Raw genomic sequence first — 56875 nt, forward strand, 5'->3', positions numbered from 1 at the left:
CACGCCAACAGGCGGGCGTCCATTACCTGCCTTGGGATAATGGGGCTCTATCAGTTTGCATAGCATAGCCCATGGCACGACCTGATTCATCTCTGATAGAAACACTGCTCGCTTCGTCGTCTTGGCAAAGCGTTCAAAGCCACCTTCGGCAAATGTTGTCTGTCTCATGGTATTTATGATTCAATGGAAAATAAGCTTATATTACCGTTTCTGAATCATTGCTCGGGGACTTAATCAGAGATTCCTTAAGACATACCTTGCCAAACATCTGACCAGGCTCTGCCGAGGCTGTCACTGTCAGCTTTTTGGTCAGTTTGTCATATTCGGTCTGTGCATCGCTCACCTTATCACCTCATTACTCCATCGCATCATCTGCTTATGCTAACTCAACTGATGGTAAAAACATAGGAGCGGTTTGCCCCTGATTCAGGCGCGGGGTCAGGGGCTGGCATCCAGCCCAGAGACTCATAAAGACGGATGGCGCTGTGCATGTTGTCCCAGGTATCGAGATGCAAGGTTTTGAGGCCTCTTTCTTTCGCTTCCGACATCAAGGCTGTCAACAAGCTGCGCCCTATGCCCTTGCCACGATAACGGTGATCAACATGAAAGCCAAACACTTTTGCCTCTTGCGTATTTACCATTTCAAGGGCCTCAAGCGCTATGCAGCCGCACACCTGCTGATCCAATTCGGCAACCAGCTCGATGAGATTTTTAATGGTGGGCAAACCCGCTGAACCTATGGCGGCGTCCAGGCCATCAAACTCAACCACGAGATTGAAACTGGCAAGTGATTCCTGCACCAGCCTGCGTATCTGCAGATTATCTGCCTCACCCGCACTTCTTACGACTACCATGTTTACTCCATCTGACTAATTTATTTCTGATCCTCTCGTCCAATATGATGGAGTATGCAGCAAATATTATATGGTTCTGTATTTCATTAAAATATCGTAAAAAAAACAGCGCAGTTTCCTGCGCTGTCTTCAACTGTAGCTTCGTTTTATACTCGCTTCAACCTGCACCAAGATAAACGAATTTAAAAAGGAAGATTGCCGCTATCGCCCAGACGATGATTTTGACTTCCTTGGCACGCCCGCTCAACAATTTCAGGACAGCAAATGCAATAAAACCAAATGCCACACCGGTTGCAATCGAATAAGTAAAAGGCATCAACAAGGCAGTGATGGCGGCAGGCACGCTTTCTGTGGTGTCTGTCCAGTCAATTTCAACCAGTTCACGCAACATCAGGCAAGACACATAGAACAGGGCCGGAGCAGTAGCACAGAATGGAACGACGCTGGCCAGTGGCGCAATAAACAGACAGGCCAGGAACAGCAGGCCAACAGCCACGGCTGTCAAACCTGTACGGCCGCCGGCTTCCACACCAGCCGCGCTTTCTATGTAGGCTGTCGTACTGGAAGTACCCAAAAAAGAGCCCGCAACGATGGCGGTGCTGTCAGCCAGCAGTGCCTTGTTCAGTCTTTCCATTTTACCGTTGACCAGCAAACCGGCACGGCTGGCAACACCCATCAGAGTACCTGTTGCATCAAACAATTCCACCAGAAAAAATACCAGTACGACATTCAGAATACCGACGGAAAGCGCCCCCATGATATCCAGCTTGAACAGGGTAGGATCGAGCGAAGGTGGCATGGACACGACACCGTGGAAGGTATTACCGGCAAAGAAAAAACTCAATACCGTCACGCTCAGAATGCCGATCAGGATGGAACCTTTGATACGGTAGCGGTCTAGCGCCACGATGAGGAAGAAACCCAGTATTGCCAAAATGGGCTGTGGCTTGTGCAAGTCACCAATACCCACCATGGTAGCGGGATTGGCAACCACAATGCCGGAATTTTTCAGTGCGATTAGACCCAGGAACAAGCCTATACCTACCGTGATGGCAGTACGTATGGAATGCGGTATGCCATTGACGATCATCTCGCGCAGGCGGAACACACTGACTGCCACAAACAAACAACCTGAGATGAATACCGCACCCAGCGCCGCCTCCCACGGTATGCCCATGCCCTTGACGACTGCATAAGTGAAGTAGGCATTCAAGCCCATGCCTGGTGCCAGCGCCATGGGATAGTTGGCATACAGGCCCATGATCATGGTACCGATTGCGGCGGCCAGACAGGTCGCCACAAAAACAGAATCCTTGGGCATGCCAGCATCACCCAGGATAGATGGGTTGACGAAAATGATATACGCCATGGTCAGGAAGGTTGTCAGGCCCGCCAGTAATTCTGTGCGTACATCGGTGCCGTTTTCTCTTAGCTTAAAAAATTTGTCGAGAAAGGAAAGCTGCACAGGGCTGTGATTGACAGGCCCGTTGCTATCTTGTACAGCCGGAATTTGCTCGGAAGTTAACACGTTTGTCTCCTCAATTTTGGATATACCAATTGAATAATTAGAATTTGTGAAAGGACGATATCCTAAATATTTCCATATCAAAGCTGAGGAATTTCTATAGATGCTATTTGAATTTGAATATGTGGAAGTTTTTATTAATTCTTTAACCAATAATCTGGCTGTCCATAGATGGCTTTCAGGGTATCGATAAAAAACCGCGTTTTCACCGGCAAATGCCGTTGTTGCGGGTACACAGCGACGATGTCGTATTGTGGCAAGGCATAATCATCCAGCACGGTAATCAACTCGCCCGAGATAAGTTGCGCTTGTATTTCCCATGATGAACGCCAGGCCAGGCCCAGGTCTTCACACGCCCAGCGATGTAGCAATTCACCATCATTGCAATCAAGATTGCCAGCGACCTTGATGGTCACAGGCTTGCCGTTTTGCTGGAAATACCAGCCACGCTGTTGCCCGCCCTGCAAGTTGAAGGCCAGGCAATTGTGCTGGGCCAAGTCTTCCAGCGTGCGCGGTATGCCATGTCGCTCAAAATAGGCTGGTGTACCACAAACCACACGGCGATTGCTGGCCAGCTTCACTGCAACGAAATTGGGATCGATATTGCCGCCTATGCGTATACCCAGGTCATAACCCTCACGTATCAGATCGACCACCCTGTCAGTCAGGTTGAAGGAAATCTGTACGGCAGGGTTGGCCTTGACGAATTGCGGCGCATGCGGTGCCACATGCTTGCGCCCGAATGCGGCGGGGGCTGAGACGATGAGATGGCCAGTGGCCTTGTGCCGCCCCTCGGATACCAGTTGATCGGCATAGCCAAGGTCTGCCAGCAGTTTGCGGCAATGATCAAGATACACAGTGCCCTGCTCAGTCAATGTCAGATGACGGGTGCTGCGGTGCATGAGCTTGACGCCCAGGCGTTTTTCCAGCGCATCGATGCGGCGACCCAGCATGACCGGGGTGATATTCTGGCCCAGCGCAGCACGGGCCAGGCTGCCTTTTTCGACGACATCGACGAAGGCTTCGATTTGGGTGAGTTTGTCCATTTTTGGTCCCGGCATAATTTGCTAAAACCCCTCATCACAGAGGCACAGAGATACTGAGGGGGTACAGAGAATAGCTAGAGGTCTCTTTATTATTCCATACTTGGAGTATCGAATAAAGCGAGAATTTGTCGTCTTATCAGACTGGGTTTTTGCCTTTAGCATGTGTTTCAAGATCTGCATACACACGACTAATAGCAAAACTGGAGAACAAAATGGCGAAAATGACGGCTGCGCAGGCGGCGGCTTATGTGTTGGAAAAAGAAGGCGTGCATCAGGCATTTGGGGTGCCGGGTGCGGCGATCAACCCGTTTTATGCGGCTTTGAAGAAGCAAGGGACCATCAAACACATACTGGCGCGCCATGTCGAAGGGGCTTCCCACATGGCCGAAGGCTATACCCGCGCCCAGGCTGGCAACATCGGTGTTTGCATAGGTACCTCCGGCCCGGCAGGTACGGACATGATCACCGGCCTGTATTCTGCACAGGCAGATTCCATACCCATACTCTGCATTACCGGGCAGGCTCCAAGGGCAAGGCTGTACAAGGAAGACTTCCAGGCCGTCGATATAGAATCCATTGCCAAGCCTGTCACCAAGTGGGCGGTCACAGTACGTGAACCGGCTCTGGTGCCCATGGTATTTCAGCAAGCTTTTCACATCATTCGTTCTGGCCGTCCTGGCCCTGTGCTGATTGATTTGCCATTTGATGTGCAAATGGCCGAGATAGAATTTGACCCTGACACTTACCAGCCGCTGGAAGTGTATAAACCTAAGGCCACTCGCGCCCAGATAGAAAAAGCCCTGGACATGCTGAACCAGGCCGAACGTCCTTTGATCACCGCAGGTGGCGGCATCATCAACGCCAATGCCTCAGCCTTGCTGGTGGAATTTGCCGAGCTGACTGGCGTGCCTGTCATACCTACCCTGATGGCCTGGGGGGCGATAGCAGACGATCACCCTTTGATGGCAGGCATGGTGGGCCTGCAAACCAGCCACCGTTATGGCAATGCCACCATGCTGGCATCAGACTTTGCACTGGGCATAGGCAATCGCTGGGCCAACCGGCACACTGGTTCCATTGATGTGTTTACCAAGGACAGAAAATTTGTCCATATCGATATAGAACCCACGCAAATTGGCCGTGTGTTTGGCCCTGATTTTGGCATCGTCTCTGATGCAGGTGCGGCATTAAAACTTTTCATCGAAGTCGCCAAAGAATGGAAAGCCGCAGGCAAACTCAAAGACCGTTCTGCCTGGGTAGCCGATTGCCAGCAACGCAAACGCAGCATGTTACGCCGTACGCATTTTGATAATGTGCCGGTGAAACCGCAACGCGTGTATGAAGAAATGAACAAGGCCTTTGGCCGCGAAACCTGTTATGTCAGCACCATAGGCCTGTCGCAAATCGCTGCTGCGCAATTCCTGCATGTGTATTACCCGCGTCACTGGATCAATTGCGGCCAGGCTGGCCCTCTGGGCTGGACCATACCAGCAGCCCTTGGTGTCTGCGCTGCGGATCCGCAGAGGCAAGTTGTCGCCATCTCCGGCGATTACGACTTCCAGTTCATGATAGAAGAACTGGCCGTCGGCGCGCAATTCAAGCTGCCTTACCTGCATGTGGTCGTCAATAATTCTTACCTGGGCTTGATACGACAGTCGCAGCGCGGCTTTGATATGGATTATTGCGTGCAACTGGCTTTTGAAAACATCAATGCGCCAGAGCTGAATGGCTATGGGGTAGATCACATCGCTGTAGTCGAAGGCCTCGGCTGCAAGGCCATACGTGTGACGGAACCCAGCGCGATTGCCGATGCCTTTGCCCAGGCCCAGCGCTGGATGCAGGAGTTCCGCGTACCGGTGGTCGTCGAAATTATTCTGGAGCGCGTGACCAATATCGCCATGGGCACAGAGATCAGCAATATCAATGAGTTTGAAGAGCTGGCGACGGAAGATGGTCATGCGCCGACAGCAATTGCCTTGCTCGATTAAACAGTTAGCGAAAAATTTCCAGGTGTCGGGCCTCCCCGTCTGGCACCCCGTGAACTCCCGTAGCTATGCTGCGGGAGACTTACGGTCACTCATCTACAAGGATATGCCATGACCAGACTGGCCGCCAATCTCAGCATGTTGTTTACCGAGCATGCCTTTCTCGACCGCTTCGCCGCTGCCGTGCAGGCAGGTTTCAAGGCTGTGGAATTTTTATTTCCCTATGCTTTCGAAGTAAAACAGATCGCAGAAAAACTGCAGGAAAATAATCTGCAACTGGTATTGCACAACCTGCCCGCTGGTAACTGGGAAGCAGGAGAACGCGGTATCGCCTGCCATCCTGATCGTGTCGAAGAATTCCGCCAGGGCGTGGATGTTGCCATCGCCTATGCAACAGCTTTGAATGTCACGCAACTGAATTGCCTGGTCGGCATACGCCCAGCAAATGTCAGCAAAGAAGAAGCAGAGCAAACCCTGGTTGCCAACCTGCGTTATGCGGCTGACAAACTGAAGACAGCGAATATCAGCCTGCTCATCGAAGCCATCAATACCTTTGACATACCTGGCTTCTTTTTATCCGGCACGCAACAGGCACTGGATTTGATACATGCCACCGGTTCAGACAATATCTTCGTGCAATACGACATCTATCACATGCAACGCATGGAAGGTGAACTGATCAATACGATCAAAAACAATCTGGACAAGATCAAACATATACAACTGGCTGACAACCCGGGCCGCTTTGAACCAGGCACAGGTGAAATCAATTACCGCATCATCTTCGCCGCACTAGCCGACATAGGTTACCAGGGTTGGGTGGGTTGCGAATACAAGCCACAGAACGGCACTGTCGCTGGATTGGGCTGGATTAAATCGCACGGACTCTAAGAGAAAGACCATTAACCACAGAGGCACAGAGACACAGAGAAAAGCAGGAGAAAGACAAATTTTTCCTAAGTCATATGTATCAACAAGATTTTTCTCTTTGCTTTTCCTCGGTGTCTCTGTGCCTCTGTGTTGAGAGGTCTTAGATGAACAACTACTACATTATCAGGAACTATCATGGCTAAAATTGGATTTATAGGCTTGGGTATCATGGGCGCACCTATGGCCGGGCATTTGCAGGCTGGTGGGCATAAGCTGTATTTGCACGACATCAAGAACCCCCCGTTTGAATTGATAGAACGTGGTGCCACCGTCTGCACTTCGGGTGAAGAAGTTGCCAAACGCGCAGACATCATCATCATCATGGTGCCGGATACACCGCATGTAGAAGCGGCGTTGTTTGGCGAAAACGGTGTTGCTGCTGGCCTCGAAGCTGGCAAGATCGTGGTCGATATGAGTTCTATCTCACCGATTGCGACCAAAGACTTCGCCAAGAAAATCAATGCCCTGAAATGCGACTACCTTGATGCGCCTGTGTCCGGTGGAGAAGTTGGTGCCAAGGCGGCAAGTCTGACCATCATGGTCGGTGGGCCGGAAGCTGCGTTTGACAAGGTCAAACCCCTGTTCGAACTCATGGGCAAGAACATCACTCTGGTCGGTGGCAATGGCGATGGCCAGACCACCAAGGTTGCCAACCAGATCATCGTTGCCCTGAATATACAGGCCGTGGCGGAAGCCCTGCTGTTTGCATCAAAGGCTGGTGCAGACCCGGCCAGGGTCAGGCAGGCACTGATGGGTGGCTTTGCTGCATCCCGCATACTGGAAGTCCACGGTGAACGCATGGTCAAACGCACTTTCAATCCCGGCTTCAGGATAGAGCTACATCAAAAAGACTTGAATCTGGCTTTGCAGGGGGCAAAAGCTTTAGGGGTATCCTTGCCAAATACCGCAACCGCGCAGGAATTAATGAATGCCTGCTCGGCGAATGGCATGCGTGGTCTTGATCACTCGGCTCTGTGCCGGGCAATTGAGATTATGTCTAATCATGAGATTGCCAAGGTTTGATCGTTGTTGGCCTTCATGTGGATGCACGAAAAAAATTCACCTGGCGATAAGCTGTTTGAAGGCATACTTGGATTTGAAATTAGTATTCAGTAGTTCATGCAAATGAATTTACTCGTAGGTTGGGCTACGCTTCATCAGCCCAACAATCGGCGTTTCAATGACGTATGAGTTAATCAAAGGCCCAGTGTTGGGCTGGTAAACCGTAGCCCAACCTACGACGCACGGCCCGGCCTACAAAGACATAGTTTTTCAAGAAAGCCCACAATGACCACTCTAGCCCCACGCCAGTTCTTGCTCGATCTGTACTCCAGCGCCGTTGCCGCCGTCAGCGCAGAGAAGTGCCTGCCCGCCTTTTTGCCAACACCACCAACAAAAGGCCGCACCCTGGTCATCGGTGCAGGCAAAGGCGCAGCAGCCATGGCCAAAGTAGTGGAAGATCACTGGCAGGGTGAACTGTCGGGCCTGGTAGTAACACGCTATGGCCACGGTGCAGATTGCCGCAAGATAGAAGTGGTAGAAGCTGCCCACCCTGTACCCGATGAAGCAGGTAAACAGGCTGCGGCGCGCATACTGGACATGGTGCAGGGGCTGAGCAAGGATGACCTGGTGCTCTGCCTGATCTCTGGCGGGGGCTCAGCTCTGCTGGCCCTGCCTGCAGACGGTATCAGCCTCGAACAGAAGCAGGCCATCAACAAGGCCTTGCTGAAAAGCGGTGCAGCGATCTCTGAAATGAATTGTGTGCGCAAGCATTTATCAGCCATCAAAGGTGGCCGTCTGGCACTGGCTTGCGCCCCGGCACGGGTAGTGACCTTGCTGATATCGGATGTACCCGGTGATGAACCCGGCATCATCGCCAGCGGGCCTACGCTGCCAGATGCAACAACTTGCGCAGAGGCGCTGGCGATCTTGCGCAAATACGACATCGCTATTCCAGCAGAAATCTTGCAGCATCTGGAAAGCGGCAAAGGTGAAACACCCAAGCCGGATGATGCGCGTTTTGCAGGTCACAGCCATCATGTGATTGCTACGGCACAGGAAGCATTGGAAGCCGCCGCAGCGACAGCACGTGCGGCAGGTATCACGCCATATATCTTGTCGGACGGCATAGAAGGTGAAGCGCGTGACGTCGCCCTGGTACACGCTGCGCTCGCAAAGCAGGTTGCCAAACATGGCCAGCCATTCCAGAAGCCCTGCGTATTGATTTCTGGCGGTGAAACCACCGTCACCGTGCGCGGCAACGGGCGTGGTGGCCGCAATGCAGAATTTTTACTGAGCCTGGCTGTGGCACTTGACGGTCATGCAGATATCCACGCGATAGCCTGTGATACCGATGGCATAGATGGTTCGGAAGATAATGCCGGGGCACTGTATGCGCCCGATTCAGTAAGCCGTGCTGCAGAAAAACAAATACGCGCACGCAGCCTGCTGGAAAACAATGACGGCTATGGATTTTTCAGCGCACTCGATGACCTCGTCGTCAGTGGCCCTACGCGTACCAACGTCAACGACTTCAGAGCCATCCTGATTTTGTAAGACACAAGCCCAACATTCAACGACAGCAAAAATACGGTGCAGCACGCCGCGACGGCTGTCGTCTTTAACAAATGAAAGCAAACCATGAACCGCAGCCGCAAAGCCAAAATTGTCGCGACCCTGGGCCCTGCAAGCAATAGCAAAGAAGTCATCAAGGCATTGTTTGAAGCCGGTGCCGATGTATTCCGTTTCAACTTCAGTCATGGTAGCCATGCTGACCACCAGTTGCGTTGCCATATCGTGCGTGAAATCGAAGCCGAGCTGGGCCGCCCTATCGCCATACTGGCTGATCTGCAAGGGCCCAAACTGCGCGTAGGCCAGTTCAGCAATGGCAGGGTCATACTTACCGCAGGACAGGAGTTTGTACTCGATAGTGACAGCACCCCTGGCGACGTCAAACGCGTTTGCCTGCCTCACCCTGAATTGTTTGCCGTCATCTCTGCGGGGCAGTCGCTACTACTTGACGATGGCAAGCTGCGCCTGCAAGTCCTGGACAGTAATGGCCACAGCATACGCACACGCGTGATTGTCGGAGGCAGCCTGTCTGACCGCAAAGGCGTGAACGTGCCAGATGCGGTATTGCCCATCCCGGCGCTGACAGACAAAGACCGGCGCGACCTCTCATTTGCGCTCGACATGGGCGCAGACTGGATCGCCCTGTCATTTGTACAAAGGCCGGAAGATGTGGTGGAAGCGAAGGCGCTGGTAGCAGGGCGTGCAGGAGTATTATCCAAACTCGAAAAACCGGCAGCGCTGGACAGGCTGGAAGAAATCGTTGCTGTATCAGACGCCATCATGGTAGCGCGTGGTGATCTTGGTGTGGAGTTGCCGCCAGAACGCGTGCCTGGCGTACAAAAACGCATACTGCGCGTTTGCCGCAGCCATGGCAAACCCATCGTCATTGCGACCCAGATGCTGGAATCCATGATCGCCGTACCAGTGCCCACACGCGCCGAAGCCTCGGATGTCGCCAGTGCGATTTATGATGGAGCCGATGCAGTCATGTTGTCGGCAGAATCAGCCAGCGGTGCCTACCCGGTTGCTGCAGTTGAAATCATGAACCGCATCATCTGCGAAGTAGAGCGCGACCCGCTGTACAAAAACATGATCGCGGCCCAGCATGAGACACCGCAAAACAACAAAGGCGATGCCATCTGCGCTGCCTTGCGTGAAGTCACGCAAATAGTCGGCGCGGTTGCCACGGTCACTTATACCAGTTCCGGCCACACCAGCCTGCGCGCCGCGCGCGAAAGGCCGATGGCACCGATACTGAGTATTACTCCCAAACCCGCCACGGCACGCCGTCTGGCCCTGGTCTGGGGCGTGCATTCCACCGTCAGCGATGCTGTACCGGATGAAAACATGCTGGTCGCCACTGCCTGCAACACCGCCTGGCAGGAAGGCCTGGCACAAGTCGGTGAACAGATCGCGATTACCGCTGGTGTGCCATTTGGCCAGCCCGGCTCCACCAATCTATTGCGGATAGCCGAGATCTGGCCGCGGCCCTAACAAATAAACACTTTACTCCCATACATTGACATCACTGGCGGTATGAAAATCGGGGCGCTGGGGATTGACGACGCAAAACCGGTGCCCTGTCGGTGCTTCCATGACGACCCAACGTTCCATGACTTTGACAACTTTGGCACCGAGTTTTTCCAGACGCTGGACCTCAGCTTCCTTGTTATCGGTTTCTATATCGAGATGAATGCGGCTAGGGTGTTCAACCTTTTGCACCAGCATTTTCGGGCCGGTAGGGGTGGCATCCAGTACCGCGTATTTCTCATCCGCATCTGCCGCCGGATAACCCAACGCCCCGGCCCAGAAATTGGTTCCAGGCTCAATATCTTCCACCTGGCAATCAATCACAAAACATGCCAATCGACTTTTATGCATCTTGATCTCCTGTGATTTGTTTATTCCGTGTACCTGAGCGAGTTCAGGCATCTATAAAGAATAGCAAAAAAGCAGGATGTTGGCCTGGCGTACTTTCGCACCTTCTGACAAATAAAAAAGGGACAGACATTTTGCATGCTTGCCCCAACACTCAATTGCTTATTTATAGGTGGCTTATTTGTGTTTGCAGGCCTTGGTTTGCAAGCTTTATTTACGCAATTTCAGTTGATTGCTATCAGTCGTAAGTCGCTGACACACTCACGCCAGAGAAACTCTGTCTGGCATTGAGCATGATGTAGTACCAGCGGTTGGCAACCGGGTTGGCGATGGTCACGCTTTCATCATTACCGCTCTTGACTGAACCGTAGTCGTAGATACCTGTACTTGGATATTTATCCATGGATACATACAGATCTACATCACCGGTACCGCCGCTAGTGGTCAACTTCAGGTTTTTCGCACCGGCTGGAACCATGATGTAGGTGTAGGCCTGGGTGCTGGAAGCAAAATTACGCTTCACGCAGTTTTTAGACAGATAGCTACCGGCCGGGCAATCAGGCAGGCTGTTATCGACTGGCAATGGTGGCTCACCTGCTGTAGTTGCGGCAGCAACCCAGGCTGTGAACTCATTGTCGTAACGAGTGCCTATATTGGCCATGTAAGTTTGGTAACCATCATAATCACCAACGCGGAACTTGGCGATGACAGCATCTACATCGCTGCGGTGTTTTTCCATCATGAAGCGGGTTGCCATATAACCCCAGCTATAGGCTCGTGTCACATAGTCAGCCATGGAATAAGTGTTGCCAAAAATCTGGCTCAACTTGTAGGTGCCGGTTTTTGCTACGTCTATAGCTTTCTGGTTATTGTTTTTCAGTGACAGGTATTCAGCTATACCTTCTATCCACCAGACGGTAGGCTTGGCAGTGCCTGCACCAAAATCACCTTTCATGTCGAAACGGCCATCAAGGTAATGGACGTATTCATGTTGCAGATTCCAGACCTGGAAAGCCGGGCGCAGCCAGGATGCCTCATGTGCGACGAAACGGGCCTGGTTGCCAGCAACACTAGGGTCACCTTCCAGATACATGCCGCCATTATTGGTGTCGATGCCATACAGTATGGAAGCATATTTACTGTAGTTGGTATAGTCATCAAACACGACTACTTCGAGCGCAGTATTGTTGTCACCGGCTACTGGCTGGCGTTTGCTTTGCAGCATGGTGTGGAAATAATTTTCCTCGGTTGCCAGCATGGTGCATGAGTCCTGCAACTGTGCTGTAGTCATGTCCTGGGCACGAATTTTCAGACTGGGGCTGCACGTATAGTTGTTTTTGAGGATGGTATTGGCCAGCGTGGTTTCATAATTGCAGGTGCCGTATTCTGCGCAATTGGCAGTGTCATAGTACTTGACAGCAGATGCGGCATTCAGCCACAACATGCTGTCATTGCCAGTCATGCTGGAATGGCTCAGCTGGTACTTGACCATGGGCTTGACCGTAGGCTGCAGGTTGGCATACTGCATGAAGCGGAAGGCTTCATTCTCGGTATCGCTGAGTTGATACTCAAGGCTGGTGCCCAGCAATGCTGCCTTGTTGTTGACAACAAAATTGTTCAAAGCCGTCGCATAAGATACATCATTACGCAGGATAGGTAATGCATCTGGACGTGAATGGCCATAGAACAGGATAGTCAATGCAGCCGTGTAAGCGTCAGCAACAGTGGAAGACTTCAAGGCATCCGTTGCCGCCGGATTGGATGAAGTATTCGTGTAACGCGTGATGATGTTTTTGACGCTGCTCAGGTAGTAAGCTTCATCATGCAGATTGGTCACCAGTTTCAAAGTCTCGGCCGCTGTGCTTGGGCCAACGTTGTTGGTCTTGAACAGCTGATTGCCATCGACCAGTTGCTTGATGGGTCCACGCATGCTGGTCAGGTAATTTGCCGATGGTGCAGGTATGGTATTGCTGCCTGCCAGGTAGTAACCGGCGCGCAGGTAAATGATGAGGTTGACCAATGCCATGTTGGTGGCGTTGTAGTTGGTCGCTTCTTGCGCAAAACGATTGATGACAGCAGTAAAATTGGCTGGTGAATACACCTTCGCTGCATCAGTCGCATTCAACGAAAACAGACCATAATGGCATTCATAGCTGGGCAGGTTGACGATGTAAGTCGCCAGTGCATCGCCGCTGTAATTCGCCAGCGTAGCCATGTTTTTGCAATCATCTGACGGTGGTGGTGCCATCAGATTTTTTTGTTTGTTGACTATGCCCAGGTCCAGGCGTGTCGCATTGGTCGGTGGCAGATTGAATTTCTTTTGTTCTGCCGTTGGCGGCAAACTTTGCCTTTGATGCGGCATAGGCGCTTGCTTCAGACGCGCATGGTCTTCGGCATCCGCCGCATGCACCATCTGAACCAGACCTGTGAAGCTAAGGGCCATCAGCCCCGCCATGCTTGCTATTTTATGTGGATATAACATGTAATACGTCTCCCTGATGATTGTAGAGTTTCAGGCAATACCATCCCCTTCAGGCTTTTTCATTCGTTAGCTTGTAAGCTAGCGCCGCCTGAATAATTCGAAGAAGGTCTTTACCAGCCCCCATATATGTAGAAGCAGCAGACATGCATCTGCATGCCGCTGCTTCCGCTTCCCTTTAGCAATATCCGTCAACTCCCTATTTTTTAGCGCCGGATACTGCATTAACCAAATCGTGTTTACTAAATTTGTTTATGATTTGGTTTAAATATATTAGTAATATATTTTATAAATATCTAGATCATTTTTAACAAAACCCGAAAATTGGGCATTTGTTAAGCAGGGCGGAATTTTAGTGCTGTAAGCCATTGATTGGAAAGAATAATGTTTTGAAAAGTTGTAATTAGACGTAACAGACTGAATTTTCTTAAATCGCAAAATTTTTCTGATAACCGAATTGCATCGTTCAATATAAGTCTGTGATACGCGGCTATTAAGTAAACAGAATTCTTGTCCTCGAAGCAACCAAAGCCATGCAATGGAATAAGTAAGAAATGCTTTTAACAGTAAATATTTGCCATAAACTTGGCTTGCCTTCAATTCAGTACTTCCACGCACCTCCCACTCATCCACTCAAATAACCGTTAGACCCAGTCAAGTTACTGTTAGTCGCAGCAGACTATAGCCTTGTAAAAGTGCCTGCTATTCTGCGTCCATGGATGAAGAAAATCATCCGGCAGACAGGAGAGAAAAATGCATACTCAAACAGAAAACACTTTGGTCACCGTTGAAACAACAACTAACAGGAGCGATAACATGAACAACACAAACAACAACCCGGTTCTGGACTTTGCCAAAAACCTGGCAGACACGCTGGTCTATGCAGGCCGCCATGCTCTTGACTGGGTATTACAGGCATCATGGAAGAAGCTCTTGCTGACTTCTTTGCTGACTTTGATCACTGGCGGCATATTGCATTTATCATCACTGGCAAATGGCCTGGTGTTTGGCGCTATCATTGCCAAAATATTTGCTGACAAAGACAAAACAGCAAGCAACCCACAAACTGAATAAGCCGCCTGGTAAAACTGGCGGCGAATGGAAATGGTATGAAACATCGCGACGATAACAAGGTACTCGACCTGATCATGGATATCACCGACACGGTGACCGTGGTCTGGTGGAAGTTCTTTGACTGGCTGGCAGTAGTACCCTGGTCATCTTTACTCGGCATCTCGCTGGTCGCCATGATAGTAGGTGGTGCCCTGGGCCTGGGTGGCCTGATGCCCGCGCTGGTATTCGCCTCTTTCATCATCAAGAGCCTGGCAGGTGGCAAGCGTAGTGCAGAGATCGCCGCCACTGCTGCCGCAACCCGTGCCGATGTTGAAGCACTGGAACGCCGCTTGCTGGAAGCAGAAATGGCAGCACTGCAGGCACAGATAGAACCGCATTTCTTGTTCAATACCCTGGCGCTGATAGGTCAGCTCATAGAAACCAATCCGGCACAAGCCACCATCGTGCATCAGCATCTGATCAAATACCTGCGCTCAGCTATGCCGCAAATGCGTGACAAGGGCAATGGCAAGCTGGGTCTGCAAATGGACATGTGCCGTGCCTATCTGAATATCATGCAGGCACGCATGCAGGAGCGTTTGACTTACGATATAGACTTGCCATCGGAGCTGGAATTTTTGCCCTTCCCATCGATGATGATACAAACCTTGGTCGAGAACGCCATCAAGCATGGCCTGGAACCCAAGACCACAGGTGGCCATATCCGCATCACAGCAAAGAAAGTCGATGGGCAATTGCTGGTTGAAGTCAGCGACAATGGCATGGGTTTTGACATGCATGCAGATGATGGCATGGGCCTGACGAATATACGTGAACGCCTGAAAGTGCTGTATTCAGGCAAGGCTCAGCTGGTCATTGAAGCACCTCAGGCTGGCGGTGCAGTCGTCGGCATACTGGTGCCTATAGACACAAAACAATAAGAACATTATTCTTATTGCTTATTCCACAATCCTGTATCAGGGAACAGCATGCCAGCATTAGCAACAGCAGCAGCAACAACGGCAATGATAGTCGATGATGAGAGCCCGATGCGCGATCAGCTACGCGCACGCCTGCAACAAGCATGGCCAGACTTGTCCATCATTGCTGAAGCTGCGAATGGCATAGTCGCCATAGAACAGGCAGAAGAACTGCATCCCGATATTATCTTTCTCGACATACGCATGCCCGGCAAGAACGGCATAGAAGCCGCCAGCATTTTGGCCAAGCAGGCACTGGTGGTGTTTGTGACTGCCTATGATGAATATGCGATACAGGCTTTCGAGCGCGGTGCCATGGATTATCTGTTGAAGCCGGTAGAGGCCGACAGGCTGGCAGGCACCTGCCAGCGCCTGCAGGAGAGATTGCAAAAGCGCCAGCACGAAAAAGCCGCCCCCGCCAATGGCACCAATGCCACCAACGCCGCCAGCGACCAGGCCAGACAGGTTGAACAAATGCTGACGCAATTAATGCAACAGCAAAGCCAGAAGCGTGAATACCTGCGCTGGATACAGGCCAGCGTAGGCAGCAGCCTGCGCATGGTCAGCACCAAAGAAGTTTTGTTTTTCCGCTCCGATGAAAAATATACGCTGGTGCAGACGGAGCAGGCTGAATACCTGATACGCAAATCACTGAAAGAGCTCGAAGACGAACTCGACCCCAAAGAATTCTGGCGCATCCATCGCTCCACCCTGGTACGCGTCTCTGCAATTGCCGAAGTCACCCGCGATTTCCGTGGCCGCCAGTTGATAGGCCTGAAAGGTCATGCAGAAAAACTCGAAGTCAGCCGTAATCACACGCATTTGTTCCAGCAAATGTAATAGCTAGTACTTTCAGGGGCCAGTTTATCAACACTAACATTTTTCCATTCAGCTATCAGAAGGCATGCTAGTTACCGAATGATAGTCACAATTTCAGGCTGATAATCTGAGTGTAAAAAATTGAAATAATCCTACCCCCGTTTGTCTGGTTTTCAGATACTGCCAGCTTGTCAAAGATACATACAGAAGTATCTTTATACTGCCAGGAAAACCAGACATGTCCCAGACACAATTTCAAACACGCGGTACTAGCACGGAAGCACAACTTGCATCCATCAACGCTGCCTTCCCCAAGCGAAGCATGCAAATACTCGCAACCGGAAAACAAGGGGTGCTGATGTTGATAGGCCTGTCCATGGTCGGGCTGCTTTTTGTGGTCGGCCTGGTCTATATGACGGTGCCAGATTTTCTGTATGACTACAAGGTATCCAAAGACCCTGTCGTGGATGAACGCGCAGAAATCCACGGTAGCTGCAAGAGCCGCAAAGTCATCTTTATCGATTGCGATGTCAAAATCCGCTACCTGCCAACACCGCAGGACACAGTAGCGCAAGAGATCAAACACAGCTTCTGGTTTGTCAGTTTTCAACCGTCGATGTCCACCGAAGCCGTCAGGTCTCGATCCAATCCCGGCATGATTACAACAACCATGGCGACCGAACATATCACCAACCGTTTTTTCATGATACTGACTTTTACCCTGCTGTTTGGTTTCATGACTTTCGGTTGCCTGTATGCAGCCTGGAAAAGCCATCTCTTTAATCGCCTGATACAAACAAAACCGGGCTTACTACCGGTGATGGTCAAAGTCAAAGACATACAAAACCAACGCACGGTATTTTTTGAAACCGATATAGATGGCGCAAAGAAAAAACTCCGTCATATCTTGCGCAAAAAAGAAAGTCCCCTGTTCCTGCCGCATCAGGAAGATATGGCACTGGCCGTCAGGCTGAGCGGAGCACCACACGTCGTCTTGCTCAATGATGAACTGACGACACTCGATTTTACCGAGCAGGAAAAAAGCGTACTGTGGGCTGCGATTACCGATTAAGGATAACTTATACAAGCAGGACCTACGCAAAACTGGTCAAAGCGTTGCAGCGCCTTGTTGGAACAATTTTGCGTAAGTCCTGACAGTTTGCATACATGTTCTTTCTGCCTGCGAACAAGTCTGGGGTGGTTCTGCTCTAAGCATTTGCAGCAGCCCTGCGACGCTGGCGCTGGATACTGCGGTACAGCTTGCGCAAATCTTCATGGCTGTCGTAAGCAAGCTCTTGCACTATCTGTTCAGACAGCACATGATTATCAAGCAGCAGCTTCACCAGATCCCTTCTGTGTAAGGAGCAATTCATGCTGTGATACATTGCCTCTAGCGGCAGCTTGCAATCAGGACCAGGATTGGCTTTATATATGGCGATGATGCCTTGTACCAAGAGATGCACCTCGTCAAAATTCCTGGCCCTGCCTATGATCTCCAGCAAGATGCCAGCATCCCCTGCTTTATAATTACTGACGAGCAGGTGCAAGTAATCGCAAGGGATTCTTGTTGTTGATATTTTTTTTAGCGCAAGTGCACGAATATCGTCCCCAGAAAAATGACTCAAGGCCAATACAGCATTTTGAACTTCACCCGTCTTAAAGTTTGGACGTCCACGGGCTATTTGCATCAGAGCCTGATAATCGAAAGGGAATTTGACTGCATAGAAAAAACGCAGGTACTTGAATTTCCTGAATTTCTTTTTTTCATCCAGAAAATTTCTAGCCACTGCGGCTATCTCTTCCTGCTTCATCTTCAAGCAACGGTCAAGTTTAAAAACAGCTCGCTTGTTAGGACGATTGATTATTTCTTCTAGTTCTGCCACCGTGTAAGCGGGTGGCACTTTCCTGCGTGATTTTTTAAAAGGTTCTATGGCTGAAATGAATCTGTAGTAAAGATTGATATCAGGATTAGTCTCAGCCGCTGTTTCCAGCTCGGCATACACCTGCAAATGTGGATTTGCATCTTGTAACTCATCGATATACCATCGGTATTCATACATCCATCTATCTTCTTTGGGAACTTTACCCAATTTCCCGGCCAGTCTGAATAGGCCAGGCAGGCCATCCATCTTGAGGATTTGCTCTTCCCCGCAGAATTCATAATCCTCATGAAAAGATTTGTCAAAACGCTGCAAGAAAATTTCACGAGCCTTCGCATTTCCCCCCTTATACATGAGCAGGGCCAGATCACATAACTGCTGAAGATCAGAGCTGTCAGATTTTTTCTTTTTAAGTTTTTGTAATACGGTTTTTTCTATCAAGGCCCGCTGCCTGGTTCGCTTGATCAATGGATAAAGATATTTAGCCCGGCTACCTTCAGACTGTGCATCATTCGCTAGATTCTTGCTGCATGCTACAATCAACTCCCTCGAAAAATCCACGTCGGGGTGCGCTTTCAAGAGCAGCATCGCACGGCCAGTGCCCAGGTTGAGGGAATAGAAAAATTGCTTTTGCAATTCGGCATTTTCGGATATATCCGGATAATTATTTTTTACCATTCAGGATTAAATGTGTTCTGGTTTACGTAAAATTTTTGCCAAAATCTTAGGCTCATAAAATGCCCATAAATCAGCATCGTTAACTCTTCATTTTAGAGCGAGCACGTTTTATGCTACGGGATAATTTTCGTAAGTCTTCATCCGTATCATAAGCAAGTTCGTCCACAATCTCTTCGGACAACACACCATTTTTATTTAACAGGTCTATCACGCTCCATCTATGCATTGCGCAGTTCATGCCATAGTACAAGGCCTCCAGCGACGCCTTGCATTCAACAGTTGGATTGGCCTCAAAGATATCGATGATGCCAGCGACCAGATCATGTATGTGATGAAAATTTTTTGAGCGTTGTATGATCTCCAGCAATATTGCTGCATCACCAGTCTTGTAGTTATTAACCAATAATTTCGAGTAATCCCAGGGCGTCTTTTCACTGGCAAATTTTTTAAATGCAAGTGCACGGATATCATCGCCTTTGAAGTGACTGAGGGCATTCACGGCATGCATTATGCGGCGGTTTTTCTTCACGTTCCTGCCGCTTGCCAACTTCAGCAGGAACCCGTAATCAAAAGGGAATTTCGTTTGATAAAAGAAGGGGAGGTATTTGTATTTTCTGTTACCGTCTTTTTCAGCAAGAAAATTCCTGGCGACTTGTTCTATATCTGCCTGTGTCATTCCTGAAATGCGCGAGGCCCAAAAGCGGGGGAAGCGACCTGCTTCATCAATCAACTCTTCAATTTCTGTCACTGCATAAGGAATAGTTTTGCTACGCCTGTATTTTTCCCTGGGTTCAGCGGACAAGATCAAATCAAGGTAATTTTTGATCGCTGGATTTGTCTCTGCGGCCTTGGCCAATTCTGCATAGACATCGACAGACTTGTTCATCTCTTGAAAATCATCGACGCGCCAGCGGTCTTCGTAATCTGCTCTTTCTTGCTCTGGAAGTTGTCCCACTTTTTCAGCAGCCATGATCAGGCCTGCCATGCCCTCAATTTCCAGCAACACACCTCTCGCAAACAGCTCATAGCCATTGCTGAAAGTTTTTTCAAACCTGCTTAACAAAGCCTCTTTCGCTCCGGCTATGCCAGCCTGATGGAAATACAGGACGAGATCGCTAAGCTGATCCATGCCATAGTCATTGCGTTTTTTGGCACTGAATTTTTTGATGATAGTACGAATCAGTTCATCTTTTTGACGTGATCGCATGACCAGACTGTACAAATACACGGCCCTGCTGCCTTCACATTGTCTGTCATAGGCGAGGTTATTAACAGTGGCAGCGAGTATCTGTGCAGAGAAATCTATTTGCGGATGCGCTTTCATCAGCAGCATCGCCCTGCCTGTTCCCAGCTTCAGAGAATGGAAAAACTGTTTTTGCAGCTCTGTAATTTCAGCTGGGTTTAATGGAATCTGTTTTTTCATGCATGAGTTATTAAAATCAATGACTCAAGCATACCAGCAAGTTCTGGATATAAGAAAATTGATGCTGACAGCGGGATTTTTTTATACCACTGTCCGCATCTGGAGACAGCAAGATCAACTCAGCGTGCTGCCTCAGCGAGTTGATGGGCAAGACGATTATGTCTTTCCATCACTACTGGTAAATCTATAGAAGTTATTTGTCCATCACGCACCACGACACGGCCATTGATGATGCTGTAGGCCACATCTGAAGGCGTGCAAAAAACCAGAGCCGCGACCGGGTCATGCCAGGCTCCGGCATAGCCTATCTGCTTCAGGTTGAACATGACGATGTCTGCCGACATACCGGGTTTGAGTGCGCCTATGTCTTCGCGGTTAAGTACCTTGGCACCACCCAGGGTAGCCACTTCCAGCGCCTGCCGGGCTGTCATCGCATCAGGCCCAAAACCCACGCGCTGCAAGAGCATGGCTTGCCTGACTTCACCCAGCATGTGGCCGGAATCATTTGAGGCGCAGCCATCGACACCGAGGCCAACGCTGACACCGGCATCCAGCATCTTGCGTATGGGTGCGATGCCAGACGCCAGGCGCATATTCGAGCAGGGGCAATGGGCAATGCCAGTGCCTGTGCGGGCGAACATATAGATGCCATCATCATCGAGTTGCACGCAGTGCGCATGCCAGACATCATGGCCTACCCAGCCGCAGTCTCCGGCATATTCTGCCGGGGTCATATTGAATTTCTCGCGGCTGTAGGCAATGTCATTGGCATTTTCTGCCAGATGGGTATGCAGCGATACCCCATAACTGCGCGCCAGTTTTGCTGATTCGCGCATGAGATCGCGCGAGACAGAAAATGGCGAGCAGGGTGCAACGACGATGCGCTGCATGGCGTGGCGGCTGCTGTCGTGATAAGTCTCTATCAGGCGCTGGGTGTCGCGCAGTATGCTGGCCTCGTCTTCCACCACGCGGTCTGGTGGTAGGCCGCCTTTTGACTGGCCTACGCTCATGGAGCCACGCGCCGCATGAAAGCGCATGCCTATCTCTTGCGCTGCCTGCAGGCTGTGATCCAGCTGGCAGCCATTTGGGTAAATGTAGAGATGGTCGCTGCTGGTGGTGCAGCCAGACAAGATCAGCTCTGCCATCGCGGCCTGGGTGGAAACCTGCACCATTTCTGGTGTCAGGTTGGCCCAGATAGGGTAGAGGTTGGTCAGCCAGTTGAACAGCTCCCCATTTTGCGCCGCCGGTATGACGCGCGTGAGGCTTTGGTACATATGGTGATGGGTATTGATGAGGCCGGGCATGACGACATGGTCAGTCGCATCGATGACTTCATCGGCGGTGTGCGGCAAGTCTGCACTTGGGCCCACCTCAGCGATGACATTGTCGATGATATATACCGCACCATTGCTGATTTCACGGCGCGTGTCGTCCATGGTGACGACAACGCGGGCATTTTTGATAAGTAAGCTGGCCATAGCAAATAAAATAACAAATAAATTAACAGAGAAAATTAATGGTCGGAGCTGTGAGCCGCCGCCATGGCAAACGCCTTGGCTTCAGACTCCGTACCCTGACCGTTGAAAAACAGATTGAGCATCACTGCCGCGATGGTGGCCAGCAAAATGCCGCTATCGACTATCGTGCCCAGCCAGTGCGGCAAGTGCGAGAAAAACTGCGGTGCTACAAGCGGTATCATGCCTGCACCTATGCTGACGGCAACGATGAACAGGTTATGACGCTGGTGATTGAGACCAGCATTGCCGAGTATCTTGATACCGGTGGCGGCTACCATGCCAAACATGACTATGCCTGCACCACCGAGTACATACACAGGTATCGATGCCGCCACATGTGCCATTTTGGGGAACATGCCAAACGCTACCAGTATCACGCCCGCAGCCGCGCAGACATAACGGCTGCGCACACCAGTGACACCGACCAGGCCTATGTTTTGTGAAAACGAGGTATAAGGAAAGGTATTGAAAACACCACCGATGACCGTGCCCAGGCTGTCGGCCCGCAAGCCATTTGCCAGTTCTTCATTGCTGATGCGTTTGCCGGTAAGCTCAGACAGGGCGAGGAACATGCCTGTTGATTCCACCATGGTGACTATCATGACCAGGCACATGCCTATGATGGCACCGAGGTCAAAAGTCGGCATGCCATACTGGAAGGGCATGATGAAGGCAAACCAGCCAGCTTCGCCCAGACCATCAAAACTGACCTTGCCCAAGACCAGCGAGACGACAAAGCCCAGCACCATGCCAAGCAAGACCGAGATATTGCTCAGGAAGCCGCGCAAATAACGTGTCATGAGCATGATGGCGACCAGCACAAAAAAGGCAATCGCCAGGTTTTCAGGCGCACCATAATTGGGATTGGGCTGCATGGATTTGCTGGCCGCATCAAAGATCATCGGTTGCCCGCCCGCTGCCCAGTTGATGCCCACACGCATGAGGGTAATGCCGATGACGGTGATGATGGTGCCGGTAACGACAGGAGGAAAAAACCTGACAGCCCGGCTCATGAAGGGCGTAATGATGAGACCAAAAATACCGGAGGCGATGACAGCCCCATAAATGCTGAGTATGCCCAGGCTGGGGTTGCCCGCCATTGCCACCATGGGACCAACTGCCGCAAAGGTGACGCCCATCATGACAGGCATGCGTATGCCAAACTTCCAGATACCCAGGGCTTGTATCAGGGTCACCAGGCCGCAACAGAATAAATCGGCATTGATGAGGAAGGCTATCTGGTCTTTGGGTAGGTGCAGGGCACCGCCGATAATGAGAGGCACGGCTATCGCCCCGGCATACATCACCAGCACGTGTTGTATGCCCAGAGTGAATAATTTTGCTGCTGGTAGCTTTTCATCTACCGGGTGTATCGCTGTTTGCATCGTCTCTTCCTTGCTTGATGGTTTGGTTTTTTTGACACATCACTGCTGGGTTCTCTGACGGAATTTTTTGTCAGTGATGGCTGAAAATGCACATACTGAGCTGCTAAAAATTTAAGCGACTGGTAATCGGGATGACGGAAGAATGCATCATGTGCAAGACTCCTGGTTTGCCTTCCTGACGATGGTGTCGTCAGGAACAGCGGCTACAAATACAGCCGAAACATAGTGTCCGACTGCGCTTTTTACTGCTGCCTGACGAAGTGCATCCCCCATGATCTGGAAGAATGTATCTCGTCAGGATTGATCTGCGTCGTAAAAAAATGCCGGTGAAAGCATATTCTTGCGTCGCCTCAAACCATGTAGCGATAAGCACCGCAAACATGGCAGCAGGCTCAAGCTCAGTCTTGGTCCTGCATCAGGTCTTCATTGCGAAGCTGATGCAGGCAATACTGAAAGTGGCGCCAGAAATCCTGGTTTGTTGAACTGAAAAACTAGACCTCTCAACACAGAGGCACGGAGACACAGAGGGGCACAGAGAAAATCTTTAGAACATTTATTGAGAAAATACACAAATGAATCTGCCCTTCCTCTGTTTCACTCTGTGTTGATCTTTTCGGTCTTAGGATTTTTCCTTAAAATTCCTTAAAAAATCGAGCAAGATTTGTGCCGAGACTTCTGCGTCGTCGGCGCTCATGGTTTCCAGTGGGTTGTGGCTGATGCCACCGTTGCCGCAGCGTGTGAACAACATTGCCACATCGGTCATCTTGGCTATCGCCATGGCATCATGGCCTGCGCCTGATGGCAATTCAAAAGCGGGCAAACCTGCCCTTTGCGTGGCTGCTGCCAGTTGCTGCATCAGCCATGGGGCGCAGGGGGCTGCCGGGGCGGATACGGCTTTGACTATGTTCACTTCGATATTGCGCTGCTGGCAGATGGCTTCTATCTTAGCCAGGATGTCATTTACCGCAGCATCGCGGGTGGCATCGTCAGCGGCACGGATATCCAGTGACAGATTGCAGGACCCGGGTATCACATTGACCGAACCATGTGGCACCTGTAACTGGCCCACTGTCCCTACCAGGGACGTGCCATTGGCGCAACGCTGTTCTACATACAAAATGATTTCTGCGGCGGCAGTGGCAGCGTCCTTGCGCATGCTCATGGGTGTGGTGCCGGCGTGGCTGGCAACTCCTTTGAGTTGCACCTGATAACGGCAACTTCCAGCGATGGAAGTGACGATGCCCACCGGCAGGTCACGGCCCAGCAAGACCGGGCCCTGTTCTATATGCACTTCTACATAGCCCAGGATTTGTGCAGGGTCACGCGCTATCGCGGGGATTTGTTTGACATCATGCCCGGCAGCAGTCAGCGCTTCACGCATGCTGATGCCGTCTGCATCGGTCTTGTCCAGCAAGGCCAGGTCAAACTGGCCGATGACAGCATTACTGCCCAGGAAAGTGCTTTTGAAGCGCACGCCTTCTTCTTCAGAAAAGCCTATGATTTCGAAATTGAAGGGCAGTTTTTCATTTCTCTCGTTCAGGTATTTAACAATAGCGATGGGTAGCAGGATGCCTTCACGGCCATCGTATTTGCCACCATTGCAGACGGTGTCATAGTGGGAACCGGTCAGCAGGGTCTTGGCATCGGTCGCATCAGACAGGTAGCGGCCTACCACGTTGCCGACGGCATCGATATGCGCATGCATACCTGCTTCGCGCATCCAGGCCGCCAGTTGCTCTGCGGTTTTTTGGTGCGCGGCTGTCATGTAGGCGCAGGTCAGGCCGTCTTCATCATCGCTCCAGGCGGCCAGGGTTTCTGACCATTGCATGATGGTGTTGCCAAATTGCAGAGTGTGTTCGAGCAAATCATTCAGGCGTAGCTCAGCAATGCGACCTATCTGGCGCAGGCATTCTGCCAATTCGTCTGCGCGCTGGTTTTTGAAGCGGCGCTGGAAGGTGGCGATGATGGCTTCCCGCGTAAAGCCCTTGCCATCTGGCCCTTTGACGGCGAGGATGAAGGGGAAGCCAAACTTGCTGTTGTAGTCGGCATTGAGTTTATGCAGTATTGCAAATTCTTCAGGGCTGCAATTGGTCAGGCCTGCCTTGGCCTGTTCACCTGTTGATTCTGCCGTCAACTCTCCGGCGATGGCGGCCTTGCCTGCCAATTCGGGGTGGGCACGGATCAGGCCCAATTGTTCTGCCTCTGTCGCCTGGCTGACCACGGTTTGCAAGGCCAGCTTGAGAGCCGCGATGCTGGCAAAGGGGCGGCTGGCGGCGGCCCGCTCAGGTATCCAGGGGGAATGTTCATATATGCCATGCAGGATATGCACAAAGTCTTGCGGCCTACAGTGGTTCAAGTGGTCCAGAGTTGTCGTCATAATTGGTCAGGCAATGTGCCTATTATTGTGCCTATGCTTTAATGTGACCGGTGTTGTCCCGGCATGATGAAGAAGCTTAAGCCCAATTCTGGCTTGCAATGTGCTGCTGTCTTCATGATCTGTATATCTTCGATAGTATATTGATAGACTGCTGGCAGTATAAGATTTGGCTGATAGCGCATTTCAAGTCATCAATATAGGAGATCAGTATGGGAAAGCTCAGTACGCACGTATTGGATATAACCGTTGGCAAACCCGGCGTGGGTGTGCAGGTGGAGTTATATGCCGTCAATGCAGGTGAGAAAATCCTGCTGAAGACAGAAACTACCAATAATGATGGCCGCTGCAATGCGCCCCTGCTGGAAGGAGACAGCCTGAAGCCCGGCCTGTATGAGCTGGTATTTGCAGCAGGTGATTATTTCGACAAACAGGGCGTGGACCTGCCCAGTCCCAAGTTCATAGACCGCGTTACCCTGGCTTTTGGCGTGGCTGATGCCAGCCAGAATTACCATGTGCCGCTGGTGGTATCGCCCTGGGCGTACTCGACTTACCGCGGTAGTTAACCGAAGGGCTTTCGCAAAATTGTCCCAACAAGGCTAACGCATTTAGGAAACCGCCCTAGCAAGGGCGGTTCGTTTCGTTGGCATACAGCATGCTGTATGAAACCCCAACTGCACCGCAGCGACGAAGACAGTCTTTAGTACGCGGCTCCTAGGAGAGGAGCTGCAACGCTTTGGGGCGGTTTTGCGGAAGTCCTGTCAATTTATTTGGACATTAAAGATTTGGCTGCCTGGGCGATCTGCTCACGCAGCCATCTGTGTTCTGGTGAATGATGCACGCGTTCATGCCAGAGCTGGTAAAAGCGCAGTGGCGGGAACTTGATGGGGATGGAAAAAGTCTTCAGTTGCAGGCTTTTTTCATAAAAGCTCAGGTATTGCTTGCCTGTCGTCAGCACCATGTCGGATTGCGCCAACATATGCGGCATAAGCCCAAAATAGGCCGATTCAACCACGACATTACGGCGCAGGTGCTGACGTTCCAGATGGGCGTCGATGACGCCGTGATAGCCGGACAAGAGTTGTGAAGGCGCGACATGCGGCAGGCTCAGATAGTCTTCCAGCGTCATGTCGTCAGTACCGGTGCGCTTGGCATAGGGGCTGTCGGCACGCATGGCGCAGACGATGGGGTCTTCAAACAGCTTGGACAGGTGCAAGTGTTGCGGCGGTTCATCCCAGTTGGCAATGACCAGATCAAGGTCGCCGTCAGACAGGTGGCGCACATAATCGACTTCCGCCCCCAGACCATGAATGACGATCCGACTCCTGGGTGATTCGCGGCGCAAACGCTCCACCACGCTGGGCAGGAATTGCACATGCAGGGAATCTGGTGCTGCGATGTGGAAGGTCTTGCTCTCTTGCTGGGCCACGAAGGGCACCTTGCGTTCAAACAAGAGTTCGGTTTCATCGAGTATGCGTTTGGCAGGCTTGAGCAGGGTTTCACCATGGGGGGTAGGCACCATGCCACGGCCACCGCGCACCAGCAATTGGTCACCAGTCAGCTCGCGCAATTTGCGTAGCGAGGCAGAAATCGAAGGCTGGGGCTGGTTAAGCTTCAAAGCCACGCGGGAGACGTTTTTCTCACTGAGCAAAAGATACAAAATGCGTATCAGATGCAGGTCGAGATGATTGGGTAGTTGTGCCATGCTGATGCCTGTCTTCAAACGTATATCGAAATCTGTATTTTTAATATACTTGGTTTTCAATGAAGTTTGTAGGGAAAAAGTTTATCGTTACCAGACTTCACCAAGTTTTTTGCTATTAATGCTGGACTTCGATAATTCAGCCTTACCTGCCCTTGGTCTAACTGCTGTAATAGGAGACATTTACAGCAGTTAGATGCATTTTGTGGTTTTTTAGCACTGACATCGTGAATAATGGGAAGGTATATTCCTTAATAACACCGGTCGCAGCGGAGCTTCGGTTCGCGACCACTTTGGGATATTTTTATATCCCTCTCGTCTGAAGAGCCCCGCGGAGGCAGACGAGCTTCTAACATGAGAGAAAACATGGAAGCTTTTTTACTTGCGTATGGCACTGAGTGGCTGAACCTGATCGTCCGCTGGCTGCATCTGATCACCGGCATCGCATGGATAGGTGCATCCTTCTACTTCGTCTGGCTTGATAACAATATCCGCCCGCCCAAACCCGGTTCTGAACTAGCCAACAAGGGCGTGTCTGGTGAATTGTGGGCTGTGCATGGCGGTGGCTTTTATAATCCGCAAAAATACCTGATCGCCCCCAAAGAACTGCCAGAAGAACTGCACTGGTTCAAATGGGAAGCCTATGCCACCTGGCTGTCTGGCTTTGCGATGTTGTTCATCGTCTATTACTTCAATGCGTCTGCGATGATGATAGACAAGTCCGTCGCTGACCTGACAAGCTGGCAAGCCATAGGCATAGGCCTGGGCACGCTGCTGGTGGGCTGGACGGTGTATGACTTACTGTGCCGTTCACCGCTGGGCAAGCGTGAGGGCCTGCTGGGTATCATCATGTTTGTGTTCATTGTGGCGGCGGCGTTCGTGTTGTCGAAATTCCTCAGTGGCCGTGCCGCCTATATCCACGTTGGTGCCATGATAGGCACGATGATGGTAGGTAATGTGCTGATGCTGATCATCCCCGGCCAGCGCAAACTGGTCGAAGCCATGCAGCAGGGTAAATCGCCTGATCCTATCCACGGCCAGAAAGCCAAGCAGCGCAGCGTACACAATAATTACTTCACTCTGCCGGTGCTGTTCATCATGATCAGCAACCATTATGCAATGACCTATAACCATGAGTACAACTGGCTAGTGCTGGCGACCATCATGGCGGCGGGCGTGTTGATACGTCACTTTTTCAACCTGCGCCACAAGGGTATTACCAACTGGGCTTATCCTGCGGCTGGCGTGACTTTATTGCTGGCAGTGGCGATTGCGATTGCCCCAAAGCCACCTGCCAAAGTAGCAGCGCCTGATCCGGCCCTGTCAGCGGCAGAAGCAGACAAGGCCCAGTTCACTAAAGTGCAGGGCATCATCCAGCAGCGTTGTGCGTCTTGCCATTCAGCCGCACCTACCCAGCCTGGCTTTGCTACTGCGCCTGCTGGTATCAAGCTCGATACGCCAGAACTGATCAAACAGAATGCGGTAAAGGTCAATATGCAAGCAGTGCAGTTGAAGGCCATGCCCATTGGAAATATGACGCAAATGACGGAAGAAGAACGTGCAGTCGTCGGTGCCTGGTTCCAGGCTGGTGCCAAGTAAATCAATAAAAATCTAGAAAGTACAAAACATGAATAACTACGAACAACTCGACGCCTGGGTAGATGCGCACTTTGACGAGCAGGTCAAGTTCCTGCAAGAACTGATACGTGTACCAACTGACACGCCACCCGGCAATAACACCCCGCATGCAGAGCGCACCGCTGATCTGCTGCAGGACATGGGCATCAGCGCAGAAAAACATGCAGTACCTGATAGCGAAGTCAAAGAGGCCGGCTTGCAAAGCATCACCAACCTGCTGGTACGCCGCCAGTATGGTCCAGGCAAGACCGTGCTGCTGAATGCCCATGGTGACGTGGTGCCACCAGGTGAAGGCTGGACCAAAGACCCTTATAGTGGTGAAATAGAAAACGGCAATATCTATGGCCGCGCTACGGCGGTCAGCAAATGCGATTTCTCGACTTACACCTTTGCCCTGCGTGCACTGGAAGCGGTTGCAAAACCCAAAGCAGGCACACTGGAGTTGTTATTTACGTATGATGAAGAATTCGGTGGCGAAGTCGGCCCGGGCTGGATGCTCAAGCATAACTTGATCAAGCCTGACCTGATGATTGCTGCTGGCTTTTCTTACCAGGTCATCACAGCACATAACGGCTGCCTGCAAATGGAAGTGACCGTTCATGGCAAGATGGCGCATGCGGCAATCCCTGACTCTGGTGTCGATGCCTTGCAGGCTGCGGTGAAGATATTGAATGCCCTGTATGCACAAAACACGCTCTACAAACAAGTCACATCGAAGGTAGAAGGCATCACCCACCCTTACCTGAATGTGGGGACGATAGAAGGTGGTACCAATACCAATGTCATCCCTGGTCGCGTGACCTTCAAGCTGGACCGCCGCATGATACCGGAAGAAAATCCGGCAGAAGTCGAAGCGACTTTACGCAAAGTCATCAGCGATACTGCGGCTGAACTGCCCGGCATCAGCGTCGATGTCAAACGCATCTTGCTGGCAAACTCCATGAGACCACTGCCAGGCAATACACCTTTGGTGGATGCGATACAAAAGCATGGTGGTACAGTATTTGGTGAAGCGATTCCGGCACTGGGTACGCCTTTGTATACCGATGTACGCCTGTTCTCGGAAGCAGGCATACCGGGCGTTATTTATGGTGCAGGGCCGCGCACCGTGCTGGAATCCCATGCCAAGCGAGCAGATGAGCGTTTGAATCTGGAAGATTTGCGCAAAGCCACCAAAGTCATTGCGCGTAGTCTGGCGGATTTGCTGGTGTGATGTAGCGTGGTACTGGTCGCATGCTGGAAACTACGGTATGCGACAAACGCCCCTTGGCTCCAGCCTGCGCTGGAGCGACGAATTTGAGATTGCAGCTTATCTTATCAAGTACCAAAGTTCCTGATTGATTCACTCGCCTCAGACATTCTCAATAATGCGGCGGTCTCTCATCCACCACGGCAGTACGCTGGCTGGCAGCCACTGCCACTTCCCTTAAGCGTGCGGCCATCGCTGCGCACAGCGCCTCAAGTTCATCGATTTTCTTTTGCTGGCGGTATACCTGGGTGTTCAGAGTATCAACCAGATCATCCTGACGGGTCAGGCGTATTTCCAGGTCTATCAGTCTTTCTTCTGTCGTCATGATGCGGCTTTCTTTCAAATCAGGACTACAGTATGCCATACCAGTCTGGTATTTTAGTGGACTGGTATGTCTGTCTGAGAAGCTGATAGTGCAAGTGGTATGTTTCAATTCGATATCGCATAAAAACCTGTTGACCAGCTTCGCCCCTGCTTGCATGCTATAAACATGAAAATCGCCAAACTCCCCTCACATCTTTTACTATCATGCCTGTCCGGCATACTGGTCTTATGTTCCACGTCTACCAGTCTGGCTAAAGAGGTTGGCAAGCCTGTGGTCATGGCTTATTACGCACTCGGCAAGGATGACATCAATCATTATGACGAGGGCAAAACCGCATTTCCTGTTTCTGCGATCACTCCAGAAAAAGCACGCATGCTCACGCATTTGAATTTCTCGTTTTTGACGCTAAGTGAAGATGGAAAATGTGCGCTGGAAGAAGGAACCAACCTGCAGGCAGCTAGCAAGATATTTCGTGAATTGCAAGGCCTCAAAAAATATAATCCCGCTTTACGTTTGCAATTTTCCATAGGCGGCTGGGCGTATACCAATGATGACAGCTCCACGGTAGCGCGTTACCGCCAGGCCGCTGCGACAGTTAAAGGCCGCAAAAAACTCGCGCATTCCTGTGTGGCTTTCATGCGTGAATATGGCTTCGATGGACTGGACCTGGACTGGGAATATCCACGTGCAGAAGACGCGCAGAATTTTGTCGCCCTGCTCAAGGAAATGCGCCTGAAACTGAGGCGCGCCAGACAGAGTAATCAACTTTCTATTGCCGTGGCCGGTGGTGCTTTCAGTATGGCGCGCACTTACCTGCAATTGCCACAGATTGCAGCGCAGGTTGATTATGTCAATCTCATGAGTTATGACTTCAATGGTGCGTGGGAAAAGCAGACCAACCATAATGCCCACCTGTTTGGTGACGCACCTGAGCACATGTATGACAACCCCTTGCGCAAGCTGACATTCAAACCGGCCTTGTCAGCGACCGAACTGGAAAAGCGCTTCCCCTCACCAATGGCATTGACGGTGGATGCGACGGTGCAGCAATACCTGCGTGCCGGAGTACCTGCCAGCAAACTTGTGCTGGGCCTGCCATTTTATGGCCGCGCCTATTTTGCGGTAGAAGCCGGGGAAAACCATGGCCTGTATCAAAGCCATCAGACACTTGCAGGCGATGTTTATACCGGCGACCCCACGTTACTCACAGGCTGCGATGCCTGTACGGCCCGCAAGGACCCACGCACGCCTGGCTATGCTGAAATCAAAAAACTGCTGGCGGCCAATCTCGGTTACAAATCCTATTTCAGTAAAGAGACCAAGGTGCCGTGGATTTATAACGCGGATAAGAAAATCTTTATCAGCTATGACGATGAACAATCCTTCGCTTATAAAGTCGCCTACCTGAAAAAATACAAGCTGGCAGGTGCCATGTTCTGGCACCTCGGGCAGGATGATGAAGAGGGCAGCCTCTTGCGCAGCCTATACAAGAACCTGCATGAAAAGACAGCAGAAGTTGATCTGGCGGGTGGGATGCACTACCAGTCCCAATAATGAGAATTTATTACAGATTCTCTACCCAGATTTTTTCTCCTGGATGATGATCTGCAATAGTTTCCAGCGCGCTTGAAAAGTCTGCATCAGCAGGGCTTGCCAATGGATAGACGAAGCGGGAAATATTCTTGCCTGACATATCATCGTATTCTGCTTCTGTCAGAACATTACTGCCACACCAGACAGATAACACAGATGCCTTATTTAACGCGATCAATTCATCAAGACCCTGACGTGTAAATGCAAGAAAGACCATCACAATATGCCGCTGAAAATAAGAGTGTGCACATATTAATCCAGCTGTGCGCGAATTTGTAAAAATCAGGTATTAAGGCAAAATAGAACGTGACGCAGGTTCCAGCATAATGATCTCAGGCCAGCCTTGCAATGACTTATACAGGTCAGCAAATGCCTGATCCCGCCACAGCGCGTCCCCGGCCAATTTTGTCAGACAGACTTCATAAGCTGCACGGTCTGCATAGGAAGCAAACCAGACAAACACATTCACATTCTCACGCACGGGCAGGCGCTCAAAAGTATTGCGGCTTTTTTCAGTGACAAAACGTCCCATGATATGTGCCCCATGGCGCTCAAACATGGGCATCAAGCGTTCATTGAATTTGCTTATGAAATCTGGCGTCACTTCCTGCGCGAAATGGTAAACCGTTGCCACAACGAAGCCTCCACGTGGAGCCGTACTATCCGGCGCTGGCCTGGTACGCGAACCCAGCTTGAAACCACTGCCAGCGGAGGCAGGGCGCAGCAATAATACATCGTCGTTATCATACAAGGTCGCATTGGCTTCATTGCGGTAAGCCTGCCAGGTCTGGCCTGAATAAAAATCCGTCAGTGCCTGCTTGCGTGCTTCCATATTGGGAAAGCCACGCAACCAGGTGTAACGATAAGGATCGTTAATATCGCGAAACTGACCTAGCACACGTATGCCGGTTTCTTCCTGGCTTTCTATGAAGTGCCTCTCAAACAGTGAGATCAATGCATCCCGTTTGCCTGGGTAAGTCACATACTGGCGCAACTCTATAACATTGCAGCACGCACCGCTGGCGTCATTGCCAATCCCTTCAGCAGCGATGGGCGTAGTGACTGCTCCCAATAGCGCAGCGCCCATCAGGGCAATGGCAGAGGTGTTCATTTGCTGATCTCCAAGACAATTAATCGGGTAACCGGAAATGATTAGCGTCGTGGAACCCAGCATAGACTGGTATTAGGACAATTCAAGTCCTAATGAGAAACAAGATTTAAAAATCAATCTGCAACACAATACAGACATGATTGTTTCCATTTTGCATAAGTCAGGACAGCAATCAGTTTTTGCAGGCATTGCCTTTCACCTGCTTGCAAGTCGAGTAGCAGCAAAGGCAACAGAGCGCTTAAAGCCTGCTCTATTTCATCTTCAGAAAATGCCTGGTCTTCAAAGAGATTGGAAATGCGGTGTAAAAAGGAAATATCTGCCCTTTTCAATAAACGGGCAATCTGCGGCAATTCATCAAACGCTATCCCACCTACGATATCCGGTGCGTCTTTTACTTTGCTGCTTTTGCCAACTACTAGGTCGTAAGCCATTGCGGCGCCTTTTATATTTTTGCACCAGGTTCAGAATCAGGCTTCGAAAAAAGCCTTTTGCTGAAACCTGATACCCGCCAGTATCTGCATGACCCGCTCATCAGACAAATGACCTATGAATTCACCGAGCTGATTTTTAGGGATGGAAGATATCTGCGACACTACGACCACGCTTTGTTTGTCCAGACCAGCTTCGTCCAATTCCAGCATGACATTACCCGGTTCGGTCACACGTTTCAGATTGCTGGTCAGGGCGCATATGACGGTGGTAGTGACGCGCGACTGATTGAAGATATCATCCTGTACGACTACATGCGGATGTGCCAGGCCAGCGACGGTACTGCGTTCTTCATCGGGGCTGGCCCAGTAAATGTCACCGCGCTTGATCTTGCTTGTCATGGACTGGTCTGCGCCGCAACGAGCGGTTTGATGAAATTATCTAAAGCGGTGGTATACGCACTATCCAGTCCGAGATTTTTATTAATGTCAGCATGACTCAGGCTTTGTGGCAACAGCATCGCCTGCATGCCCAATGACCTGGCCTTGTCGATGAACACCCCCGCCTGGACACAGGGCTTGTCTGGCCTGATACTGGAGCATACCGCCACAAAGGGGGCTGCGGCATGCTTCAATTGCAGAGTGGGTGAGCTGGCTTGCCAGTAAGCGGGATCAGAACCAAAGGCTTCATCATAGAAGCGGTAATGCTTTTGTCCCATGATCTTGTCGATGTCGTAGGCAGCACTGTCCAGCGCAATGGTCGCCAGCCAGGCAGATGCGCCCGCCCTGGCCGCAATGGATGGATTGCTGGCCAGCAGGGCAACCAGGTGCGCCCCGGCAGAATGGCCCATGATGATGAAGCGCTTGCCCGACCCGCCCCATTCTGCCGCCTTGCTTTGCGCCGTTGCCAGGGCTTTGGCGACATCGTCAGCCTGTTCCAGCGGTTTGATGTCAGGCAACATGCGGTAATTGATAGAGACGAATATATAACCCTGGGGCAGCCAGTGTGCGGCCTTGTTCTCGACCACGCCACGCGCGGTTTTGCTGCCTATCTTCCAGGCACCACCATGCACCATGAAGATGACAGGCATGGATTTTTGCGAGGCAGCATTCGCTGGCAGATAGACGTCCATGGTCTGGCGCTTGTCACTGCCATAGGCAATATCGCGCAAGACTTTGGTGCCAGCTGGCAGGCCTTGCGGTGCCAGGTCTGTTGTTTCTGCCTCAGTCATTTCATTTTTTTCAGCAGCCTGCTCTGCCCGCTGCTCTTTTCTTTCCTGCCGTCTTTCCATGATTTTGTCACGCAGGTTGCCAGCGGTGGCCGCAGTGGAAGCAATCAGGGGCAAGGCGAGCAAGAAGCCCAGGCAAACGGCTGTCGCTTGCAGGGCGTAGCGGGGCGGGGTGGTCATATCGGCAGGCTTGGGCATCATGAAACTCCGTAACATCAGGGCGGGACCAGCATAAGCCCTTATCTTAAAAAATCCGGCGCTAGTTGCACTAGTCTATTTATGCAACAACTTGTAAAGCAAAGTAACATTATCGGGGCAAGTAGGTGTTGCAGGCGTGCATGCAAGACCGGGTTTATGCGAATATAGCAGGCAACCACTACAGGAGTGCTTCAGACATGATGGCGTCTGTCTTGCTGTCCCCCTTCGTTTTTGTTTGCCACTGCCAGCAGGAGGCAAGGTGCTAGGCTTGCTGCGCAATTTATGCCGGCGGCTGGGCATAGGTTCTGCTGTGGCTGATGCAGAAGCACTGCAGGCAGCCACTGTCTTCAGCGCACCTGAAGATATCGTCGCCGAAGAAGGGGCCTGGCAAGCTGGCTTTGATGTCGATTCGCGGTTTTACCCCTGGCTGCTCGGTACTTATGGCAAGCAGGTACAGCATGGCGCAGATAAACCACTGCTGATTGCACTGGAGCGTCTGGTCAGGGCAGACTTTAGCGATGCCCGCCATATCCCGCGCGTGCCCAGCGTGCTGCCACAGTTGTTGAAGAGCCTGCGCAATGAAAATGTCTCTGGTGATGAACTGGCCAGCCATATCGGCAGGGATGTGAGCCTGGTCGCCGAGATCATCACTGAAGTCAACAGCTCTTATTACAGCCCGGCAGACAAGATCAGCAGCCTCGACAATGCGATACGCCTGCTCGGCATCAATGGCCTGCGCCTGCTGGTTGCGCGCACGGCTTTCCGCCCGCTGATACAACTGCAGTCTGGCCGTATCACTTGCGTGGTTGCACCGCTGATCTGGGAACAGTCAGAAAAATGTGCGCAGGCTTGCCGCCTGCTGGCGCAGGAGCGCGGGCTTGATGGCTTTCATGCCTACCTGGCCGGTCTGGTGCAAAACATCGGCCTGATCATTGCGTTTCGCAGCCTCGATCAGATCATGGTGGCACCGGTCATGCCGCTGGCGACAGAATTTCGCCTGCGCTTTTTACACATGGCACATATCCTGTCTTACCGCATTGCCAAGGAATGGGATTTTCCTGATGCCGTCATGCAAGCCCTGAAAGACCAGGTCAGCCATGATGGTCCATTACAGGATCTGGGACTGGTGTTGAAGCAGGCGGGCGACATCAGCAAAATAAGATTGCTGGTGAATGCCGCTGTCATCAGTGACGACGATGAGGAACTGCATCTGACTGCAGACGCAGAAATGCAGCGCTGTTTTACGGCGCTGCATGTACAGGAAAAGGATGAGGCCTAGTATTTATTTTCCTGGCCCATTTTCAAAACAAAAACTTCCTGAAAATATAGAAAATCTTTGTTTTAAAAACGGGCTGTGGTCAAGAAAAAAACCGCTTGCAGACTCTGGCATCCCGCGCGTTTCTGGCGATTGCTATCGCGCAAAAAACACATGCTGATCAGCCCTGGATATTTTTGCGAGCGGCTTTTTGTGCCACTTGTTGACGCTGGAATTTTTCAGCTTCATCCATCGCCAGTTTTTCTTCATCAGTCATTCTTTTAGCGCTGATCAACACAGTTTGCATTGCATTTTGTGTTGCGTCATACGCCATTTTTTGCTCTTCAGTCATACGTTTTGCAGAGATCGTTACACTGGCGATACTGGCAACATTCATGCTTGCTTCTGCTTTGCTTTGAGTGAAAGCAGCAGTGATTGCCAGTGCGCCTGTCAGCAATGCTGTAGAAAGAATCAGGCCAGATTTAAATGTGTTGTTGATTGCGTTTTTCATTTCGTTTTCCTCTTTGTGGTTGGTTGATGTGTGTACTTTAGAGCTTGCGCTGTCAATCCGCGAGGGGCATGCGACGAAATGCAGGAAACGGAGATTGAAGTGTCAAAAACACCTCTTCAACGTTTTTTTCGCCGGAGAATTTGATGTGGGAAAAAGGCAGGCAAGAGGGCTGAATGGCTGGCTCAGGTAACCTGGACTAGTACTGGCACTATCCTGCACGACATGCGAAAGCGATGAGACAAGGATGGAAAAAGCGCAGACTGCAAACCCATATATATATGCGATACAGGCGATACCGACGACTACGCGCTTCGCCGTGAGCTATGGATGTTGTATTACATCCATGTGAATTGGGAATATGACTTAACAATGACATTCACATTTCATATAACAGACATCTGATCATGTGATTGGATTAACAAGTTTCCAGCCAGTATCATGAACTTGTTTTTAATCAACCAAGGAAATAAACATGATCACCGCTATCGTTTTTGCTCAAATACTGGCAACTATCGTTATGTTGACTGCTGCTCTGACTGACTGAGTCTGATGCTGTCATCAGCAGTAATTAGTAATTGCACACAAGTAGTATCTATACAGGCTGAATTTACAGACCGAATTTATAGCTGAATCAGGTCTTAGGCATACAGTGCCAGATAAGTAAGTTTCTTCACCAGCATATGCGCGATCGTCTGGCATCGCGCGGCGATGCACAGTAATCATGGCAGGATGCCTGCCGTTGAGGCGTACAATAGCTACTTTTAGCTGCTCCCGCCTTTTCGCACCATGACTATCCTGCTGACCACCCTGAACGCCCGCTATACCCATGCTTCACTGGGGCTGCGTTATTTGCTTGCAAATATGGGTGAGCTGCAGCCGGTCACGCGGATACAGGAATTTGTTACCGGTGCGCGCAGTACCGATATTGCCGAAAAAATCCTGGCACTGCGCCAGCCTGGTGAAAAATTCATCGTCGGCTTTGGTGTGTATATCTGGAACGTTGTTGAAACCACGCAGATCGTCGCTGTTCTGAAACGCGTCGCACCTGATGTCGTCGTGATACTCGGTGGCCCCGAGGTATCGCATGAAACTGGCGACCAGGAAATCATACGCCTGGCGGACTATGTGATTACCGGTTGGGGTGATGTCAGTTTCCCTGCCCTGTGCCAGCAGATACTGCATGGCCCGCAACCACTGATGAAAGTGCATGCGGGTCTGCAACCGCCTATGGCCGACATACAATTGCCTTACCATTTGTATAGCGACCAGGACATCCGTCACCGCACCCTGTATGTCGAGGCTTCACGCGGCTGCCCCTTCAAATGCGAATTCTGTCTGTCCGCACTCGACAAGACGGCTTGGCCGTTTGATATAGACCAGTTCCTGCAAGAGATGGAAGTGCTGTACCAGCGTGGTGCCCGCCTGTTCAAGTTTGTTGACCGCACTTTCAACCTGAATATCAAAACCAGCTTGAAGATCATGCAGTTCTTTCTCGATAAACTCGAAGCAGCACCGCATGACCCGGTATTCGCCCATTTTGAAGTGGTACCAGATCATTTGCCAGACGCCCTGAAAGAAGGCATACAAAAATTCCCTGAAGGCAGCCTGCAATTCGAGATAGGCATACAAAGTTTTAATACCGACGTGCAGGCTCTCATCAGCCGCAAGCAAAATAATGAAAAAGCCGCCGAGAACATACGCTGGCTGTGCGAACATTCACACGCGCATTTGCATGTGGATTTGATCGCTGGCTTGCCGGGTGAAACCATGCAGAGTTTTGCCGCAGGCTTTAACAAGCTGGTGGCCCTGGGCCCGCATGAGATACAGTTCGGCATCTTGAAACGCCTGCGCGGCACACCGATTATCCGCCACACAGAAGCCTATCAACTGGCTTTTGACCCGCAACCGCCTTACACCATCCTGGCCAACAAAGACATTGCCTTTGGCGACATGCAAAGACTGATACGCTTTGCCCGTTACTGGGACATGATCGCCAACTCAGGGCGTTTTTCACACAGCCTGCCTTTGATACTGGCAGACACTGCCTTTGAAAACTTCATGGCCTTGTCAGACTGGCTGTTCGTCAATACAGATGCAACGCACCGCATCGCCCTCGACAAACTGGCTGCACTCGTCAACAATTGGCTGCTGGAAGTACATGGCGCAAGCAGTGAGGCAGTGCAAGCTGCGGCATCCCAGGACTATGCCGGGCAAGCCATGCACAAGCAAGGCAACAAAGCTGATCCATCGGCACCACAAAGACAGACCAGAAAAGAAGCTGCCAGGGAAGTTGTGGCAAAGGCTTTGCCGCAAAGGCAGGCACGGCATCTGGCGGCTTGATATTTTACGAAAGCCAGGTCCGCACAGTGCTACCGCCAAAGACAGCATGCTGGCGAAGCAAAGGAGTAAAAAGGCTGTAAAGCATTTTTTGTTCAGGTGCACTGATTTCATCAAGCACTTTTCTGTGTTCCGCCGACAAAACGACTTCCAGGGCTGCTACGTTAGCAGATACCTGCTCCATCCGGCTTACCCCCATTAAAGTCGATGTCACGCCGCGCTGTGCGGTGATCCAGGATAGAGCGATTTGCGCTGGGCTCAATCCGGTTTCGGTGGCAAGCCTCTTTAGCGTATCAACAATTTCCCAATTTTTATCGGTGAAGAGGGTATCACCGAAAGGGTTGGCACCATCCAGCCGCTTGTCCCCCTCTGCTCTCTGCTCACCTTCTTTAGCTGCCTCACGTGGCAATCCTCCGGCTCTGGTTGCAGAAGCTTCAACTACAGTACGGTCGTATTTCCCCGTCAGCAGGCCAAATGCAAGTGGACTCCATGGCACTATACCCATACCAAATTCCGCAGCCATCGGCACATACTCATCTTCGATGTCACGGTTAGCAAGCGAATAAAAGTATTGCAGCGCAATCGGACCAGGCAAACCCCGCACTTGCGCCAGCGTCGCCAGTTTGGCGATATACCAGGCTGGTGTGTTAGACAAGCCCCAATATCGAATTTTGCCTGAACGGACAAGTGCTGCCATAGTCTCAAGCAGCTCTTCTGCCGGTGTGACAGAATCCCAAACGTGTACCCAATACATATCGATGTAATCAGTGCGCAAGCGTCGCAACGATCGCTCAAGGGCAGCGTATATGTGCTTTGCCCCGTTGCCTCCGGCATGAGGCCCATGCCCATCTGCAAAACCTGACTTGGTCGCAAGCACAACACGGTCTCGTAGTGATTGCTCTTGAATAAACCTGCCCAGCATCTCTTCACTACGGCCACTTGAATAGACATCTGCAGTATCAATGAAGTTACCACCGGCTTCTACATAAGCATTGAATACTGCACGGGACGCCTCTTCACCGGAACCCCAGCGGGCAGTGCCAAAAGTCATGGTCCCCAGGCAAAATGGACTGACGACAAGGCCAGAACGCCCAAGAGTGCGGTAGTCTGTGAGTGGCATAACTTTACTTTCCGAGTGATTGATAGGAAAATCATAGCCCGGATTTCTCAAGAATGCAATTAATTTACTAGTGATCACTACAAATACATGAAAATGACTCCCCGCAAGAAAGGCCGGCCATTATCGTTTGACCGGGATATAGCATTGCAAAAAGCCATGATGCTGTTCTGGCAGCACGGTTACGAAGCGACCTCATTGAACGACTTGACCACAGCCCTGGAGGTAACTCCGTCAAGCATCTACTCTGCATTCGGCGACAAGAAGGGATTATTCTTAAATGCCGTCGCCCTTTACTTATCAGGGCCAGTGACGTCCGGGACAATTATCAATGAAGCTGCCACAGCACATGAGGCCGCACTGGGTTTACTGAATGCAGCAGCAATCGGATTCACTGGCAAGGACACCCCCGCTGGCTGCCTATTGGCAAGTTCAGCGATCAGTTGCTCGGTTGCCGCCGATGACGTCAAAGTGGAGTTGGCAAAAATCCGGCATGGTATAGAAACACAACTCAGGGAGAAGATTACGAGTTCCATAAAAAGCAAGCAAATGCCTGCTGAAACAGATGCCGAGGGACTGGCGGCACTCACCATGTCCATCATTCAAGGCATGTCAACACTGGCAAGAGATGGTGCGCCGCGCGAAAAATTACTTAAGGTAGTTGAGACTGCAATGAAAATTTGGCCGTGATGCCGATTCCAGCATCTGTATGCTGATGTTGGCCGAGTTAAATATAGCTGGCAGATTGTTGGACTGATTTCCATACTACTGAATGAATAGCATAATGATGCGCATACCTTACCAAGCACATAAATGCTATCGCATTTATTGAATTGCCAAACCAGACATCACAGCAATGGATTAACTAATTCGAATGCGTATTCAGGAAAAATTTCTCCAGAGAATACGCCTGTTACTGCCAGATCAAATCTTTCTTTGAATGCGTGCAGTTCATCACTGTTCAATACAGTGCCCAACTCATTGTCTATAGCAAGAATTTTGAAAACGTCATTTTCATCAAAATGAGCAGAAAATAATCTATCTACAGTCGCCTGAAGCCTGACTATTGTCAATGCAAATTGCTTGTCCACTGACCCTACATCTCTCAATTTATTTGCAGCGAGGACAAGATCGCGATGCAACAACCAGAATTCTTTTGTATTCCATATTCCGTGTTCTGCTAATTGCTCATAAAAACTACCTGGCCAATTTGTATTACCTGGAAGATTGCGGCAGATGTCTTCAAACATTAAAGCTGGCACATTCATTTCCTCAATTTGACAGGCGGGCGCTTGCATGCACTCACTTGTCACTGATCAGTATGCGGCTGATCTCGCCTGATTTTCTGCCTGCCAGTATTGCGGCATTGAGCTTGCGTATCCATTCTTCATACTGCGTACCTGCGGCAGCGAAATGTAATTCATCGACCAGCATGGGCTTGGGCAAGACCTTGAAGCCGTGCTCCAGGGTCTTGTCACTGCTGCTGGATTCTTTGCGCAGTATGCGTATCAATAATTGTTCGACTTCATCTGCCTGGGCGCGACGGTCACCAAAGATCATGACATCCATTCGTTTATTGATGAGTTTTTTGAGGCGCGCGCCGTGTGAGCCTACATCTTCTTCAACCTGGAACAAGACATTACGCTGGCTATCAAATTCATCACCGTAGCTGGTGCCGCGTATGACACCGACGGTCTTGCCTTTCAGGTCCAGCATGCTGTTATAGCTAAAACTGGCATCACTGCGCGTGACCAGCCAGACATAGTTGGCATAAATCGCTTCGGAGAATTGATAGGTCTGCAGGCGTTCACGGTTTTTTGAAAGACCAAAGACTATGCCTTCGCCGTTTTTGGCATTCACCAGCAGGCGCGTCCACGGGTAGCGGCGAATCTCAAATTTGATTTGCAGATGGTGCTCAAAATAATTCAGCAACTGCCGGATTTCATCGCGTATCGGGACGATTTCACCAGCCTCATTACGCAACTCCCGTATCAGCAAGACCAGTTTGTCCTGCTTTGCTGCTTCTGTCGCTGAACCGGGAGTGGCAATCAAAAGGGCCGAGGACAGGAGCAGCAAGCGCACACCCAGCTGCACAGGCTGCCAGAGTCTGCACATATACTCGCCCGCTGCTACTTTTGCCAGGATGGACATGTGGTGATTGATGCAGGTTTAATCCGGCATCAGGCGAATTTTTCCAGCAAGGACGCCAGGCGCCGCGTGCTGGCGACGGCTTCTTCGGTCGTCTCGGCCTTTTCTGCATGGGTGACAACCGCACTGGTCAGCAGGGTCACAAAAGAACGGTCGAGCGCCTTGCGGGCGGCGGACATCTGTTGCGCTACTGCCTCGCAATCAGCCGGTACGGCTGCCTTGGCGATGAGTTTTTGCACGCCTCGCAATTGCCCTTCCACTCTGGCCAGACGGTGCAGCAGGTCTTTTTTCTGCTGATCATTCAAAGCCGTGCCTTGCACTATCTTCAGTGGGGGAGTATCTGCCATGGAAATGCTCCTTCGCGATGTTGATGAAGTCTCTGCTTATAAGTGTCTTCGTATTCTTCTTATACTACTACCGAGTATGCTACACCAGTCAGGCTATCAGCGGGAAATGGATATGCACACGCAGGCCCGGTGTTTCAGATGTGGATAGTGTATTCAGGCTGGCATCGCCGAGGCTGATCTCGCCTCCATGCAGCTTGACGATGTCATGCACTATGCACAGCCCCAGACCAGTGCCACCGGGATTGGCAACCGAGCTGGCAGAGGCGCGGTAAAAGGGTTCGAATACTTTTTCACGCTCGGCCTCTGTGATGCCGGGCCCGGTATCCTGAATATCGATATGCGCCTGGCCATCCTGCTGATATACATGCAGCACGATGCGGCCGCCCTCTGGGGTATAGCGTATGGCATTGTCGAGCAGGTTGCTGAGCATTTCATGCAACAACAAGGTATTGCCACGGTAAGGCACGGCCTGATCAGCCTCCAGCGCCAGATCCAGTTGCTTGCGCACCGCAGGCATAGCCAGTTCCAGGCATACCTCTTGCGCGAGCTGGTTGAGCAAGATATCGTCGAGCTCTGCCGCTACCGCCCCATGACCGGTACGCGCCAGTGTCAGCAGGCGGTTTGCCAGATGGACGGTGGCATCGGTAGTCTGGGCAATGCTGGCAACAATCTGACGCATGGCGGCTACATCGTTTTCACGCAGCGCCAGTTCAGCCTGGGTCTTCAATACTGTCAATGGTGTGCGCAACTGGTGTGAGGCATCGGCGATAAAACGCTTTTGCCCGTTGATCAGGGTCTGCAGCCTTTCCATATAGGCATTCATGGCGTTCACCAGCGGGCGTATTTCCTTGTGCACGACATTCGGGTCAAAGCCGGATAAATCAGTCGGCTCACGCGCCTCTACATCGGCACGCAACTGCATGATGGGGGCGAGCACAAAACGCAGGGCCACCCAGACCATGAGTGCCACCGCCAGCACCAGCGCAGCCTGACGCAACAGGGTATCAATAAGGATTTTGCGCGACAGACCGCGCCGTGCATCCAGGGTTTCACCGACCTCTATCAGGGCAATACCACGCATCTGGTCGTCATACACAGGCTGATGCAGGGCTGCGATGCGTACAGGCTGGTCCTGGTAATCAGCATGGAAGAAATGCACGAGGGCAGGGTAGATCTCTGAACGCGGTACATTCTTGGGCAAATCCGGCAAGTCTTCATAACCGGACACAAACTCGCCATTGACGCCGGTGACCTTGTAATACAAACGGCCCAGGGTATCAGTTTCAAAACTGTCTAACGCCACATAGGGTACATTCGCCACCACCTTGCCATCAACGATCTGCACCCTTTCTGCCAGCGCCCTGGCCGACGACAGCAAAGAGCGGTCGTAAGCCAGATCAGCCGCATCAAGGGCATTACGGTAAACCGAAAAAGCATTCAGGGCCACCAGCAAGACCAGGGGTATCAACAGCCAGCGCAAGAACTGGCCGCGCAAACTCCCTAGGCGGTAAGGCCGCTCCATCAGCGTGCTTCCAGCAGATAACCTATGCCGCGCAGGGTAACGATGACAACCTTGCCGGTGCTGACGGTATCAAGTTTTTTGCGCAGGCGGTGGATATAGATTTCTATGGCATCGAGATTGGCATCATCATCAAGGGCAAACACTTCATCGAACAGCTTGTCCTTGGATACTGCCTGGCCGGGGCGGCTGATCAGGGTTTCCAGCACCGCATATTCACGCGGGGTTAGCGACAAGGGCTGGCCTTCATAATGAAACTGCCGCGTGACGGTGTCAAAACTCAGGGCACCACAGGTCAGTGTCACGGCTTCATTACCCTGCGCGCGCCTGAGCAAGGCTTTGACACGTGCTTCGAGTTCAGCCAGCTCAAATGGCTTGGGCAGGTAATCATCCGCACCTGAATTCAAACCCTGTACCCTGTCATTGAGGCCACCACGGGCTGTCAAAATCAGCACTGGCGTCTTGCTGCCACGTGCACGCATGCGCTTCAGGACTTCCATGCCATCCATTTTTGGCAAGCTAAGATCCAGGATGACCAACGCATATTCCTGAGTATGCAGGAGCGCATCGGCATCGGCGCCGTTCATGGCTGTTTCCACGGTCAGGTGGGCATCCCGCAGGGCCTTGGCCAGCCAGTGGGACAACTCGATATGGTCTTCAACTAATAGTATGCGCATACACAACCTGTTTGCTCCGGATACACGCTAGGCTACCAGCATGCTCAAAAAGCGTCACTATCTGTGTGACTATTTATGACAAGAAAAGGACGGTCTTTGAGGGAACGGGAAGTCAAAATGACAAGGGTGTTTGTATTGATGGGATTGTGTTTTCGGTAATTGTCTAAAGAGCGGTCGCAATATAGCGAGCGTCGCTGTTGCCGTTGCTGTTGGGTTTGACTTTGGGTTTGACGTTGCTTTTGACTTTCTGTAGTTCCCATGTGTAGCCGCCATTTGTGCTGTACAGAAAATGGAAACAGAAGGACCGCTGTTTGAGCGAAGCGAGTTTCGGGCCTTCCCATTTTTTGTACCGCACAAATGGGAACCCCTTTAGGGACGGCTACGCCTGGGTCGCCTTTCTTTGAATACTTACTTTGGCGACGCAAAGAAAGTATTTCGGCTGCCGGGCCGAGACCCGGCTTGTATCCACGGAGGGCAAACGTTTTTGTCAAAGTACGTCATATAACGAGCAATACGGAATACGATGAACGCCACTAGATTCCTGCCAAAAGCACGCAGGAATGACATTCATAAGATTATCCCAATGCACATAACGCTTGAATATTCTCGCATCACAAATCTCCCAAAAACCCCTTCACTGCAAGCAAACTGAAAGCTCCCCGGCTCTATTCTCCCTTACAAAAAAAATTCCGGAGACTACCATCATGATGCCCTTACGCCTCAGTTTCTTCCTGCTCGCCTGTTTGATCTGTCCCGCCATTGCCAGTGCAGACGGTAAAATCGTCATCGGTCAGTCGGTAGAATTGTCGGGCCAGGCCACTGGCAAGGAAAACCGAGAAGGGGCGCAACTGTATTTCGATGCGCTAAACCGCCAGGGTGGCATCCATGGCAAGAACATAGAATTCATCAGTTATGACGACAAGCGCGATCCGGCGCTGACCAAAGAAAATACCCTGAAGCTCATCAATGAAGACCATGCGATTGCCCTGTTTGGCTACCGCAGCACACCGACCATAGAAGCCATACTGCCGCTGCTGGAGAAGCATGCGATACCGCTGATTGCACCATTCTCTGGCGCACAAAGCCTGCACCAGCCACTGCATGCCCAGGTATTCAACCTGCGTGCCAGCTATCAGGATGAGGCGGCCAAGATGGTGGCTTCGCTGGCGGAACTCAAGCTCAGCAAACTGGCCATCCTGCATCAGGATGACAGCTTTGGCAAAGATGGCCTGAACGGTTTTGTCAGCAACCTGGAAAAACGCGGCATGCGTGCCGCCGTCATCGCCAAATATGACAGGAAGGAAATGAAAGTCGATGCTGCCGTTGCCAGTATCGCGGCCGCATCGCCACAGGCGGTATTAATGGCATGTACCCCAGCCGCCTGCGCCGACTTCATACGGCAAATGCAGAAGCTGGGACAAAGACCGCAATTTTTGATGCTGTCGAATGTCAATTCTGATGATTTCTTCAAATCCCTGGGTGCGGAGGGACGTGGCATAGGTGTCATGCAGGTCATGCCTTATCCGCGCGATATAGGTATACCTGTGGTCAGGGAACTGCAAAAAGTACTGAAATCGGCCAAAAATCCGCCGCCTTTGTCCTATGCTGTACTGGAAGGTTATGTTGCTGCAAAATTAATGGCAGAAGCCTTGCGCCGGGCCGGCAATAATCCAGATCCTAAAAAACTGCTGCAAGCGCTCGAAAATATGCGCAATGTCGATCTGGGCGGGGTGGAAGTCAGCTATGGTCCCAAGGACCATGATGGTTCGCATTTTGTAGAGCTGACCATTGTTGGTAAAAATGGCATCATACTAAGATAAGCTATACCAGTATTATTGTGAAAGCCTACTGAAAGTTTCAATTAGGTATGATCCATGTAACCCCTAGCCTATGGTCTTAACATGCATATCCGGCCTGCCAATCTGACTTTCCTGCTCTGCAGCCTGCTGGCCAGCCTGCAGGCGCTTGCCGCCAGGCCGGAAGCAGCAGAAAAGCATGAAGCAGCCACCTGCATAGTCCCGGCCAAACCTGGCGGCGGCATGGACCTGACCTGCAAGCTGGCACAGCAGGCGCAACAGACACCGCATGCAAACACCAGCCAGCCCATGCAGATCAATTACCTGCCCGGCGGTGTCGGCGCTATCGCCTGGACCACCATCATTACGCAGAGAAAAGCCGAGGCAAATACACTGGTTGCCTATTCCGGCGGCTCGCTGCTGAATCTGGCAGAAGGCAAGTTTGGCAAATCCGATGCCAGCCATGTGCGCTGGGTCGCGGCTATCGGTACCGATTACGGCATGATCGCGGTACGCAAGGATTCTCCCTACAAGAACCTGCGCGAACTGATGGATGCGATCAAGAGCAAGCCCGCAAATATCGCCATCGGTGCCGGTGGCACGGTTGGCAGCCAGGACTGGTTGAAAATGGCCCAGGTTGGCAAACAGGTGGGTATAGACCCCAAGAGCATGCGCCTGGTGGCGTTTGAAGGCGGCGGCGAATCTTTCACCGCCTTGCTGGCAGACCATGTACAGGCAGTATCAGGCGATGCCTCAGAAGCCAGCCTGCATGCGCGGGATGACAAGATACGTGTGCTGGCAGTGTTGTCCGATGCCCGCCTGCCCGGCCCGTTGGCGAATGTGCCAACCGCACGTGAACAGGGTTTTGATGTGACCTGGCCCATCATACGCGGCGTCTATATGGGCCCGCAGGTCAGCGACCGTGATTACCAGAAATGGGTGGATCACTTCCAGCAGGCCATGAACACCCCAGCCTTTGATGAACAAAGAAAAATTCACGGCCTCTTCCCTTTTGCCATGACAGGCAAGGAACTGACCGATTACATACAGAAAGCCGTCAACAATTACCGTCTGCAGGCAAAAGAATTTGGCATGGTGCGTTAGTGCGTGTCAGTAGTGAACCCGATAAACCCTATAACCCTCATCACTTGGTACTAAAGTACAAACAATAACAGGAGAAGACAAATGCAAACAAAAAGACTTTTCGTCAAGAGCATGCTGGCACTGGCTACGGGCAGCGTGCTGCTGAGTACCCAGACTACGGCGCAAGCGCAGGCACCAGCCGGTTACCCCGCTGACTACAGCAAGATCGTCGATGGAGCCAAGAAAGAAGGAAAACTGGTCATCTATAGCGCGACCGACACCAAGGCCGTGGAACCGCTGATCAAGGATTTCCGCAGCATGTACCCGGACGTGCAGGTTGAATACAATGACATGAATTCCACCGAAGTGTATAACCGCTACATCTCGGAAATGGCCGCCGGTGGCAATAGCGCCGACCTGATGTGGTCATCTGCCATGGATTTGCAGACCAAGCTGGTATCTGACGGTTATGGCCTGGTGTATGCATCGCCAGAAATCAGTGGCATACCGCAATGGGCGATTTGGAATAATTCTGCTTACGGCACAACTTTTGAACCAGCCGTCTTCGTTTATAACAAGCGCCTGGTAACAGCCGATGAAGTACCAAAAACCCACGCCGAATTTGCCAAGCTCATCAATAGCAAACTCGACAAGTTCAAGAACAAGGTCACGACTTACGACATAGAAAAATCCGGCGTAGGCTTCATGTTCATCACCCAGGACAGCCGCGAGAACAAGGAATTTTGGGACCTGGCGAAAGCCTTTGGCAATGCCAGCGTACGTGTACAGTCTTCCACTGGCACCATGCTGGAGCGTCTGTCTTCCGGCGAGAACCTGCTCGGTTATAACATCCTCGGCTCTTATGCCCTGGTACGCGCTGCCAAAGACCCGTCGATAGGCGTGCAAATCCCTAAAGACTACACCCTGGTTCTGTCACGCGTGATGTTCATCAGCAAGGCAGCCAAGCATCCGAATGCGGCCAAGCTATGGCTGGATTACACCTTGTCAAAACGCGGCCAGACCATGATTGCGAATGAAGCCAAGCTGTATGCGATACGTGCCGATGTCAAGGGTGAGACTACTTACTCTGATCTGGCAAAACTTATCGGCGTTGGCCTCAAACCTTTGCCAGTCAATCCCATGTTGTTGCAGTATCTTGATCAAAACAAACGCCTCGCTTTCCTGAAACAATGGAAAGAAGCTGCAGGCAAAAAATAAGCCTGCGGGCACCGTGCCGGTTTTAAACGGTACGGTGCCAAACGGCTCTTCCTGCGGGACATTTTCTCCGCGCCGCCTGTATGGCGAACCGCATTACTATTGAATCTCAACCCTTGATATTGGGCTAAGCATGAGCACCCTGAGTCTCCCTCCGCGCAGCCGGTGGTCGCAAATCAACTGGCCGCGTGGCCTGGTGGTGACCCTGACGCTGTTGGCGATTTTTACGCCGCTGTCACTGATTTTGTTCCAGAGTTTTTTAAATGCCCCTTTCTTTTCGCCGGTAAAAGAACTGGGACTGGATTCTTATCGCTTCATCTTTGATGATCCTGATTTCCGTCAGGCTTTCTGGAACGGCCTGATTCTGGCTTCTGGCCTGGCTGGCATCGCCGTTCCTCTCGGTGCCTTGCTGGCCTTCTTGATGATACGTACTGACTTGCCAGGCCGTAGCTGGATAGAACCGATGTTGCTGGTACCTATCTTTGTCTCACCGATGGTCATGGGTTTTGGCTATGTCGTCTCGATGGGGCCGGTCGGTTTCTATACCCTGTGGGTCAAGCAATTGACCGGCGTTGAACCATGGAATATCTATTCCTTCTTTAGCATAGTCCTGATCGCTGGCCTGACTCACGTGCCACACGTCTATCTGTATTCATCTGCTGCACTGAAGAGCCTGGGCTCGGACGTCGAAGAAGCCGCACGGGTCGCAGGCGCATCGCCTTTCCAGGTTGCCATGCATGTGTCCCTGCCGATGATCATGCCGGCGCTGGCTTTTGCTGCTGTGCTGGTGTTCTTCCTGGGCTTTGAAGTCTTCGGCCTGGTGCTGGTGCTGGGTGATCCGGAAGGCCATCTGGTATTGGCGACTTATCTTTACAAGCTGACCAATAAACTGGGTACGCCGTCTTATCACCTGATGGCCGCAGCCGCTGTCTGCCTGGTCGCGGTGACCATGCCGCTGGTGATGGTGCAGCGCTGGTTGTTGAAGTCAGCGAATAAATATGTATCGATCAAGGGCAAGGGTTCACGTCAAAAGCCACTGCCACTGGGTAAATGGAAATGGCTGGCCTTTGCTGTATTGGCTGCCTGGCTGATCTTCACTATAGTCTTGCCATTGTCAGGCATCGTCCTGCGTGCCTTTGTCTCTTACTGGGGTGAAGGTGTCAAACTGGCTGATGTGATCACGCTACAGCATTTCAAGGACATTCTGGAGCAACCTTCACTGATGCGCGGCATTTTCAATACCGTACTGATCGGTATCATCGGTGGCGCACTGGCCGTGATTTGCTATGCTGGTGTCGCGCTGGCCATGCACAGGAAACCTGATGGCATTACCCGCCTGCTTGACTATAGCGTGCTGGTACCACGTGCGATTCCGGGCTTGCTGGCTGGCCTGTCTTTCCTGTGGGTGTTCCTGTTCGTGCCCAGCTGGCTCGAAGGTGGTCTTAAGGGATTCGATAATGCCTTCTGCATCTGGCTCATAGAAAATGTGATACCGCAATTGCGTGCCTTGCGTTCCACCATCTTCTCGGTCTGGATAGCCTATTCCGTCGTATGGATGGCTTATGGTCTGCGCCTGATTTCCACCGCCTTGCTGCAAGTTGGCCCTGAACTCGAAGAAGCGGCGCGCGCCGTTGGTGCCAGCCGTGGTCAGGTCACGCGGGATGTGACGCTGCCATTGGTCAAGTTTGGTTTGCTCGGTGCCTGGCTCATGGTCTTCCTGATTTTTGAACGTGAATATTCAACTGGCGTGTATCTGCTGTCGCCAGGTACTGAGGTCATCGGTGCATTGATCGTTTCACTGTGGGCGGGTGGTTCCGTCGATCTGGTGGCGGCACTGTCCTTCATCAATATCACCCTGGTTGCCATAGGTCTGGGCCTGGCTCTGCGCTTTGGCGTGAAACTGAGTCATTGAGCCAGCCACTGATAGCGCGACAAGAACAAAACATTACATAGCCTTAAAAAATTATACGAGAGCACACTATGTCTGAATTAAGCGTACAAGATTTAACCCTGGAATATGGTTCCGGCGCTACCGCCAACCCCATCCTCAAAGGCGTATCGATGAACTTGCAGCGTGGCGAAGTAGTTGCCCTGCTGGGCCCTTCCGGCAGTGGCAAGACCACTTTGTTGCGCGCCGTAGCTGGGCTGGAATCACCGAAGACTGGTACCATCACCCTGGGTGAACGCGCCATCTTTGATGGCAGCAAGAATCTGGAAATACCGGCAGAACAGCGCAACCTGGGCCTGGTATTCCAGTCCTATGCACTGTGGCCACACAAGACAGTATTCGACAATGTCGCTTACGGCCTGAAATTGCGCAAGCTGGGCACCAGCGAAATCAGTGACAAGGTCAAGGATGTACTGGGCCAGCTGGGCCTGGGTCATCTGGGTGAGCGTTTCCCGCATCAACTGTCAGGCGGCCAGCAACAGCGCGTGGCGATTGCGCGGGCGCTGGTATATAACCCACCGGTCATCCTGCTGGATGAACCGCTGTCCAATCTCGATGCCAAACTGCGTGAAGAAGCACGTGCCTTCTTGCGTGAACTGATCGTCAGGTTAAATCTGTCTGCCCTGATGGTCACGCATGACCAGGGTGAAGCGATGGCAATCTCTGACCGTATCCTGTTATTGAACAACGGTGTCATAGAACAGCAGGGCACACCGCAAAGCATGTATGAAACGCCGGACACCTTGTTCACGGCTGAATTCATGGGCAGCAATAACAAGCTCAAAGGCAAGGTAATCCAGCGCAATGGCGACACCGCGACCATCAGTGTCAACGGCGCGCAATTGAAAGCCACGGTGCGCGGCAAGAATGTCGGCGAAGAAGCGACCGCCATCATCCGCCTTGAAAAAGTCAGGATCACTGACAGCCAGGCCGACAACGCTATCAAACTACCACTGACCACCTGCATGTATCTCGGCGACCGCTGGGAATGCCTGTTTGGTCAGACAGAAGGCGGCTTGCGCGCTTACTCGCCTTTCAAACTGAGCCCAGGTGAGTATTATCTGCAACTGGATGCCGACAAACTCTGGCTGTATTAAAAACCGCTCATAGCCGAAGATAGCCCCACATTGGACAACAATGTGGGGCTTTTTTACATTCAGGGCAGGAATTTTGCTCAAGACTGTATACTGAGGACTTATTTCATCTAATTTGCCCCACATGCCCTCAAGATGGTTAATTTCCGCGAACGCCTGCTAACAGTCTTTGCCATGCTGGTCTGCCCTTGGCAAGTGACCAGTGCGGCCACGCCTGTCGCTGGACTTGTATCGCCACCCCACGGGCAAGACATCTGGTTCTGGCTGACGCTGACCCTGGTGGCACTGGCTGTCATTACTGCGGCTTACACCTGGCATGTGCGCGCCCTGAAACGGCAGAAGCGGGCACTGGAAACTGAAATCAGGCTCAGGACTGCGGAAATACAGGCGCAAAAAGAAGAACTCGAAAAAATCAACCAGACCTTGCTGAAAGTGAACAAACGGCAAGAAGCGCAACAAAGTGAACTGACACGATTTCTGGCCGTTGCCAGCCATGATCTGCGCCAGCCCATGCATGCGCTGAATCTCTATCTCGGTGCACTATTCAGTTTTGAACTTCCTGCCGCTGTGCGCCCTGTCGTGAACAATCTCAGAAACTGCGCACGTACCATGGATGACATGTTTGCAAATCTGCTGGACCTGTCGCGGCTGGATGCGCAAATCGTCGAACCGCAATTGCAGGAATTTGCGATTGCCGAAGTACTAGGAAAACTCGATGTGGAATTCACTCCCCAGGCAATCGCCAAAGGCCTGCATTTTGAAATCCACCACAGCATGGCCATCGTCAATAGCGATGCCGACCTGATCGAACAGATACTGCGCAACCTGATTGCGAACGCGCTGCGTTACACACCAAAAGGTCAGGTCGTGGTCAAGTGCCTGGAGTTTGACCAGCAGTTGCAGATCGCCGTGGAAGATACCGGCATAGGTATTTCGAAACATGACCAGGAAACCATCTTTGAAGAATTCTTCCAGGTAGGGTCAGCATCTGAATCCCGACAGACCACCGCAGGCATGGGGCTGGGCCTGGCCATCGTACAAAGACTGGTGCGACTTTTGAACATCCCCATCAAATTGCAATCACAGCCTGGCCAGGGCTCGACATTTGCGATCAGTCTGCCACTGGCTGCCAGCCAGGATGTAACAGACAAACATGGCCGCAGCAAGGCCAGCAACAGCGCCTCCTTGCTGCAAGCCCTGATTGTCGTTATCGATGATGACGAGAGCATATTAACGGCCATGCGTGCCTTGCTGGAACTCTGGGATGCCCGTGTCATTACCGCCACGTCCGGCAAAGAGGCGATGGCACTGTGCAGTGAAGAAATCAAGATTCCTGATTTGCTGATCTGTGATTACCGCCTCGGTTCCAATGAAAACGGCATAGACCTGGTTGCCAAGCTGCGTGAAGAATTCAATCTGCAGATACCCGCCATACTCATCACAGGCAATATCTCACCACAATTGTCAGAAGCGGCCAAGGCCGCCTCATTGACACTGATGCACAAACCTATACAGGCAGAAAACCTGCATATGAACCTCAAGCAATTACTGAGTGAAACGAAAGAGTAAGAACAGTTAATAAGATGCGGATGCAAAGAATTTACATCCTGTTTACGACTTTTACCCCTGTTTTTTAGAGAATCTTTACGCTGCGGCTGCTAATCTTGTTTTGTGTCAAACAACACGAGATTATGATGAATCACTACCCTGACAACAGCCACACCTCTGAAAATTTTTCAGACGTATTAAAGTCCTGCAAACGCGAAAAGTTTTTATTTGAAAATCATCGCCAACGTAAAAGTGCTTATGCGCTGAATCAACCCCTGGTTACCTATAAGACGCCAGCGAAATTGGTACAAAATGATTTCGTCATGCGTATTACTGTTGATGCTGCCAGCATCACTGAATTGCGTCATCTGATACTCAAATCCTGTGGCGAACTGGTTCTCTTCATGCGCGTCAAACCGATAGACCACGCGAGCAAAATGAAAGTGTGGTTATGCCTAAGCAAGTCCTCGGTCGATACCATCATCAGTCACATCATGCGCGCCTTGCCGCAAGCTGAATTCGGGAAAATTACACCGCTGCTGGCGGCCTGATTTACAGCATCACTTTCACTCCCATTTTTAAAAAAGAGATCGCTATATGTCTATCTATGAAGGCATCTGGGTTCCGCTCGTCACGCCATTTAAAAATGGCAAACCTGAGCTCGATAAAATACAGCAACTTGCTACGCGATTGATGGCAGCAGGCATACATGGCCTGGTGGTCTCTGGCACGACTGGCGAGGCGGCGACACTGACTGAGCATGAGCAAAAGCAGTTGCTGGCTGCCGTGCTGGAAGTGACGAAAAATTCTTGCCCTGTGTTGATGGGTATCAGCGGTAGCGATACACGTTTGCTGGCAGAAAAAGTACAAGCTTATGATGACCAGCACCTGCATGGATTTCTGGTCAGCGCACCGTCTTATCTGCGGCCTTCGCAAGAAGGTGTGCGCCTGCATTTTGAGACAATTGGCATAGCGACCGAGAAAGATATCGTCCTGTATAACGTGCCCGGCAGGACGGGGGTGAATATAGACCTGAGCACCGTTATCGCGCTGGAAAAGCAAAAAAATATCGTCGCCATCAAAGAGAGCAGTGGCAATCTGACGCAAATGATGGGACTCGTGAATTGCAGCCACTTGAAAGTTTTATGCGGTGATGATGCCATGTTGCTCGATACACTGAGCATGGGTGGTCAGGGAGCGATTTCTGCAGCGGCGCATGTGCGGCCTGATCTGTTCGTGCAATTGTATGAACTCATGCGTGCTGATTATTTTCCTGAAGCACAGGCTCTGTTTGCGGAAATGCAGAATCTCATACGCCTGCTGTTTTCAGAATCCAATCCGGCACCTGTCAAGGCGGCACTGGCAATGCAGGGTTTGATACAGGAAGAAATGCGCTTGCCCATGACAGCCATGTCCCTCGCCGGGAAAATCAAACTCGCGCAGGAGCTGGAGAGGCTGGCTGATTTGCCCTTGCCTGTCAAAGCCAGGAGCTTGCCTGCTCCAGTTATCAACAATATCCGCTCACTGCGCATGGTGCGCTAAGCACAAAGAAATTACCTATGATCATCACCATTGCACATGGCGCGGGAGATTGCGCCAAATCCATCGTGGCCGACAATCTCGCCACCTTGCGTACACTGTCAGGCAGCAAACTTATCTTGCTCGATAACGACGCGCGTCACTCATCTCTGGACTGGAGCCGCGCCCGCCGCCGCACGGCTGACTGCACACCGGTGACTGTACGCAGAGTCAGCGGCAAGGGCATGCAGGCTGAACTGGAAAACCTGGGTTTTCATTATCAGGATATCGTCATCGATGCAGAAGCACGCGACTGTATGGGCAGCCGCAGCGCCTTGCAGGCAGCGCATGTCACGATACTCGTCATCGACCTTGATCAACTGGAGCAATTACAAGAGCATGAACTAGGCACGCGTATGCAACTTGCACAGGCAGAAAACACGCGCATGCGCACCCTGGTCGTCATGAGCTGTAGTGATGTGCAGGCTGCTGCCGATAAAGTGGCCAGGGTAAAAGATTTCGTCAGCAAGCTGGACTCTGCAGAATTATTTCACTACCCCTTATTCTGCGGTGGCAGTTTTCATCAGGCGTATCAGCATGGTTTGTCAGTCTGCGAATATCCTGCTGCTCACCCCATGACGATCAAAGCCATGCATGTCTTGTCCGGCAAGGTGTTTGCCAGTCACTGAGTTAAATATACCCAAGCAATGAAACGCCTGCTTATTGCACTGGCTGCATACAGCAGCATGACTTCGTCTGGCTTTGCTGTGCTCGCCTATTTGCAGATACAAGATCTGAGATTACAGATAATTTCAGGACTGATATTGCTGGCAACTGCTATCTGCATCTTCATGGGGATCAAGCAGAAGAATAAAGAGACTGACCAGGGTTTTGGCATCTCGATTTGCTTGGTGGCCGCAGCATCTCTGTCTTCACTCGCAGCGTATCAAACGAATAGAAATGGCTGCTTGATAGAAGCTATGCTGATGCTTGTCTTTACCAGCTTCGTACAGATAGTAGTGGCACTCCCTGGTCAGCAGCGACCTCGCCAAAAGAATTATGCATTGCTACTCATCAGTTTTCAAAAATTATTGGCCCTGATAATAATCATGCTGGCAACACAGGAACTGCTGGCTGGCATGCAAGCGCAGTTTTCCTTAGGATTGGCCCTGCCATGATAGTGGCGATAGTGACTACAGACTTTGCGGCAGCAACTTCTAGCACTGCGACCAGGCTGGCTGAACGCCGGGCACATTCGGGCAGGAACGTTTTATTGCTCAAACAAAATTGCGAGAGAAAACAGGCGAATCAATACCGGAACAAAGCTGAAAATATTGCTTGGTCGCGTTTGGAGATCAAAGCGGGCGCCAGATCCAGTTTACTTTCTGCCAATGCCATGACCAAAGAGCTGGTGCCTGAACATACCGATTTTCACGATATTGTGATGGATATTCCGAAGCCATTTTATGCAGATGCAGTCACTGCTTTATCTTGTAGTGATTTGCTGATCTGTCATACAGAACTGGATACATGGGATAAAGAAAAACAGGCGAAACTCTATAAATGCATCAGACTGGCACGCAGTAAAAATACGCATTTACCAGTGCTGATCACTATAGATAAAATCGCTTGCATGCAAAGCCAGGGATTTGTCAGTCAACTATGTCAACATCTGTGCCATATCAAGTTCATTTACCTCGATGTAGCAAATGATATGTCGATGAAACAGCTTTACAGGGCAATCTATTTGCCATGATTGCCTTGTTCCATATTCACAAATAAAGCTAATTAAATTACCTCCGGCAAAGCCGGAGGTTTATTGCTGGGGCGCCTCAAAGGCGCTGGTAACCCTTGATCCGCCTAAAGGCGGCTACAGTCCCAATTTCATTTGGTCGTAACGCTCATCTTCCTG

General features: G+C 51.3%; 51 protein-coding genes and 1 pseudogene. 27 read left to right on the forward strand and 25 right to left on the reverse strand.

Annotation, left to right across the window (positions count from 1 at the left end):
• From ACO0LL_RS26605 to ACO0LL_RS26620, 4 genes and pseudogenes are all read right to left on the reverse strand, one after another.
• Positions 1-168 (reverse strand): annotated as a pseudogene (locus tag ACO0LL_RS26605) (IS5/IS1182 family transposase); the annotation flags it as partial.
• Positions 169-386: 218 nt separating this feature from the next.
• Entirely contained in the window at positions 387-854 is a 468-nt protein-coding gene (locus tag ACO0LL_RS26610; RefSeq protein ID WP_422953836.1) for a GNAT family N-acetyltransferase, read from the reverse strand.
• A gap of 157 nt (positions 855-1011) precedes the next feature.
• On the reverse strand, positions 1012-2319 hold the full coding sequence (locus ACO0LL_RS26615; RefSeq protein ID WP_422953885.1) for an NCS2 family permease: 1308 nt from the start codon (positions 2317-2319) through the stop codon (positions 1012-1014).
• A gap of 197 nt (positions 2320-2516) precedes the next feature.
• Entirely contained in the window at positions 2517-3425 is a 909-nt protein-coding gene (locus ACO0LL_RS26620; protein ID WP_422953837.1) for a LysR family transcriptional regulator, read from the reverse strand.
• A gap of 212 nt (positions 3426-3637) precedes the next feature.
• Here ACO0LL_RS26620 and gcl point away from each other — a divergent pair, with 212 nt between their 5' ends.
• The 5 genes from gcl to pyk all read left to right on the forward strand — a co-directional run bounded on the left by gcl (position 3638) and on the right by pyk (position 10405).
• The gene (gene gcl, locus ACO0LL_RS26625) at positions 3638-5413 is read left to right on the forward strand and encodes a glyoxylate carboligase (RefSeq protein ID WP_422953838.1); all 1776 of its coding nucleotides are present in this window, start codon (positions 3638-3640) and stop codon (positions 5411-5413) included.
• Positions 5414-5521: 108 nt separating this feature from the next.
• A complete protein-coding gene (gene hyi / locus ACO0LL_RS26630; RefSeq protein WP_422953839.1) occupies positions 5522-6301 on the forward strand; it encodes a hydroxypyruvate isomerase in 780 nt (259 codons plus the stop codon).
• 174 nt (positions 6302-6475) lie between these two features.
• Positions 6476-7363 (forward strand): 2-hydroxy-3-oxopropionate reductase, encoded by an 888-nt coding sequence (glxR, locus tag ACO0LL_RS26635; protein WP_422953840.1) that lies wholly within the window; start codon positions 6476-6478, stop codon positions 7361-7363.
• A gap of 264 nt (positions 7364-7627) precedes the next feature.
• Positions 7628-8896 (forward strand): glycerate kinase type-2 family protein, encoded by a 1269-nt coding sequence (locus ACO0LL_RS26640; RefSeq protein ID WP_422953841.1) that lies wholly within the window; start codon positions 7628-7630, stop codon positions 8894-8896.
• Positions 8897-8980: 84 nt separating this feature from the next.
• Positions 8981-10405, forward strand: coding sequence for a pyruvate kinase (gene pyk, locus ACO0LL_RS26645; protein WP_422953842.1), 1425 nt, complete (start codon positions 8981-8983; stop codon positions 10403-10405).
• A gap of 12 nt (positions 10406-10417) precedes the next feature.
• Here the strand turns inward: pyk and ACO0LL_RS26650 are convergent, their stop codons facing one another.
• Entirely contained in the window at positions 10418-10792 is a 375-nt protein-coding gene (locus ACO0LL_RS26650) for a VOC family protein (RefSeq protein WP_422953843.1), read from the reverse strand.
• Between the two features lie 235 nt (positions 10793-11027).
• A complete protein-coding gene (locus ACO0LL_RS26655; RefSeq protein ID WP_422953844.1) occupies positions 11028-13271 on the reverse strand; it encodes a collagenase in 2244 nt (747 codons plus the stop codon).
• Between the two features lie 813 nt (positions 13272-14084).
• Between ACO0LL_RS26655 and ACO0LL_RS26660 the strand changes: the two genes are divergently transcribed.
• The 4 genes from ACO0LL_RS26660 (at position 14085) to ACO0LL_RS26675 (ending at position 17192) form a co-directional block, all read left to right on the forward strand.
• Positions 14085-14342 (forward strand): hypothetical protein, encoded by a 258-nt coding sequence (locus tag ACO0LL_RS26660; RefSeq protein ID WP_422953845.1) that lies wholly within the window; start codon positions 14085-14087, stop codon positions 14340-14342.
• Positions 14343-14377: 35 nt separating this feature from the next.
• Positions 14378-15262, forward strand: coding sequence for a sensor histidine kinase (locus ACO0LL_RS26665; RefSeq protein ID WP_422953846.1), 885 nt, complete (start codon positions 14378-14380; stop codon positions 15260-15262).
• 48 nt (positions 15263-15310) lie between these two features.
• Positions 15311-16141 carry a LytR/AlgR family response regulator transcription factor gene (locus ACO0LL_RS26670; RefSeq protein WP_422953847.1) on the forward strand — a complete coding sequence of 277 codons (831 nt, stop codon included), beginning with the start codon at positions 15311-15313 and terminating at the stop codon, positions 16139-16141.
• 217 nt (positions 16142-16358) lie between these two features.
• The gene (locus ACO0LL_RS26675) at positions 16359-17192 is read left to right on the forward strand and encodes a hypothetical protein (protein ID WP_422953848.1); all 834 of its coding nucleotides are present in this window, start codon (positions 16359-16361) and stop codon (positions 17190-17192) included.
• Positions 17193-17328: 136 nt separating this feature from the next.
• Here the strand turns inward: ACO0LL_RS26675 and ACO0LL_RS26680 are convergent, their stop codons facing one another.
• From ACO0LL_RS26680 to ACO0LL_RS26700, 5 genes are all read right to left on the reverse strand, one after another.
• Positions 17329-18588, reverse strand: coding sequence for a hypothetical protein (locus tag ACO0LL_RS26680; protein ID WP_422953849.1), 1260 nt, complete (start codon positions 18586-18588; stop codon positions 17329-17331).
• Positions 18589-18757: 169 nt separating this feature from the next.
• On the reverse strand, positions 18758-20101 hold the full coding sequence (locus ACO0LL_RS26685; RefSeq protein ID WP_422953850.1) for a hypothetical protein: 1344 nt from the start codon (positions 20099-20101) through the stop codon (positions 18758-18760).
• A 119-nt stretch (positions 20102-20220) separates the two neighbouring features.
• Positions 20221-21579: an 8-oxoguanine deaminase gene (locus ACO0LL_RS26690; RefSeq protein ID WP_422953851.1), complete on the reverse strand. Its 1359-nt coding sequence runs from the start codon at positions 21577-21579 to the stop codon at positions 20221-20223.
• 35 nt (positions 21580-21614) lie between these two features.
• On the reverse strand, positions 21615-23003 hold the full coding sequence (locus ACO0LL_RS26695; protein ID WP_422953852.1) for a nucleobase:cation symporter-2 family protein: 1389 nt from the start codon (positions 23001-23003) through the stop codon (positions 21615-21617).
• 619 nt (positions 23004-23622) lie between these two features.
• Positions 23623-25380: an allantoate amidohydrolase gene (locus tag ACO0LL_RS26700; RefSeq protein ID WP_422953853.1), complete on the reverse strand. Its 1758-nt coding sequence runs from the start codon at positions 25378-25380 to the stop codon at positions 23623-23625.
• Between the two features lie 209 nt (positions 25381-25589).
• Here ACO0LL_RS26700 and uraH point away from each other — a divergent pair, with 209 nt between their 5' ends.
• Positions 25590-25943, forward strand: coding sequence for a hydroxyisourate hydrolase (uraH, locus tag ACO0LL_RS26705; RefSeq protein ID WP_422953854.1), 354 nt, complete (start codon positions 25590-25592; stop codon positions 25941-25943).
• Positions 25944-26143: 200 nt separating this feature from the next.
• Here the strand turns inward: uraH and ACO0LL_RS26710 are convergent, their stop codons facing one another.
• A complete protein-coding gene (locus ACO0LL_RS26710) occupies positions 26144-27082 on the reverse strand; it encodes a LysR family transcriptional regulator (protein ID WP_422953855.1) in 939 nt (312 codons plus the stop codon).
• 363 nt (positions 27083-27445) lie between these two features.
• On the opposite strand from ACO0LL_RS26710, the gene ACO0LL_RS26715 reads away from it, so the two are divergent.
• Positions 27446-28678, forward strand: coding sequence for a urate hydroxylase PuuD (locus ACO0LL_RS26715; protein ID WP_422953856.1), 1233 nt, complete (start codon positions 27446-27448; stop codon positions 28676-28678).
• Positions 28679-28706: 28 nt separating this feature from the next.
• Positions 28707-29930 carry a M20 family metallopeptidase gene (locus ACO0LL_RS26720; protein ID WP_422953857.1) on the forward strand — a complete coding sequence of 408 codons (1224 nt, stop codon included), beginning with the start codon at positions 28707-28709 and terminating at the stop codon, positions 29928-29930.
• Between the two features lie 148 nt (positions 29931-30078).
• On the opposite strand, the gene ACO0LL_RS26725 is transcribed toward ACO0LL_RS26720, so the two are convergent.
• Complete coding sequence (locus ACO0LL_RS26725) at positions 30079-30330, reverse strand: SlyX family protein (protein ID WP_422953858.1); 252 nt, start codon at positions 30328-30330, stop codon at positions 30079-30081.
• 126 nt (positions 30331-30456) lie between these two features.
• Between ACO0LL_RS26725 and ACO0LL_RS26730 the strand changes: the two genes are divergently transcribed.
• Positions 30457-31845: a glycoside hydrolase family 18 protein gene (locus tag ACO0LL_RS26730; protein WP_422953859.1), complete on the forward strand. Its 1389-nt coding sequence runs from the start codon at positions 30457-30459 to the stop codon at positions 31843-31845.
• 10 nt (positions 31846-31855) lie between these two features.
• On the opposite strand, the gene ACO0LL_RS26735 is transcribed toward ACO0LL_RS26730, so the two are convergent.
• From ACO0LL_RS26735 to ACO0LL_RS26755, 5 genes are all read right to left on the reverse strand, one after another.
• The gene (locus ACO0LL_RS26735) at positions 31856-32101 is read right to left on the reverse strand and encodes a hypothetical protein (RefSeq protein WP_422953860.1); all 246 of its coding nucleotides are present in this window, start codon (positions 32099-32101) and stop codon (positions 31856-31858) included.
• 72 nt (positions 32102-32173) lie between these two features.
• Positions 32174-32995: an NIPSNAP family protein gene (locus tag ACO0LL_RS26740; protein ID WP_422953861.1), complete on the reverse strand. Its 822-nt coding sequence runs from the start codon at positions 32993-32995 to the stop codon at positions 32174-32176.
• A 113-nt stretch (positions 32996-33108) separates the two neighbouring features.
• The gene (locus ACO0LL_RS26745) at positions 33109-33426 is read right to left on the reverse strand and encodes a hypothetical protein (RefSeq protein ID WP_422953862.1); all 318 of its coding nucleotides are present in this window, start codon (positions 33424-33426) and stop codon (positions 33109-33111) included.
• Positions 33427-33462: 36 nt separating this feature from the next.
• A complete protein-coding gene (locus ACO0LL_RS26750; RefSeq protein WP_422953863.1) occupies positions 33463-33825 on the reverse strand; it encodes a type II toxin-antitoxin system PemK/MazF family toxin in 363 nt (120 codons plus the stop codon).
• Entirely contained in the window at positions 33822-34850 is a 1029-nt protein-coding gene (locus ACO0LL_RS26755) for an alpha/beta hydrolase (RefSeq protein ID WP_422953864.1), read from the reverse strand. Before ACO0LL_RS26755 ends, ACO0LL_RS26750 begins: the two co-directional genes overlap by 4 nt.
• Positions 34851-35109: 259 nt before the next feature.
• Here ACO0LL_RS26755 and ACO0LL_RS26760 point away from each other — a divergent pair, with 259 nt between their 5' ends.
• On the forward strand, positions 35110-36129 hold the full coding sequence (locus ACO0LL_RS26760; protein WP_422953865.1) for an HDOD domain-containing protein: 1020 nt from the start codon (positions 35110-35112) through the stop codon (positions 36127-36129).
• A gap of 157 nt (positions 36130-36286) precedes the next feature.
• Here the strand turns inward: ACO0LL_RS26760 and ACO0LL_RS26765 are convergent, their stop codons facing one another.
• The gene (locus ACO0LL_RS26765; RefSeq protein ID WP_422953866.1) at positions 36287-36616 is read right to left on the reverse strand and encodes a hypothetical protein; all 330 of its coding nucleotides are present in this window, start codon (positions 36614-36616) and stop codon (positions 36287-36289) included.
• A 786-nt stretch (positions 36617-37402) separates the two neighbouring features.
• Between ACO0LL_RS26765 and ACO0LL_RS26770 the strand changes: the two genes are divergently transcribed.
• The gene (locus tag ACO0LL_RS26770; RefSeq protein WP_422953867.1) at positions 37403-38956 is read left to right on the forward strand and encodes a DUF4080 domain-containing protein; all 1554 of its coding nucleotides are present in this window, start codon (positions 37403-37405) and stop codon (positions 38954-38956) included.
• Positions 38957-38960: 4 nt separating this feature from the next.
• Here the strand turns inward: ACO0LL_RS26770 and ACO0LL_RS26775 are convergent, their stop codons facing one another.
• Positions 38961-40151 carry an aldo/keto reductase gene (locus ACO0LL_RS26775; RefSeq protein WP_422953868.1) on the reverse strand — a complete coding sequence of 397 codons (1191 nt, stop codon included), beginning with the start codon at positions 40149-40151 and terminating at the stop codon, positions 38961-38963.
• Positions 40152-40160: 9 nt separating this feature from the next.
• Between ACO0LL_RS26775 and ACO0LL_RS26780 the strand changes: the two genes are divergently transcribed.
• Positions 40161-40760, forward strand: coding sequence for a TetR/AcrR family transcriptional regulator (locus ACO0LL_RS26780; RefSeq protein ID WP_422953869.1), 600 nt, complete (start codon positions 40161-40163; stop codon positions 40758-40760).
• A gap of 158 nt (positions 40761-40918) precedes the next feature.
• On the opposite strand, the gene ACO0LL_RS26785 is transcribed toward ACO0LL_RS26780, so the two are convergent.
• The 5 genes from ACO0LL_RS26785 to ACO0LL_RS26805 form a co-directional block, all read right to left on the reverse strand.
• On the reverse strand, positions 40919-41368 hold the full coding sequence (locus ACO0LL_RS26785) for a hypothetical protein (RefSeq protein WP_422953870.1): 450 nt from the start codon (positions 41366-41368) through the stop codon (positions 40919-40921).
• Positions 41369-41372: 4 nt separating this feature from the next.
• A complete protein-coding gene (locus tag ACO0LL_RS26790; RefSeq protein WP_422953871.1) occupies positions 41373-42221 on the reverse strand; it encodes a substrate-binding periplasmic protein in 849 nt (282 codons plus the stop codon).
• 29 nt (positions 42222-42250) lie between these two features.
• Positions 42251-42565 carry a metal-sensitive transcriptional regulator gene (locus ACO0LL_RS26795; protein WP_162044126.1) on the reverse strand — a complete coding sequence of 105 codons (315 nt, stop codon included), beginning with the start codon at positions 42563-42565 and terminating at the stop codon, positions 42251-42253.
• Positions 42566-42653: 88 nt separating this feature from the next.
• Positions 42654-44087: a sensor histidine kinase gene (locus ACO0LL_RS26800; RefSeq protein WP_422953872.1), complete on the reverse strand. Its 1434-nt coding sequence runs from the start codon at positions 44085-44087 to the stop codon at positions 42654-42656.
• Complete coding sequence (locus ACO0LL_RS26805; protein WP_422953873.1) at positions 44087-44761, reverse strand: response regulator; 675 nt, start codon at positions 44759-44761, stop codon at positions 44087-44089. The genes ACO0LL_RS26800 and ACO0LL_RS26805 overlap by 1 nt, the downstream gene beginning before the upstream one ends.
• Positions 44762-45465: 704 nt before the next feature.
• Between ACO0LL_RS26805 and ACO0LL_RS26810 the strand changes: the two genes are divergently transcribed.
• The 11 genes from ACO0LL_RS26810 (at position 45466) to ACO0LL_RS26860 (ending at position 56719) form a co-directional block, all read left to right on the forward strand.
• Positions 45466-46581 (forward strand): ABC transporter substrate-binding protein, encoded by a 1116-nt coding sequence (locus ACO0LL_RS26810; protein ID WP_422953874.1) that lies wholly within the window; start codon positions 45466-45468, stop codon positions 46579-46581.
• Between the two features lie 81 nt (positions 46582-46662).
• Positions 46663-47661, forward strand: coding sequence for a Bug family tripartite tricarboxylate transporter substrate binding protein (locus ACO0LL_RS26815; protein ID WP_422953875.1), 999 nt, complete (start codon positions 46663-46665; stop codon positions 47659-47661).
• A gap of 81 nt (positions 47662-47742) precedes the next feature.
• Positions 47743-48858: an ABC transporter substrate-binding protein gene (locus ACO0LL_RS26820; protein WP_422953876.1), complete on the forward strand. Its 1116-nt coding sequence runs from the start codon at positions 47743-47745 to the stop codon at positions 48856-48858.
• A gap of 130 nt (positions 48859-48988) precedes the next feature.
• Positions 48989-50767 carry an ABC transporter permease gene (locus ACO0LL_RS26825; RefSeq protein ID WP_422953877.1) on the forward strand — a complete coding sequence of 593 codons (1779 nt, stop codon included), beginning with the start codon at positions 48989-48991 and terminating at the stop codon, positions 50765-50767.
• Between the two features lie 68 nt (positions 50768-50835).
• The gene (locus ACO0LL_RS26830; protein WP_422953878.1) at positions 50836-51900 is read left to right on the forward strand and encodes an ABC transporter ATP-binding protein; all 1065 of its coding nucleotides are present in this window, start codon (positions 50836-50838) and stop codon (positions 51898-51900) included.
• Between the two features lie 132 nt (positions 51901-52032).
• The gene (locus tag ACO0LL_RS26835) at positions 52033-53466 is read left to right on the forward strand and encodes a hybrid sensor histidine kinase/response regulator (protein WP_422953879.1); all 1434 of its coding nucleotides are present in this window, start codon (positions 52033-52035) and stop codon (positions 53464-53466) included.
• Between the two features lie 125 nt (positions 53467-53591).
• Entirely contained in the window at positions 53592-53996 is a 405-nt protein-coding gene (locus ACO0LL_RS26840) for a hypothetical protein (RefSeq protein ID WP_422953880.1), read from the forward strand.
• A 46-nt stretch (positions 53997-54042) separates the two neighbouring features.
• Positions 54043-54987 carry a 4-hydroxy-tetrahydrodipicolinate synthase gene (gene dapA, locus ACO0LL_RS26845; protein WP_422953881.1) on the forward strand — a complete coding sequence of 315 codons (945 nt, stop codon included), beginning with the start codon at positions 54043-54045 and terminating at the stop codon, positions 54985-54987.
• A 17-nt stretch (positions 54988-55004) separates the two neighbouring features.
• Complete coding sequence (locus ACO0LL_RS26850) at positions 55005-55652, forward strand: hypothetical protein (RefSeq protein ID WP_422953882.1); 648 nt, start codon at positions 55005-55007, stop codon at positions 55650-55652.
• 135 nt (positions 55653-55787) lie between these two features.
• Positions 55788-56141 carry a hypothetical protein gene (locus ACO0LL_RS26855; RefSeq protein ID WP_422953883.1) on the forward strand — a complete coding sequence of 118 codons (354 nt, stop codon included), beginning with the start codon at positions 55788-55790 and terminating at the stop codon, positions 56139-56141.
• A complete protein-coding gene (locus ACO0LL_RS26860) occupies positions 56138-56719 on the forward strand; it encodes a hypothetical protein (RefSeq protein WP_422953884.1) in 582 nt (193 codons plus the stop codon). Before ACO0LL_RS26855 ends, ACO0LL_RS26860 begins: the two co-directional genes overlap by 4 nt.
• Positions 56720-56875 lie beyond the last annotated feature (156 nt).

It is taken from the genome of Undibacterium sp. TC4M20W (assembly GCF_049340245.1).
GTDB lineage: Bacteria > Pseudomonadota > Gammaproteobacteria > Burkholderiales > Burkholderiaceae_D > Undibacterium.

What these genes read in the sequence shown, in the direction of transcription:
- ACO0LL_RS26805 (WP_422953873.1), bottom strand. Translation starts at nt 44,761, where the DNA reads ATGCGCATACTATTAGTTGAAGACCATATCGAGTTGTCCCACTGGCTG.
- ACO0LL_RS26785 (WP_422953870.1), bottom strand. Translation starts at nt 41,368, where the DNA reads ATGCAAGCGCCCGCCTGTCAAATTGAGGAAATGAATGTGCCAGCTTTA.
- ACO0LL_RS26680 (WP_422953849.1), bottom strand. Translation starts at nt 18,588, where the DNA reads ATGCTGCTCTTGAAAGCGCACCCCGACGTGGATTTTTCGAGGGAGTTG.
- ACO0LL_RS26820 (WP_422953876.1), top strand. Translation starts at nt 47,743, where the DNA reads ATGCAAACAAAAAGACTTTTCGTCAAGAGCATGCTGGCACTGGCTACG.
- ACO0LL_RS26810 (WP_422953874.1), top strand. Translation starts at nt 45,466, where the DNA reads ATGATGCCCTTACGCCTCAGTTTCTTCCTGCTCGCCTGTTTGATCTGT.
- ACO0LL_RS26765 (WP_422953866.1), bottom strand. Translation starts at nt 36,616, where the DNA reads ATGAAAAACGCAATCAACAACACATTTAAATCTGGCCTGATTCTTTCT.
- ACO0LL_RS26840 (WP_422953880.1), top strand. Translation starts at nt 53,592, where the DNA reads ATGAATCACTACCCTGACAACAGCCACACCTCTGAAAATTTTTCAGAC.
- gcl (WP_422953838.1), top strand. Translation starts at nt 3,638, where the DNA reads ATGGCGAAAATGACGGCTGCGCAGGCGGCGGCTTATGTGTTGGAAAAA.
- ACO0LL_RS26690 (WP_422953851.1), bottom strand. Translation starts at nt 21,579, where the DNA reads ATGGCCAGCTTACTTATCAAAAATGCCCGCGTTGTCGTCACCATGGAC.
- ACO0LL_RS26725 (WP_422953858.1), bottom strand. Translation starts at nt 30,330, where the DNA reads ATGGCATACTGTAGTCCTGATTTGAAAGAAAGCCGCATCATGACGACA.
- ACO0LL_RS26720 (WP_422953857.1), top strand. Translation starts at nt 28,707, where the DNA reads ATGAATAACTACGAACAACTCGACGCCTGGGTAGATGCGCACTTTGAC.
- ACO0LL_RS26620 (WP_422953837.1), bottom strand. Translation starts at nt 3,425, where the DNA reads ATGGACAAACTCACCCAAATCGAAGCCTTCGTCGATGTCGTCGAAAAA.
- ACO0LL_RS26735 (WP_422953860.1), bottom strand. Translation starts at nt 32,101, where the DNA reads ATGGTCTTTCTTGCATTTACACGTCAGGGTCTTGATGAATTGATCGCG.
- ACO0LL_RS26755 (WP_422953864.1), bottom strand. Translation starts at nt 34,850, where the DNA reads ATGCCCAAGCCTGCCGATATGACCACCCCGCCCCGCTACGCCCTGCAA.
- ACO0LL_RS26655 (WP_422953844.1), bottom strand. Translation starts at nt 13,271, where the DNA reads ATGTTATATCCACATAAAATAGCAAGCATGGCGGGGCTGATGGCCCTT.
- ACO0LL_RS26610 (WP_422953836.1), bottom strand. Translation starts at nt 854, where the DNA reads ATGGTAGTCGTAAGAAGTGCGGGTGAGGCAGATAATCTGCAGATACGC.
- ACO0LL_RS26750 (WP_422953863.1), bottom strand. Translation starts at nt 33,825, where the DNA reads ATGACAAGCAAGATCAAGCGCGGTGACATTTACTGGGCCAGCCCCGAT.
- ACO0LL_RS26665 (WP_422953846.1), top strand. Translation starts at nt 14,378, where the DNA reads ATGAAACATCGCGACGATAACAAGGTACTCGACCTGATCATGGATATC.
- dapA (WP_422953881.1), top strand. Translation starts at nt 54,043, where the DNA reads ATGTCTATCTATGAAGGCATCTGGGTTCCGCTCGTCACGCCATTTAAA.
- ACO0LL_RS26660 (WP_422953845.1), top strand. Translation starts at nt 14,085, where the DNA reads ATGAACAACACAAACAACAACCCGGTTCTGGACTTTGCCAAAAACCTG.
- ACO0LL_RS26685 (WP_422953850.1), bottom strand. Translation starts at nt 20,101, where the DNA reads ATGAAAAAACAGATTCCATTAAACCCAGCTGAAATTACAGAGCTGCAA.
- ACO0LL_RS26640 (WP_422953841.1), top strand. Translation starts at nt 7,628, where the DNA reads ATGACCACTCTAGCCCCACGCCAGTTCTTGCTCGATCTGTACTCCAGC.
- ACO0LL_RS26815 (WP_422953875.1), top strand. Translation starts at nt 46,663, where the DNA reads ATGCATATCCGGCCTGCCAATCTGACTTTCCTGCTCTGCAGCCTGCTG.
- ACO0LL_RS26650 (WP_422953843.1), bottom strand. Translation starts at nt 10,792, where the DNA reads ATGCATAAAAGTCGATTGGCATGTTTTGTGATTGATTGCCAGGTGGAA.
- ACO0LL_RS26715 (WP_422953856.1), top strand. Translation starts at nt 27,446, where the DNA reads ATGGAAGCTTTTTTACTTGCGTATGGCACTGAGTGGCTGAACCTGATC.
- hyi (WP_422953839.1), top strand. Translation starts at nt 5,522, where the DNA reads ATGACCAGACTGGCCGCCAATCTCAGCATGTTGTTTACCGAGCATGCC.
- ACO0LL_RS26830 (WP_422953878.1), top strand. Translation starts at nt 50,836, where the DNA reads ATGTCTGAATTAAGCGTACAAGATTTAACCCTGGAATATGGTTCCGGC.
- ACO0LL_RS26710 (WP_422953855.1), bottom strand. Translation starts at nt 27,082, where the DNA reads ATGGCACAACTACCCAATCATCTCGACCTGCATCTGATACGCATTTTG.
- ACO0LL_RS26800 (WP_422953872.1), bottom strand. Translation starts at nt 44,087, where the DNA reads ATGGAGCGGCCTTACCGCCTAGGGAGTTTGCGCGGCCAGTTCTTGCGC.
- ACO0LL_RS26745 (WP_422953862.1), bottom strand. Translation starts at nt 33,426, where the DNA reads ATGGCTTACGACCTAGTAGTTGGCAAAAGCAGCAAAGTAAAAGACGCA.
- uraH (WP_422953854.1), top strand. Translation starts at nt 25,590, where the DNA reads ATGGGAAAGCTCAGTACGCACGTATTGGATATAACCGTTGGCAAACCC.
- ACO0LL_RS26790 (WP_422953871.1), bottom strand. Translation starts at nt 42,221, where the DNA reads ATGTCCATCCTGGCAAAAGTAGCAGCGGGCGAGTATATGTGCAGACTC.
- glxR (WP_422953840.1), top strand. Translation starts at nt 6,476, where the DNA reads ATGGCTAAAATTGGATTTATAGGCTTGGGTATCATGGGCGCACCTATG.
- ACO0LL_RS26675 (WP_422953848.1), top strand. Translation starts at nt 16,359, where the DNA reads ATGTCCCAGACACAATTTCAAACACGCGGTACTAGCACGGAAGCACAA.
- ACO0LL_RS26670 (WP_422953847.1), top strand. Translation starts at nt 15,311, where the DNA reads ATGCCAGCATTAGCAACAGCAGCAGCAACAACGGCAATGATAGTCGAT.
- ACO0LL_RS26770 (WP_422953867.1), top strand. Translation starts at nt 37,403, where the DNA reads ATGACTATCCTGCTGACCACCCTGAACGCCCGCTATACCCATGCTTCA.
- ACO0LL_RS26850 (WP_422953882.1), top strand. Translation starts at nt 55,005, where the DNA reads ATGATCATCACCATTGCACATGGCGCGGGAGATTGCGCCAAATCCATC.
- ACO0LL_RS26740 (WP_422953861.1), bottom strand. Translation starts at nt 32,995, where the DNA reads ATGAACACCTCTGCCATTGCCCTGATGGGCGCTGCGCTATTGGGAGCA.
- ACO0LL_RS26780 (WP_422953869.1), top strand. Translation starts at nt 40,161, where the DNA reads ATGAAAATGACTCCCCGCAAGAAAGGCCGGCCATTATCGTTTGACCGG.
- ACO0LL_RS26795 (WP_162044126.1), bottom strand. Translation starts at nt 42,565, where the DNA reads ATGGCAGATACTCCCCCACTGAAGATAGTGCAAGGCACGGCTTTGAAT.
- ACO0LL_RS26860 (WP_422953884.1), top strand. Translation starts at nt 56,138, where the DNA reads ATGATAGTGGCGATAGTGACTACAGACTTTGCGGCAGCAACTTCTAGC.
- ACO0LL_RS26825 (WP_422953877.1), top strand. Translation starts at nt 48,989, where the DNA reads ATGAGCACCCTGAGTCTCCCTCCGCGCAGCCGGTGGTCGCAAATCAAC.
- ACO0LL_RS26835 (WP_422953879.1), top strand. Translation starts at nt 52,033, where the DNA reads ATGGTTAATTTCCGCGAACGCCTGCTAACAGTCTTTGCCATGCTGGTC.
- ACO0LL_RS26730 (WP_422953859.1), top strand. Translation starts at nt 30,457, where the DNA reads ATGAAAATCGCCAAACTCCCCTCACATCTTTTACTATCATGCCTGTCC.
- ACO0LL_RS26700 (WP_422953853.1), bottom strand. Translation starts at nt 25,380, where the DNA reads ATGACGACAACTCTGGACCACTTGAACCACTGTAGGCCGCAAGACTTT.
- ACO0LL_RS26695 (WP_422953852.1), bottom strand. Translation starts at nt 23,003, where the DNA reads ATGCAAACAGCGATACACCCGGTAGATGAAAAGCTACCAGCAGCAAAA.
- pyk (WP_422953842.1), top strand. Translation starts at nt 8,981, where the DNA reads ATGAACCGCAGCCGCAAAGCCAAAATTGTCGCGACCCTGGGCCCTGCA.